Origin of the sequence: Pseudomonas sp. DG56-2, from assembly GCF_004803755.1 — a bacterium.
In the GTDB taxonomy this organism is placed as follows: Bacteria; Pseudomonadota; Gammaproteobacteria; order Pseudomonadales; family Pseudomonadaceae; genus Aquipseudomonas; species Aquipseudomonas auratipiscis.
The window spans coordinates 3,120,602-3,178,272 of record NZ_CP032311.1 but is presented as its reverse complement, the minus strand read 5'-3'; the positions used below and the strand labels follow the sequence as shown (position 1 = coordinate 3,178,272).

Below are 57,671 nucleotides of genomic sequence, written 5' to 3'. Positions count from 1 at the left end.
AGCGGACCTTGTTGCGATGACAGTTCAGGAAAAATCGAATAGCCCTTGATCATAGCTTTAAGCGCAGCCATCAAGGATTCGAGATCTTCATCCTTGCGTACGAAGGCCGACGCACCGGCGTCCAGGCAGCGGCGGGCGAACATTTCGGCGGATTGCCCGGTCAGTACCATGATCCGTGGTGCCGGTTCGAGTAACTGCAGGCGCTGCAAGACTCTCAAGCCGTCCATGCCGGGCAGGGCGATATCCAGTATGACTACATCCGGGCTCAGGTCACGGGCGCTCTGTATTGCGCTATGACCGTCGTCGGCTTCACCGACAACCGTGAAACTTTCCCGCTCAAGCAACATACGTACGGCAAAGCGGATGGTGGAGTGGTCGTCAACTATTAACACCGAGGTCAAAGTTCAGCTCCTTGTCGAGTATGTAAGCTAATTCCCGAGTCATTCAGGAGAGGCGTCTCTGGCCTGGGCCGGAAGGGCGCCAACAATACGTCGAATTAAGGGTGAATTGTACGGCGAGGACCGCTGTGTTGAACTAATCGGCGATGTTTGACGAAATTTCCTACAAAAGTGTGAGCTTTTTCGAGCTTAACCATAGCGGGCCGCCACACAATTGGACGGCCCCTTGTAGGAATCTAGAACGAAGTGGTGAAGGACGCGTAATAGGCGCGGCCTGCTTCGTTGTAGGTCAATGCACCGGCTTCGTCAGAATTACCCTCGCGATACAATCGTTTGTCGAACAAGTTGTTGACCCCGACGCGTACGCTAAAGTTCTTGTTGAATTCGTAGCCGCTGCTGATTCCGACCAGGCCATAGGGATCGACATCCTTTTGCACCTTGGGATCGAGGGTTTCATTGGCCCTGGCGTTGTAGCTCGGCGCTTCCTGCTTGCCATAGTAGGTGGCGTTAAGCTGGAAGGAGAGCTTATCGGTGGCGTTCCAGTCCAGGGTGGAGTTGACCGTGTATTCGGGAATGATGCTCAGTGGTTCGCCGGTCTTCTTGTTTTCCGACTCGATCATGTAGGTGAAGTTGGTGTTCCAGTCCAGGCTCGGTGCAAGCGCGATGAACAGATTGCCTTCCACCCCTTGTACCACTGCTTTTCCGGTGTTTTCCCAACGCAGGATGCGCCGGCCGTTGGGTAGACGGAACAAGGTCTGGTTGCCTGCCTCGATCTTGTTCTTGTAGTCGTTGCGAAAGTAAGTGGCACTGGTGCGCCAGGTGCCTTTGTCATAGGCCAGGCCCAATTCCTTGTTGACGCTGGTTTCCGGGTCGAGGTTGGCATTGCCGAGCAAATAGCAACCGCCGTTGTTGGCCTCGCTGGAATTGCAACCACCGCCACGACTGTAGAGCAGGTAGTTGGGGTTGGCCTGGTACAGGTTGGGGGTTTTGTAGGCGCGGGCGATCCCGCCCTTGACGCTCAGGGCTTCGGTGATCTGGTGCGAAGCGTTCAGGCTCGGGCTCCAGTTGCTGCCAAAGTCTTCGTGATGGTCATAGCGTAGCCCTGGTGTAACGATGGTGTTCTCGCCGACTTCGATGTTGTCCTCGGCATACAGGGCAAAGCTGCGGGCGGTCGATTTGGTCTGGCTACGATCGAAGCCTGGCAGCTCGGCGCCTGGATCATAGCTTTGCGGGCGCAGCGAACCTGGGTCGTTCAGCGACTCGTAGAGGTACTCGCCACCCAGGGTCAGTACTTGCTGTAAGCCCATGTTCAGCGGCAGGTTGATTTCGCCAGTGGCGCGGGTATTGCGCAGGCGTGACTCAAAGCTGCCGGCACTTTCCGAGGGGGCGCCTTCGCCCCAGCCTGCCAGGCCTTCGTTAAGGCGGGCGTTGCGGGTCAGGTCATACGACAATGCAGCAGTGGAGGTGCCCCAATCATAGTCACCGCGATGGGTCACGGCGAAGCTGGAACGCTGCATTACGTTGGTCTCCTTGCCCGCCTGGCTTTCGACGAATTCGCCGCCGGCGTTGAGCATGGTGTCGCCGGCGAATATGTTGCCCTGGCGGCTGTAGCTTGACTCCAGGTCTACGCTGTTGGACGGGTCGATCTTCCAGCTCAGCAGGCCGTTGATGTCCTTGTTGCGAACACCTTCGCGTCCGGCCATCAAGGACTCCTCGTAGGCCTGGTGTCCCGCGTTGATTTTCATGTCGTCGGCGTCGGTCTTGTTCAGGTTACCGTAGACACGAAAGATCAGGCTGTCGGTCAGTGGCCCGCTCAGGCTGAAGTTGACGCGCTTGCCTGTACCCTCGGCATCGTCTTCCGGAAGCATTGTGTACAGGGTCATGGAGCCGCGCAGGTCTTCGGTCGGACGCTTGGTAATAATGTTCACAACACCACCCATGGCGCCTGAACCGTAACGCGCGGCGGCCGGACCCCGCAGAATTTCGATACGCTCGACTTCCTCGGCCGGCACCCAGTTGGTTTCACCACGGGTATCTCGGTCGCCACTCCAGCCGTAACGCACGGCATTGCGCGAAGTGGAGGGTTTACCGTCGATGAGAATCAGGGTGTTCTCCGGGCCCATGCCACGCAAGTCGATCTGGCGGTTGTTGCCGCGGGCGCCGCTGCTGCTATTGCCGGTGAGGTTTACCCCAGGCTCGCGGCGGATGATGTCGGAGAGATCGTTGACGGGGGGGCGCTTCTTGATGTCTTCGGCGGTAATGATCGAAACACCTGGTGCTTGCTTGAGCTCTTCTTCGGCGGTTCCCAACACCCGCGTGTTTTCCAGTTCGATGGCCTGGCGGGTGCCATCGACGGGCAAGTCGGTTGGCTGGATCTGCACTTCATCGGGTTGCAGTTGCAGGGGGGCTGCGGCGAGGGTGGAGGAGCCCAGTGTTGCCAGCAAGGCAATACTCAAGGGGCTGAGGTTGAAGCGCGACGCCATGTCAAATCTCTCCTGGAACAAAGGGTAAGCGGGGCGTAAATCAGGCAGGCCCCGTGTGCGGCGTCGAGAATGATAAGAATTACCATTCGCAAGTAAACCCTTTGGGAGAAAAATAAAATATTAACGAGGTTGAGCCTCAAGGCTCTGCTATGGGGTCTGGCGCAAAACGGCAGCTGATCTTGGCGACTCGGAGCAAGGCTGTTGCCAGCAAAAAAACGGCCGTGACCACCCCATCGGTAGTCACGGCCAAATCGGGGAGAGGAGGGTAAACGGCGCAGCAGCGGTGCTCATTCGCCGCTGCGCAATGCTCATTGCTGCAACACAGTCGCCTGGTTGCCGTTGCCGAACTGTTGAACGGTCGCGGACATGCTGGCGCCACTCTGGTCGACATTGGCCTGGTTGAAGGAGCCACCTTGAGTCACGTAGGCCACGTTGACGCCTTCGGTTTGTTTGATGATGGCGCTGTTGTTGTCACCATACAGTTGCCAGGTGGAGCTTTGATTGCCGCTGCCGGACTGCTCGACATTGATGCTGTTTTTTACCCCTGCGCTTGAGCCTGTGGCGTAGTTGTCAGTGCCGCGCTGATCTGCGATCAGCAAGTTGTCGCTGCCGTTCTGTTCAAAGTACAGCTCGTTGTTGCTGTCGACCTGGGTGACTTCGGCGGTGTTGTTCACGCCGCTCTGGTTCAAGCGCGCCAGTTGCGCGACGTCCTTCTGGGTCAGGTTGGCACTGTTGCCGCTGCCATTTTGGGTGACTATTGCGGTTTGGCTGGTGCCGAACTGGCCGCCGAACTTATCGCCCTTCCAGTTGCTCGCCAACACCTTGTTGCCGTCACCGTTGGAGCTGACCTCCAGCACATGACTGTCACCGGTCTGGTAGCTGAAACTCACGTTGCCGGTGCCTGACTGGGTCAATGTAGCCAGCGACTCTGTCGATTCGTATTGATCGGCATAGATGGCGTTGACGCTGCCCATCTGCACAACGTTGGCGGTGTTGCTGTCGCCGAAGCTCTGGTCGATTACACCTTCGTTGGTCATCCCATATTGGGTGAGATTGGCATGGCTGCCCGTTTGCGTGTCCTGCCAGATTTCAGTGGAGTTGCCACCGCCGTTCTGGTTGATGGTGATGGTTCCTCCCTGGCCTTCGCGCTGATCGCCGTATGCCCAGTTGTTGTCACCAGCCTGGTAGACAGCAATCTGGCCATCGTTGTGGTTGATGTGTTCGGCAGCGCTGTAGTTGTTGATACCGGCCTGGGTACTTTCGGCGTTGTTGGCCGCGCCAGCGGTCAGTTGCTCGATATAGGCACGGTTGTCGCTACCGTACTGAACAGTAGAACCCTGGCTACCGGTCTGGCTGTCCTGGTAGACGAACGAGAAGTTGCCAGAGCCTTCCTGGGTTTGTCGGGCTTCGTTTTCGGTGCCCAGGGACTGGCTTGCGTGGGTGTTGTTCAAGGTCCCGGCCGATTGCTGATTGATCTTGCTGCCGTATTCGTACAGTTGCTCGGCATACCCGGCGTTATACTCGCCGGCGGTGCTCTGCTGGATCGAACTATTACCTCCTTCCTGTTTGGCTGCGTGGTTGTTGCCCAGGCCCTGCTGGTCTTGAGTGGTAACACTGAGCGCGGCGGCCAGTTGTTTTACCTCGGCGATGTTCTCAGTACCGCTCTGGTTTTGAGTCGACTGGCTTTCGTCAGCCATCGCCTGGCCTGCAAGGCACAGAACAATGGCGGCGCTTAAGGGAGCGAGCTTGAACATGGTGGTGCCTCCAGGTTTCAACGATATTGGTTGACTTGTACGTGCTGACCGTTGCCGGTCTGGACCACGGAGCTTTGCAGTCCGCTGCCGGTCTGAACGATGCTGGCGTTGTTGCTGTTGCCGTACTGCTCGATGTTCGCGCGGTTGTTGCTGCCGCTTTGTGCGATCGAGGCACTGTTGCCATAGCCTTGCTGGTTGATGTTGGCCATCAGGTCGTTGCCTTGTTGCAGGATGTACGCCTCTTGCGATCCGCCTGACTGCACGATGCGGCCCAACAGGGTTTGTCCGTCCTGACCGATGGCGGCCCGGTTGGATTGACCGTTCTGCTCCACCTGCGCCTGCTGACCGGTAGTGGCCGGCAGCGGTTGCAATGACAGCGGTTCACCCAGGTCGCCTCCTGGGCCGAGGTCGGCGTTATCCATCAAGTCATCGGCCAGGGCGGCCTGACCGATCAGGGTCAGGCAAAACAGCAAGGTGGTCAGGCGCGCCATGGTCATGTCTCCTGCGTTCTACTGCACGGTAACCGGCACGGTACGGACGGTGCCCTGGCTAGTGCGGATGGTCGCCGACGGTGTGGCTGTCGGGATCACCGTGGTGCTGTTGCTCACCGTCAACCGCCAGCGACCGGTCAGCGGTACCGTGGTGGTGCCCAGGGTGGCCAACCCGGTAGGGGTGGTGACCTGCACTGTAATGGTGTTGCCAGTCGTCACCGACGAGGTACCGGAGAGATCCCAGTTGTAGCGGTTGTTGGAACGCGCGGTGACGGTCGCGGCGGTGATGGCGAAGGTTTCTGCCGCCGGTCTTGGCGATACCTGCACGGTGACAGTTGCCGGTGCCGACAGGGCGCCGAAGCTATCTCGGGCGATGTAGCTAAAGGTGGCGGTGAACGCCGCAGTCACGTTTGCCGGTGGGGTATAGGTGACCTGGGTTCCGCCGTTGCTGACCGTGCCTTGGCCGGGGCCGGGTTGAGTCACTGAGTCAACCGCAAGAGGGACGTTGCCATCCGGATCGCTGTCATTGAGCAAGACGTTGATCGGCAGGGCGACACCCAATGTAGCGGCGGTGTCGTTGACGACGACGGGTGCGCGGTTCGGCGCAACGTTGATGGTTACCGTGGTGATCTCCGATTTCAGTCCTTTGCTGTCTTGGGCACGGTAGGTGAAGGTGACGGTCATTGGCGCTTCGACCACCGGTGGCGGGGTGTACTGCACTGAGGTACTGCCGTTAAGCGTGACGGTGCCTTGCCCGGTGATAGGCTGGGTGAGGTCGGTGATGGTTAGCGGTACGTTGCCGTCCGGGTCGCTGTCGTTGGCCAGCAGGTTCAAGGTCAATGCAACGCCAAAGCTGGTGCTGCCCTGGTCTGCCTGCGCCACGGGGGCCTGGTTTTCCGCTTCGACCGGCGCGTTGCCAACAATCACTACCGGTTCGGTATCACTGCCGCCGGCAGCGGATTTGATCGTGACAGTCGCTGGAGGTTGGCTCAGGTCATTGACCGTAAGGGTTTTCACAACGCCCGACCCGGACATCCGCCCGTACCCTTGGGCAACCAGGTCAGGAACCCTGACTTCGTCACTGGAACTGGCCTCGATCCGCAGGCGTTTGTTGGCCCAGTCGTACCGTGCAGAGGTCACCTTGACCACGTCGGTAAGTTTGCGCGACAGCGCAGTGGGGCGTTTCACGCCGGTTGGATCGGTGGCTGTGACCACGATCACCGGTGGCGGGGCGCTGTTGCTGTAGTGGTGGGCGAAGAACAATCCGCTTTTGTCTGTCAGCAGGTCGAACTGGCAAGGTGACGGCGGAGTGCCTGGCACCAGTGCAAGGCTTTCGCGAAAGCACAAGGTGGCGGTGTTCGGTGCCTTGGCGAATACCTCTACTCGGGTACCGTCAGCAGTACGTCGGTAAGTGGCTCGCTCCAGCTCTGCAGCCACCTGGCTGCGCGCATCGAGGACTTTGCCGGAAACGGTAAAAAGGTCGGTACGGATGGTCCCAGCGGGGCCCTTGATCTCTACGTAGTTGGTGTTGAACGGGCTACCGGTGACCTGTTCAGTGATGTTTGGGTCGCCTATAAAGGTCTCGCTGGCGGAGGTGTCCGGGTTGATTTCAGTGTAGGGACCACCGACACCGCGCAGGAATGGGCCAATTGCGCCTTTGAGCACGCCACTGAACACCCCGGGTGCACCGATGCCAACATCACGGGTGATGTTGATCGCCCTGCGTCCCGGTGTGGTGACGTTGACCGTTTCGACGCCGTAGGGGTGAGTGATGACATAGGTACCGGCCTGAGGCACCGAGACCCGCAGACGGATACGCGCGAAGCTCTGTTGGTCGCCATCGATCGGGTTCTCGCTGGCAAATGCTGCTTCGATGCCGGCGACATAGACATCCAGTTCATAGCCGCTGTTGCCTACCGCTGGAATCGATGTTTCAGCCAGGTACCAGAACATCTCTGGTGGCCAGTTGTCCGGAAACACCAGAGGCAGGGCATCATCGTAGATGCCAGGCTCAGGCAGCAGGGTACACATGTAGGCGGGCGGTACCGAAACGCCGACGCGTGAGCTTGTGGCCCTCGATTGGCACAGCTCCATCGACAGGTCATTGTTGTCCTGGTACCACATCGGGTAACGCCCGGTGGCCAGCGTGTAGGGGCCCGGATCGACTGCTTTGAGGCCGGCCCAGGCGGTGCCAGCCAGCGAGAGGGAAAGCCCGGCTGCGCAAAGCGCCAGGCGTGGCCAGTTATTCATGCTGCCTCCTGCTACGGGACGTGGCGTAAAGATGTTCATGGCACGAGCACCACTTCTTCGCTGTCGCTACCACCGTTGCCACTGGTCACGGTGACCACGGCCGGCGGGATCGGCGAGAGCCCGGTGATGAGAGTCTTGACCGCGCCAGTGCCGCTCATGGTGCCGATGACTGCTCCATTGCCGGTGAAGGCGTTGAGCACCGTCGTTTCGGTTTCATCACTGGTAGATGCGACCAGGGTCAGGTCGCCAGAGGCCAGGCTGAATTCGGCGCGCTGGATGACAACCAGGTCGGTGAGCGGCATCTTCAGGGTGGTCGGTGTGCTGCTGGGGATCGCCAACTGATTGTTGGCAGTCACCAGCAGATCCACTGGCAGACTTGGGTTGAGTGGCGATTGTGCGTACCAGGCACCCGTGGTGTTGGCTTCGGTAAGATTCAAATTAGGCGTTTGGCTGGTCAGGGCCGCGGTGCCGGGCGGTGGTGGGGCTTGCACGAAGATATCTTGTTGGGCGCGCAGGTCTCCGTTGTCGCTATGACGCGAATAAGTGCTGCGCTGTGCAATGACAGGGGTTGGCCGGACAACGTTGGAGAGCTTGCCCGAGACCGCGAACAAGGTGGTCCGCAGGTCCAGACCATTTGGGCCTTCGATACGTACGAAGTTGGTATTGAATGGGCTTCCGGTGACCGCTTCATTGAGATTTGGGTCGCCGATGAAGCGCTCACTGGCACCCGAGATGGGGTTGGTCTCGGTGTAGGGACCACCGACCCCGCGCAGAAACGGGCCGACATCACCTTTGAGTGCGCCGGTATAGGACTTCTGGCCGCCAATACCAATGTCGCGGGTCATATTGATCGCGCGCCGCCCGGCTGCTGGCACATCGAACACCTCGACACCGTATGGGTGGGTGATGATGTAGGTACCGGCTGTTGGAACATCGACGCGGATCCGCACCCGGGCAAAGCTGACCTGGTCACCATCGACCACTTCATCGGCGGCAAAAGCCGCCTCGACAGCAGTGCCGAAGCTCAAGTCGATCCCGCGGTTTGCGTCGACGATGGCTGCGTCGGCGGTAAACCAGAATGTTTCATCGGGGTAGTTGGTTGGAAAGCTGATCGGCTTGGTGTCATCGTACACGCCGGGTGCCGGGTTCAAGATGCACATGTACGAGGGAGCCCCTGGAGCCCCGGCTACCCGCGAACTGACCGCCGTGGTCAGGCACAGGTCGAGTACCCGACCGTGGGTGTCGTGATACCACGCAGCGAATCCACCGGTGGCCGGCAGGTAAGGGCCAGGGTCAACTTCGAACAGCGCGGCGTGGGCCGGCGCCTGGATCAGGCCAGCCAGAATCAGCAGTGCCAGTGGGTGGGGCGTTGGACGGTGCATGAGTCTTCCCTCTTGCAATCGGGCCCATGGGTTTGGGTCGTCTGCACAGGGTTCGGCAACTTCCATACCAGTTTTCAGAAACCCTTGCGGAGTCTGGCCTGGAGGGGGATTTTCGGCTTGGCGCCAGGGCGCTTGAGCGGGGCCGATGCCCCAGGGTTGGGGGTAATTGGGGGCGCAGGCGGGGCAATCGAAGTTAACTGGGCTATAACCTAAGAAGCCCTTTGCCAGGAGTTCGTGATGGACCTGCAATCACGTCTGGATTCACTGCCGCAGCAAGAAACCGTCCCCACTCAGGCAACGAGCCCCCGGCCTTTCAATTTGCTACGCTGGTACGCCTTTGTGAGCCTGGCAATTATCCTTTCGGTGGCGGTAGGACTGGGACTGATCTCCAGTCGTTTCGTTATCAACGAAAGTGTCGAGCGCGATGCACTGCTGACCGCGCAGTTCATCCAGTCCATTGCCTCGGCAGAAGTGCGTCATGTGTCGATCCCCAATGTACGCACCATGGGTGAGTTGCTTGATCCGCGACAGGACCAGAACTTCCCCGAGGTCAATCCGGTGGCGCGTCGCGATGCCCGCGGCGAGTTTCTCGACCACATCGCGCACCTGCCGGACATGCTTCTGGCCAACATCTATGCGCCGGATCGCACGGTGATCTGGTCCAGTAACCCGGCGCTGGTTGGACGGCTGATCGAGTCGGACGATGACCTGGACCATGCCTTCGACAACAAGGTCCGGGTTTCGGCCAGCTACCACAACGTCGATCAGGCCCGCAGCGAGCAGAAGTTCATTACCCCGCCGGAAAATTTGTTCATCGAGAACTACATTCCGCTGTTCGATGCCGACAATGAAAACGTCACGGCAATGGTCGAAATCTACAAAGAGCCTCGCGACCTTATCGATCGTATTCAATACGGCCTGCTGATGATCTGGCTGGCTGTGGCGGTGGGCGCGACGCTGGTGTATGGCGGCTTGTACTGGCTGATGTTCCATGCAAACCGTCATTTGGCGCGCCAGCAAAAGCGTCTGATCAACAACGAAACCTTTGTCGCGCTGGGAGAGATGTCTTCAGCAGTGGCGCACAGTTTGCGTAATCCCCTTGCCAGCATCCGTTCCAGCGCCGAACTGGCGCAGGAGATCGAGGAAGGCCCGGCGCAAAAATACATTGGCGACATCATCAGCCAGGTCGATCGCATGTCTCAATGGGTTCGCCAGTTGCTGCAGTCGTTGCGCCCCCTCAATGATGAGGTCGAAGCGGTTGAGCTGGAGCGGGTGCTGCAGGACAGCTTGCAGGCATTCAGCCTGCAACTGAAACGCAACGGTGTTGAGGTACGCCTCGATCCCCTCGCCAATGTTCGCGTACTGAGCCAATCAGTGTTGCTCGGGCAGATTTTCAATAGCCTGATTGCCAACGCGCTGGAGGCGATGAGCGAGGGCGGAATATTGCGCGTCGAACTGGTTCATCACAACCGCAAGAGTGTGACATTACGTCTGTGTGACAGTGGCAAGGGCATGAGTAGCGATCAACTGCGCATGGCCTTCAGGCCGTTCTACACCACCAAGCAGGGAGGGCTGGGAGTGGGACTGGTACTGGTCAAGCGGATCATGGAGCGCTTTGGCGGTACGGTGCGCTTGAGCAGTCGCGAAGGCAAGGGCACCTGCGTGCAAATGAGCTTTCGCGTGGTGCGTAAATCAGCGGGGGTTTGAGCGAATTTTTCGGGGGTTGGCAGGCCCAATAATGGGGGGAATTTCCCCGCGCATAGTCAATATCTTGTGAGTAGATGATGTAACTCATTGATAAAGAGTATGTACATATCTTGAAACAGTTTTGGCTGGGTAATTGCAAATCGACATTACCGGTAGCCAACACTGGGTGAAAGATCATGTTCAAACGCGTTCAATACCCCTTCTGCCTGAGCGCAGCTTTGGCGCTACTACTCGTCGCTGAAGCCTCTGCCAGTCCAATTGACGACGTTGACCCGCCGGAGCCGGGAGATCCGTCGGCGTTTAGCGATGTACCTGCCAATCCGGCAGCTGCCTTGAATAACCTGCTGACGCTTCCCGAGGCGAATGTCGGGGCGTTCGACCTGCCGGATGGTGTAGAGGGCGATCGAGACACGCCTCGGCAGGAAAATCCGCGGCCACCTGCCCAGCAGACATCATTCAATTACCCCACCAATGGCGCGCCAAGCCCGATGTTTGGCGCAGCGCCTTTTAGCCAACAGTTGTTGTTGTTCGAAGAATTTGGACCGACCCGCCTGGACCCTACCGCCCCCGCCGATTTGTTGGTGTTTCCTGCGCCGACCACCGGCCCTGCGCCGCAGCAGGACCCTGTCAGCGTTGCCCGTAGCGCTCCCAATGGTGCATTGCTTGATGCCTTTCTCAAGCAACCTGGACTGACACCATTTCCCAGTCAGTTCGCCAACGTGGTAGACCGCAACCCGTGGCAAACGCAGATCGAGATGTTCCTTAACCGTCATATTGGCGCACCTGCCGAAGGGCGGCCACCTGGAAAAGGCTGGTCGCACCAGCGCTGGAACGAGTTCTACCCGCAAGCCGCCTACAAGACAGCCCAGGCCGGTGCGCGAATCAATGGTGGCGTGCGCGATGCCACTCAGATGCATCACTACAGTGTTGGCGAGTTTGCCCCGGGCGGGTTGTATTACAACACTGCCGGGCAGGCCAATACCCTCGGTACCACCAAGGGCGTCGATACGCGTTTTCACCCCAACATGCCGTTGCAGGATCACAAGTCGATGTGGACCTTTGACGGCACGCTGCCTGCGAAGCTGCTGATGGTGCGTTACGGTCAGCCGCTGCTGATGCGTCACTACAACGCACTGCCGATTGATCCTGCGGCCAACCATGGTTTTGGCCTGCACACCATCAGTACCCATGAGCACAACGGTCACTCTCCCGCAGAAAGCGACGGCTATGCCAACGCCTTCTTCTTTCCCGGGCAGTTCTATGATTATCGCTGGCCGCTGCAATTGGCCGGATACGACAGTATCAATACCCGTGCCGAAGACCCACGCGCGGCATTCCCTTGCACACCGGGGGAAAAGCTTTGGGTCAATGACGCCGAGCCTGGGCTGAAAACTTGCGACAACGGCAGTATCCGCATTCGTGGCGACTGGCGCGAAACCATGAGTACTCATTGGTTCCACGACCATATGCTCGATTTCACCGCGCAGAATGTCTACAAGGGCAACGCGGCGATGATGAACTACTACAGCGCACTGGATCGCGGCAATGAAGCCTTTGCTGACGGTGTGAACTTGCGTCTGCCCAGTGGTTCGGCGTTGTCCTGGGGCAATCGCGACTATGACGTCAACCTGCTGATCGCCGACAAGGCCTGGGGCCAGGATGGCCAATTGTGGTTCAACCCGTTCAACACCGATGGCTTCCTGGGCGACCAGGTGCTGGTCAACTGGCAGTACAAACCCTTCCTCGATGTGCGTGCTCGCAGCTATCGCCTGCGCATCCTCAATGGTTCGGTTTCGCGCTACTTCAAACTGGCAATGGTGCGCGAAATCAAGGGCAGCGGCGGCGAGTTTGCCGGCCCCAAAGGCTCGGGTCTGTCTTATGCGCGGGTGCCGTTCCACATGATTGCCAACGACGGCAACATCATGGAGCACTCGGTGCCCTTCGACGGCAGCATGGACCTGGACGGTGACGGTAACCGCAACAATCACAACGCGATTTTGCCCACCCAGGGCATTGCCGAGCGTTTCGACATTATCGTCAACTTTGCCAGGAACGGTATCAAACCGGGTGACAAGTTGTACCTGATCAACCTCAAGGCCCACGACACCGGCAAAGGGCCCAAGGAAGATATCGATCTTGCCGATGTGCTTTCGCAGAAGTACCTGGCAGTCATCAAGCAGACCAGCAAAGGCCCGCAATGGGACAAGGGTGACCCGGCGGTGGGCAAAGTCCTGCAATTTAACGTCAAGGCCTACAGCGGCCAGGACCTGGCCATGGACCCGGCAGACTATGAACCAGCCAAACCGGGCAAGGCCGAAGGCAAGGTGATGATTGCGCTCAAGCTGCACCGTGACAACCCCGCCGATCAGGCGCGCCTGGCCCAGGCTCGCCACCGGACATTCATTTTCGGTCGATCCGATGGGACCGACCAGGTGCCGTGGACCATCAAGACGGACGGCGGCCTGGGCTACAACATGGACCCGCGTCGGCTCAATGCCTCGCCACAATTGGCAACCGGCCCCACCGATGCGGGATTCAGCGGCGCAGGAACCCTGGAAGTGTGGAAGATCCAGAACGGTGGCAATGGTTGGAGCCATCCGGTGCATGTGCACTTCGAGGAAGGCATCATCCTCAGTCGCGGCGGCAAAGCGCCACCGGAATGGGAAAAATGGGCGCGCAAGGACGTCTACCGCATCGGCAACGAGAGTGACGGCCTGGATAACGTCGAGATGGCGATCAACTTTCGCGAGTTCGCCGGTACCTACATGGAGCACTGTCACAACACCCAACATGAGGACAACTCGATGTTGCTGCGTTGGGACATTGATCACCCAGGCCAACTGCAGTTGATGCCAACGCCATTGCCCAGTTGGGACGGCGTGCAGTACATCAACTCTGCCGCGCTGCCCACCTGGCGCAGCGGGGATGGCAAGGGGCCGCAGGTGAAGATCAACAAGTAGCCCTTGGCCAATGGCGAACGAGGTGTGAATCATGCGGCGACTTTCAATCTGGTTCGGCGCAGCACTGCTGTGCTGGGCCCTCCAGGGGCTGGCTGAGGATGCCACACCTTGGGGGGCGGATTACTTTCCCAACACACTCCTGACCGACCAGGATGGTCGGCAGGTGCGCTTTTTCGATGATTTGATCAAGGGCAAGGTGGTGGTGGTGAACTTCATCTTCACCGGTTGTGGCGACTCGTGCCCATTGGAAACTGCGCGCTTGCGCCAGGTTCAGCAACTGCTGGGCGAACGCGTGGGTAGCGATGTGTTTTTCTACTCCATCAGTATCGATCCGCTCAGTGACACCCCGCAGGTGCTCAAGGCTTACGCAGAGCGATTCAAAGTCGGCCCCGGGTGGTGCTTTCTGACCGGTGACAAGGAGCAGATCGATGCTTTGCGCCGGCGTCTGGGGTTGTTTATCGAAGGGGTGGACAACGGTCGCAGTCGCGACCACAACCTGAGTCTGATTGTTGGCAACCAGGCCACCGGTCGCTGGATGAAGGCCTCGCCATTCGAAAACCCCTGGATTCTTGCCGACCAGTTGGCCAACAGCCTGCAGAACTGGAAGGCGCCCAGTAGCGAGCAGAGTTACGTCCAGGCACCGGACATACGCCCGCCCAGCAGCGGCGAAGAGTTGTTCCGGACCCGTTGCGCCGCTTGCCACAGTGTTGGCCCTGAAGATGGGCAGGGCGTTGGTATGCGCAATGTTGGTCCGGATCTTCTGGGCGTAACCCAGCGACGTGATCGCGCCTGGCTCAGTCGCTGGATACGCGAACCAGATCGCATGCTGGCAGAGCGTGATGCCCTGGCGCTGACCCTGTTCGAACAGTTCAATCGGGTGGCCATGCCGAACTTGCGCCTGTCCTCGGACAACACTGACAGTGTTCTGGAGTTTCTCGAGCAGGAAGCTCGGCGCCAGGGCGTGTTTGAACAAGCCCAAGCGCTAGACGACGAGGCGGCTATCGCCCAATAGAGGCAAAATACTATCAGTGAGCAGCGGATCATTAGAATTGATGTGAAACACCAGAGCCTGACTGGGCTATACATTTAAAAAAAAACAGCCCGCCAGGAAATATCAATGCAGGTGCTGAATAAGAAACAGGCCGATGAGGGCCAACCGTTCCATGCGTCACCTGATCGGAGCTTGCGCGACTTCAATTTGTTGCGCTGGTTTTCCGTGGTCAGCCTATTGATTATCACTGCCGTGGCGGTTGGCCTGGGCTATGTCTCGACGCGCTTTGTGGTCAATGACAGCGTTGAGCGGGATGCCATGCTCACCGCCCAGTTCATCCAGGCCATGGCCAAGGCAGAAGTGCGCCATTCGCGTATTCCGCCGGGCACAACCATGGCGCAGTTGTTGGATCCGCGCCTGGACAACCAGCATCCGGGAATCAGTCCTGACCTGGTGGCCTCCACTCGTATCGAATTTCTCGACCACGTCGAGCACCTGCCCGATACCTTGCTGACCAACGTCTATGCCCTTGATCGCACGATTGTCTGGTCCACCAATGCGCAGCTTGTTGGACGCAAGATCGAAGGCGATGATGACCTCGATGAATCATTCAATTCGCAAGTGCCAGTATCAGCCAGCTACCACAAGGCCAACGAAGACCGCGACGAACAGAAATTTTTGCGCGAGCCGCAGTACCTGTTCATCGAAAACTACATTCCAATGTTCGACGAAAGCGGCACGCAGGTGCTGTCGATGGTCGAGGTCTACAAGGAGCCGCAGGATTTGGTTCGGCGTATCCAGCGCGGCTATGTATTGATCTGGACGTCGACGCTGCTGGGCGGCGCGCTGATCTACTTTGGCCTGTTCTGGATCGTTCGCCGCGCTGCCAGCCTCCTGCGCGCCCAGCAGAGCAAACTGGTGGCCAGTGAAACCTTCGGCGCCCTCGGCGAAATGTCTTCGGCGGTGGCGCACAGCTTGCGTAACCCGCTGGCAACTATCCGCACCAGCGCCGAGTTGGCGCAGGAAGTGGCCAGCCAACATTCGCAAAAGAATATCGGTGACATTATTAGCCAGGTCGACCGTATGTCGCGTTGGGTGCGTGAGCTACTGGTGTCCTTGCAGCCGTTGAAGGACGATGCCGAAGCCGTCGACCTGGTCGCGGCAGTAGAAGACACCTGCAGCGCTTTTGCCTATCAGACCGAGCGCAATAAGGTGCAGCTTCAGGTGGATACACCGTCGAAGGCGTTGGTGATTAGCCAGCCGGTGTTGCTTACGCAGATTCTCAACAGTCTTTTTTCCAATGCCTTGGAGGCAATGCCCGGTGGCGGCCGGCTGACCCTGCACGTGCGTGAACTGACTGATGAAGGCAAGATCCAGCTAGTCTTGAGTGATACCGGCAAGGGCATGAGCCAGCAGCAGGAACGGATGGTGTTCAAGCCTTTTTTCACCACCAAGCAAGGCGGTCTTGGCGTCGGCCTGGTGTTGGTCAAACGAATAATGGAGCGTTTCGGCGGCGCGGTCAGTCTGACCAGTCGCGAAGAGGAAGGAACCCGCGTAAGCCTGACTTTCAATGTTGCAGCGGGAGGGGATCATGGAGCACAGCATCCTGGTGGTGGAGGATGATGAAATCCTCGCAGAAAATATTCAGACCTATCTAGAGCGAAAAGGTTTTGAGGTCACCGTTTGCCATAGCGCCGAGCAGGCTCTGGAGCAATTGGCTCAGTGCCAGCCCGATGCGGTGTTGACCGACAATTCGCTGCCGGGCATGAGTGGCCATGAGCTGATCAAGGCCCTGGCCGTGCGTGCGCCGGAACTCAAAGTGATCATGATGACGGGCTACGGCAATGTCGAAGATGCCGTGCTGGCAATGAAAGAGGGCGCTTTTCACTACCTGACCAAACCGGTGGTACTGGCCGAGCTCAAACTGATGCTCGACAAGGCGCTCGCGGCCGAGCGCATGGAACGCACGCTGTCGTTCTACCAGGAGCGTGAAGCGCAGAAGTCCGGAGGCCAGTCACTGATTGGTGAATCACCGGCCATGCTGAGCCTCAAGCATACCCTCACGCAATTGCTCGATGCCGAGCGGCGCATGGCCAGCGGCGACTTGCCGCCAGTCTTGGTCGAGGGGGAAACTGGCACGGGCAAGGAGCTGGTGGCTCGGGCCCTGCATTATGATGGCGCGCGAAGCAAAGGGCCGTTCATCGAATTCAACTGTGCGTCGATTCCAGCCAATCTGCTGGAGGCGGAACTCTTTGGCCATGAGAAGGGCGCGTTCACCGATGCCAAGGACCGCAGGGTCGGCTTGGTGGAGGCGGCCGATGGCGGCACGCTTTTTCTTGATGAGATCGGTGAAATGGACCTGCTGCTGCAGGCCAAGCTGTTGAAGCTACTCGAGGACCGTACCATTCGCCGTATCGGTGCGGTGAAGGAGCGTAAGGTCGATCTGCGTATTATTAGTGCCACCAACTGCAACCTGGAGCAGATGGTGCAACAGGGCAAGTTTCGCCGTGACCTGTTCTTTCGCCTGCGCATTATCTCGATCAAGGTTCCCAGACTGTATGCCCGGGGTGAAGATATCCTGTTGCTGGCCCGGCATTTCCTCAGCTTGCATGGCAAGCGCTACGGCAAGACCCATCTTTATTTCAGCCCTGAGGCTGAAGAGGTGCTGCTCAACTACAGCTGGCCGGGCAACGTGCGGGAGTTGCGCAATATGCTTGAGCAGACGGTATTGCTTGCACCTGCCGAAGAGATTGCTCCGCACCAGCTCAACGTGTGTATGAGTCTGGTTGATGAGCCTTTTGAAATGCCGGCCCCGGCTTTTCATGAAAGCCATGGCAATGGGGAATCTGCGATTTCAACCAGTTTGCCGGAGGTGGAGCGGGAAATGGTGCGCAAGATGCTCGACCGCACAGACTGGAACGTGACGAAATCGGCCCGCCTTTTGGGGCTGAGTCGCGATATGTTGCGCTACCGTATCGAGAAGCTTGGCCTGAGCCGGCCGGACAAGCGTCAGTGGTGAGGGTGTATGGGTCCACCCGATTTTGCACATATCCAATGGCGATGGTGGCGTTGAGTCACCTTTGCGCCCTTACGGCGCCTTACTTTGGCAGTCGCCCCAAAGTAAGCAAAGGGCTTGCCCCACCAGGGGCCCTACGCTGCGCTTCGGGTCCCCTCGCTACGGTGTCGCTACAGGGCATTGCGATCTACGCGTTGCAAGCAACACTACGATTCGCAACTTCGGCCAAGCCGAAGGCGCTGCGCGCTAGCCCTTTCGCAACACCTTCACTCGGCCCTTCTGGTTAACGGGGCGAGTGGATCAAGAGCAAGATCAAGAGCCAGTGCCAGTGCCAGATCTACAGGATTATTCAGCATTTAGGCCCATCTGCCAGAAGTCTGCTTCCAGGCGCGAGGCTTGGGCGAATACTTTGACCAGGTCCTCGAAGCGTCGTTCTGTCATTGTTCTTGAGGCAAGGTCGTCCAGGTGGGCGCGCGCTGCGCTGGCGACATGTTGGTATCCCGCGCCAGCATATTCGCCAATCCAGTCCCGGTAAGGGTGATCGGTCAGGGCTTCGATACCCTCGGGTGTCAGGTTGCGGCCTATTTCGGCATAGCCGATGACGCACGGTGCCAACGCCACGTGCAGGTCAAGCAGGTCTCCGGCGGCACCACAGTCCAGCACGAAGCGGGTGTAGGCGACGGTCGCTTGATGCTCGGGTGTAGCCGCCAGGTTTTCGGGGGAGAGTCCCCAACGCTCGCATAAACGTACATGCAGCTCGGTTTCATCAAGGATCGCGGCCAGCCCCGCCTGCGCCGCGCGTATGTCGCTCAGGGTACGGCTTTTGTAGGCTGCGAGCGCCCACGAGCGGGCAAACTGGATCAGGAACAGATAGTCCTGCACCAGGTATTTGCGAAACGCTGGCTGCGCCAGGGTGCCGGCACCCATCTGGCGAACGAAGTCGTGGTCTACGTAGCTGTTCCAGTCAGCCGCGGCTGCCTGTTTCAGGCGGTCGAAGATATCCATGGTTTATCCCTTGAGGTCGTAGGCGGCGTCGAAGAATGCGTGCTCCAGGGCAACGGCGCGCAGGAAGAAGTCGGTGCTGATCTGCGCTTGAGCAGGGCCGACACGGTCCAGTTCGGCGCGCAGGAAGGCGACGAAGCTCTGGAAGTCGGGGTTGTCATGCAAGGTTATCCATTCGGCATGTTCGAAGCGCGGCGGCAGTTGCTTGGGCGCGCGCAATGCCCAGTCCAGATACAGGCCTTCCGCAACGTTGAGCACGGCCAGGGCGGCGGCATAGGAGCGAGTCGCTGCCGCTTCGCGCATGATCGCCTTGAAACCTGCGGTGGGCACTGCGTCGGGTGCTTGCTGGCGCTGCGTTGGCGTCACCCCGAGGGCCTCGAACGCGCGCAGGAAGTAGGTGTTCTCTTCGCCGCTAATTACGCCGGTGAAACGTCCCAGGCGAATGCGCGCCTCGAAGGTATCGGCACTGGCAATGGCGGCGCCGAGCAAGGTCAGGAAAGCATCGATGAAGCGGTGATCCTGGATCAGGTAGTTGATCAGCACCGCATCGTCGAGGGTGCCGTCGAGCAGTTCGTTGACGAAGCGGTGCTCGACAGATTGCGTCCAGCTCGGCTCGCTCTGGCGGCGAAGGGTGTCGGTGAAGCGTTCGGTCATGGTACTGGCCTCAAAGATGGCGACAGTGAGACCGGCAGAGAGGCAGGTTGGCAATCCCCCATCCCTTCGCCGGCATTATCCGGATCAGGTTCGAAGGGTCACCGCGCTGCAGGTGCCAGCGGTTTCTCAGCCTGTTGCCAGGCTCCCCTTGGTGGCCGAATCTATACAGCAAGCAGCCAGGATTGTCACGTTTGTCACTAATGAATGCTGGAGGCCAATTCGAAGATCGGCATGTACATCAGAATAACGATCAGGCCGATCAACAAGCCGATGAAGGTCATCAGCAAGGGCTCGAACAGACGGACGAACCATTCGACCCAACGGCTGATTTCTTCATCGTAGAAATCGGCGCTGCGTTCCATCATCTGCCCTAGGTTGCCTGATTGTTCGCCGGCTCTGAGCAAGCGTAGGGATACCGGCGTGACCAGTTGCCCGGCTTCGAGCGCAGCTGACAACGACAGGCCTTCACGTACCCTTTCACACGCAAGTTCCAGCCGCTGTTTGGCGGCAAGGCCAAGCAGGCCGCGGGCCATTTCCATGGCGGTGAGTATGGGGATGCCGCCTTGCAAGAGGATTCCCAGGGAACGGTAGAAACGCGCCAGCTCGTACATCACCAGGCGTCGGTGCAGGGCCGGCAGGCGTTCGAGCTGGCGATTGAGCCAACTTCGTACCCGTGGATCCCGACGCAGCATCAGCAGGCTGGCGATCACACCCACAACACCCAGACCCAAAGGCGCCTGCTGGGCATGCAGGAACATTCCGGCCTGCATCAGCCACCGTGACAGCCAGGGCAGTTCAGTGCCCAGGCCCTCGAACACCAGACTGAAACGCGGCACCACATAGCCCATCAGAAACAGCACCACGCCACCGCCGACGATCAACAGCAACAAGGGATAGATCGAGGCGCTGACGATTTTCTGCCGCACCTCGTCCATGCGCTGGCGGTAGGCAACGTAACGCCCCAGGGCATCGCCAAGGGCCCCGGTTTTCTCGCTGGATTGCACCAGGGCGATATACAGCGGGGGAAACACACTGGGCAACTGCCCCAACGCCTGGGAAAAGGATTTGCCTTCATACAGCAGGCGTACCAATTCCCCGAGCGTCTTGCGCGCCTGGGGTGCCGATTCTTTTTCGGCCAGGCTTTCCAGGGCATCAATCAACGGCAGGCCAGCGTTGAGCAGGGTGGTCAGCTCCTGGCTGAACAACACCAGGTCGAAGGTTTCCTTGCGACGCCAGCGCATTTTGCCAAAGCGCTCACAGTTGCGCACGCTGACCACCCGCAGGCCTTGTTGCTCAGCCTGCAAACGAGCTTGTCCAGCGTCCTGGGCATCGAGCGTAAGCAGGATCACCCCGGACTTTCCCAATGCCTTGAGCTCGTAGCGCATGTGTCGCTCCTCCGCTTACTGCCAGCTGGTGACTTCGGCGTTTTCACCCTCGCCGCCGGGCTGTCCGTCCTTGCCCATCGAGAGCAGGTCGTACTCACCGTTCTCACCGGGTTGGCGATAGATGTAGTTGCGGCCCCACGGGTCCTGGGGGACTTTTTTCTGCAGGTAGGGGCCTGACCAGCGTGTCTCGTCGCTGGGGGCAGCGACCAGCGCCTGCAGGCCTTGCTCGGAATTGGGGTAATGCCCCACTTCCAGTCGATAGAGATCCAGCGCTTTGCTCAGGCCTTCGATCTGCGCCCGTGCCACCTTGGCCTCAGAACGCCCCAATTGACTGAAGTACTTGGGTGCAACTATGCCCGCGAGCAGCCCCAGTACCACCAATACCACCAGCAGTTCGAGCAGGGTGAATCCCTGTTGCGAGTACTTTTTTTTGTTCATGACAAGGCCCTCCATCGTGCGCCTGCAAGGCCTCATGCAATTGCCGTGCGCGTCTGCTGCAAGCCTTTGCGCTGCGCGGCCGGCAAGGCGGCACAGTGCTTGCGTCAGTAGCCTTGCGCCTCGGCAATCGGGGCATATGCCCCACTTTTCGGGGCCGCAACGGGGAGGGCGGGACCATGTACTGGTTATCTGCAGGAATCTTTGTCTGGCTGACCTGGGTGCTCCCGGTACAAGCCGATATGTACATCTCTATCAAGGCTGACGGCAGCTATGTGCTGTCCAACGTTCACCGCCCTGGCCGCACCTATCAACGGGTCATCAGTGAATCGGCAACTAGCCTGGCCAGCAGCGACCAGGCGCAGATGATCACCGGTATGCCCTATGCCGAGCTGGTCGCGGCGGCGGCTGAAGCCAACGATGTGCCGGCGGCGCTACTGCATGCGGTGATCCAGGCCGAGTCTCGCTACAACCCTAACGCCCGTTCAGCCAGCGGTGCGGTCGGCCTGATGCAGTTGATGCCCGATACCGCCCGGGAACTGGGGGTTACCAATTCGTTGGATCCCGCCTCGAATCTGCAGGGCGGGGCACGCTACCTCAAACGCATGCTGACCCTGTTCGACAACGACATCACCCTGGCAGTGGCCGCCTATAACGCCGGCCCGGATGCGGTGCTACGAAGGGGCCGGGTAGTGCCGCCCTATGCCGAGACCCAGAGCTACGTGCCAAAAGTGCTGCGCCAGTACCGTCGGCTGCAGGGGCTGGCTGTGGATGCGCCGCTGTAGGCGCGCTCCCCCGAAATGGGGAATAACGGGGAATACCCCCCAATTGAGATTCATTCAATAGCGTAGGTGGTTGAAATAAAACAATAAAAAACTCTGGCATGAGGTTTGCTCAAGCCTTTTCAGAGTCCACTTGCACCACCAGAGGCACGCCATGATGACTCCGATCAAAGGCTCAGTCCTGACTTCACTGCTGATCACTGCCGCCACCTTGGGTTGGCAGACAGTCAGCGAAGCTGCCGTGCGCTGCGAGCGCAATCTGGTGGCCAACGTAGTGGCGCTCGACCAGCCACTGATGTTCAACCGCCTCGGTGCCCAGAATGCCAACGGCATGATCTTCGCGTTGCGCCGCGATGTGATTGATGAAAGCCAAGTCACCCTCGACCAGGGTGGCGCAGCAGTGCCGGGCAAGGTCACGTTGCGCCCGGACAAGCGCCCACGGCCGATTGTGCTGCGGGTGGCGGCCGGTGATTGCCTGACCGTCAATCTGCAGAACCTGCTGGCTTATCAAGCCAACCCCAACAAGCACGGCATCGATCACGAAGAAGAGAACGAAGTCGAGGGCGAGGAGGGCGAGGAAGACGAAGGCGCTGAAGCGCCTGAAGGTGCTGAAAACGAAGTGGTCGATGATCAGGTCACCGACCGCCATGTCGGTTTTCAGGTCAACGGCCTGCAAGCAGTCAACAGTATTGGCGACATCGCCTCCAACACCGGGCGCAACGGCAACTTTCTGGTGGCGCCGGGCAGCAGCCGCAGCTACACCTTGTACGCCGAACGCGAAGGCGTATTTGCCGCCTCCAGCCGTGGTGCCCCGTTTGGTGGGGAGGGTGCCGCAGGCAACGTTGCCAACGGCTTGTTCGGCCAAGTGATCGTAGTCCCCAAAAATGGGCGCACCTACCGTAATACATTGACCGAGGAAGAAATGCGCCTGAGCACGGTTGGCCGGGCGCCGACCGGCCAGCCGATTGTCGATTACAAGGCCCGTTACCCTCAGGTCGAGCCCTGGATCCGTGAAGGCAAGGCCGGCTCGCCGATCATCGCCATGGTCGACGGCAACGAGATTATTTCCAGCGACTCTGACGCAATCGTCATGGGTCCCAATGACGACGGCAGCTTCCCGCCGTCCACCTACCCACTGGAGAGCATCGGCAAGCGCAACCCGGCGTTGCCCAACCGCCTGGAGCCTTTCCGTGACTTTGCCTCGCAGTTCACCGATGAAGTTGCAGTGACCCAGGCGTTTCCTGGTTACTGGGCTGACCCGGTAATGGGGCATGTGCTCGAACCTACCCGCGACTCGTTCATGATCAACTACGGGTCCGGTGGCATGGGCGCAGAGGTCATCGCCAACCGCCTGGGCGTGGGACCGATGCATGACTGCCTGTCCTGTGCCTACGAAGAGTTTTTCCTCAGTTCGCACACCGTGGGCGATGTGGCGATGCTGGTGGACGTTCCGGCCAACGTTGGCCTGGAAAACATACGTCCAGGGGAAAAACCTGGCGCCGAACAGGTTGGGGTCAAGGCCACCATGGCGCTGTACCCGGCCGAGCCTTCCAACGTCAACCACAGCTACATCGGCGATTTCGTCAAATTCCGCAACACGCACAACGGTCACGAGCAGCACATTTTCCACCTGCACGGACATCAGTGGCTGTTCAACCCCAACGACGACAATTCCGACTATGTCGATGCCCAGGGTATCGGCCCCGGCGCCGGCTATACCTATGAAATTGCCAACGGCGGCTCGGGTAACCGCAACCGCGTGGCGGGCGACGCCATCTACCATTGCCACTTCTACCCGCACTTTGCCCAAGGCATGTGGACCATGTGGCGGGTACATGATGTGTTTGAAGAAGGCACTCGCCTGGAGGTTTCCGCACAAAGCGAAACCGGCTATCACAGCGAGCCCTATGCCTTGCGCAGCGGCAAACCGGCCGTTGGGGCACGCGCCTTGCCAGACGGCGAAATCATCGCCGGCACGCCGATCCCTGCTGTTGTGCCGCTGCCAGGCAAAGCCATGGCACCGATGCCGGGCAAGGTGGCAGTTATTCCGAAACTCGCCGAAACCCTGGTCGCCGAGCATGATGACGACGACGAAGAAGAAGAGGGCGATGACGACGCCTCACAGCATTCCAGCGCCCCACGGGCTATCGGCTCGGTCGCCCTGGTGGATCGTGGCTTCGAGAACCGCAACGCCGATGGCAGCCTGAAGAACCCTGGCTATCCCTTCTGGATTGGCGGTATCGAAAGCACCGTGGGCCAGCGTCCACCCACCCCGCCGCTGGACATGCTTGATCCGGCCATGGCGCAGGCGCTGAAAAGTACCGGCAACGCGCTGTGGGCCAACCTTGATCCGGCCCAGGTCGGCGGCTGGGATGGCGGGCTGCCGCGCCATGCGCTTGACGGCATGGCCGCTGGCGGTGAGGCAGAGGTCACCACCACGGCATTGGATTTCTCCAAGCAGATTACCAAGGCCAAGGCGGTGTTCCTGCCCGAAGAGGGCACAGACGTCGAACAAGCCGCGATGAGTTTCCATTCAAAACTGGAGCACCCAAGCTTTGCGGTATTGCCAAGCAATCAGCTGGTTGCGCGCAATTTCCGCACCAATGGCGCTGCCCCCACCGCGGGCGCTCCTTACTACGAACCATGCATGGATGACCGCGCCAAGCGTCTCACTATGGCCGCTGGCAATGGCGAGTTCAACAGTGGTGAGCGCCTGGACAGCATGACTTTCACCGGTTCTTCGACCTTCACGGCCGATCGCCCGCGCATTTACAAAGGCGCCAACATCCAGTTCGACGCGGTGTACAACAAAGTCGGCTACCACTTCCCGCAGGCGCGCATCATCAGCCTCTGGGAAGACGCCTGGGCGGTGATCAACAAGCAACGTCCACCTGAACCGCTGGTCATGCGCATGAATACCTTTGACTGCGTGATGTACCAGCACACCAACCTGATTCCTTCCTACTACGAGATGGATGACTATCAGGTGCGTACCCCGACCGACGTGATCGGCCAGCATATCCACCTGCCAAAATGGGACCTGACTGCCGCCGATGGCTCGGCCAACGGCTGGAACTACGAAGACGGCATTCTCTCGCCCGGCACCGTGGTCGAGCGTATTAAAGCCATTCGTGAGTACAACAAATGCACCAGCGGCGATCCGCGCGAGGGCAGTGCCGAGTGTCCGGTGGCCAAGGCGCATCCTTACTTTGGACGCTACGGGCGTGCCGACTGGATGGGCGCCCGCACCGCCATGCAGCGCTGGTTCATCGACCCGGTCGTCAACGTTCATAACGTCGACCGTGGCCTGGGCACCATCTTCACTCACGACCACCTTGGCCCATCGACTCACCAGCAACTGGGCCTGTACGCCACCGTACTGGCAGAACCTGCCGGCTCCACCTGGTACCACGCCGAGACAGGCGAACTGTTGTACAACCCTGCTCTGCGTGAAGATGGCGGGCCGACCTCATGGCAGGCCGTGGTCAAGACCGGTGACCTGGACGGTGACGGTCGCAACGACAGCTACCGCGAGTTCTTCCTTGAGTACAGTGACTTCCAGCATGCCTACGAGGCGGGTGTATACGTAGGTGCCGGGCCTGACGGGGTACCAAATGCCCAGGCATTCCCGGCCACGCCCGACAGTTTCCGCTACGCCATCAACCCGCCGGTGCGCAAGGAAGCCGAAGGTCTACTTGAAGCGGTCACCGAAGCCCGGGGCGGCTTGATGCCGAACTGCCCAAGCCGTCCATGCCCGCAAGCGATTTCGGTCGATGACCCTGGCATGTTCGTCGTCAACTACCGTAACGAGCCATTGGCACTGCGGGTTTTCGACCCCTACAAAGTGGCACCGGACGGCAAGCGCGGGATGCAGGCCGACGGCCTGGCGGGCGACCTGGCCTATGCCATGCAAAGCCGCACTGATCGGGTAATTCCGGCACTCAACCTGGCACCCTCGGCGGTCACCTATGCCGTGGGCCCAACCGGCGGCACCACGCTGTTCCCACCGCATGTCAACAAGGGCGGCAGCGAACCGGGCGATCCGTTCACCCCCATGCTGCGTACCTACTCTGGCGACAATGTGCGCCTGCGCATGCACGCCGGTGGCCACGAAGAGGAACACAACGTAACCCTGCATGGCGTCAAATGGCTGCAGAACGGCTCGGGGTTCGGTAACAGCTCCAATTCGGGGTGGAAGGCCTCGCAGATGGTGGGTATCTCCGAACAGTTGGGGTTCATGGCGCCTGTGTCGATGATCTCCAGTTCCTCGGCACCCAACGGTGACTACCTGTATTCCCTGGACGCCTCGCTGGAAGGCTACTGGAATGGCTTGTGGGGCGTCATGCGTAACTACACCAACAGCCGCAGCGATCTGTTTGCCCTGCCCAACAACCCGCAACCAATGGCGGCGCGCAATACCGTGGCATTCGACGGCATCTGCCCACGCTTCACCGCCAACCCCAATGGCATTGGCACCCGGTCAACCGTCAAGCGCAACTACGAGATTGTCGCGGCGTTGGCCAACGATATCCTCGGCAATCCGCTGAACCTGAGCATCACCGATGCTGCTGGCGTCGGCCAACACGTCGGCGGACCGCTCAAGGCCAACGGCGGCACGCTGGTGTACAACTCGCGGCCGGTCAGTATTGCGCAAGTGACAGTAACCGACCCTGAAGATGGCGAGACCTTCACCATTGGCGGTCAGAGCGGTCCGCTGCACGACCCGACTGCCGTGCTCTATGTGCGCAAAAGCGACCTCGACCCGATCACCGGCAAGCTCAAGCCCGGTGTGCCGATCGAACCGCTGGTGCTGCGCGCCGCCGCTGGTGACTGCCTCAACGTGACGCTGGAGAACCGCCTGCCAACGGTCATGCCGGACCTGGCCAATACCGCTGTAATGCACGGTATGGTCAAACGCAACCGCAATGACAGTGAGGGCTCCACCACCTTCAACAACAACCTGATGCGTCCATCCAGCCATGTCGGGCTGCATGCGCAATTGCTGGCCTACGACATCACCAAGTCCGATGGTGTCAACGTCGGCCTCAACCCGGTGCAGACCGTGCCGCCGCGCACCGGTAGCAGTGGTGCCTATCCGAGCAAGGTCTATCAGTACTACGCCGGGCACCTGGAGCGTGAAGGCAAGCCGGTATCGCAAACCGGGCGTTCGGTCGACAACATCAACACCACTGCAATCGAGTTCGGTGGCTTGAACCTGACCCCTGCGGATGTGATCAAGCAGCCGCAGAAAGGTCTGGTCGGGGCGATGAGTATCCTGCCACAGACAGCGACCTGGACAGAGGATGCTGCCAGCCGCGCCTCGGCCACCGTCCAGGTGCCGGGCCTGAACCCCTATCGCGACTTCACTCTGGTGTTCCAGAAAGCCTTGAATACCCGCTGGGCCAGCGGGCGGCCGGTGGAAGGCATCGCGGCAGAAGGCAACGGTGTGCCAACCGATCCGCAGGACAACTCGAACATGGCCATCAACTACAAGACCGAGCCGTTGTGGTACCGCTTCGGCCTGGCCCCGAATGCGCCGTTCGGGCATGCCGATGGCAATGGTTGGGCGGATGTTCCTAACGCACACATGGCCTACAGCAACGCCCTGGTTGGCGGCGATCCTAAAACCCCAGTGCTCTGGGCAAAGCCTGGGCAGGCCCTGCGCACCCATGTACTGATGCCGACCGGCGGCAGCCGCGGCACTACCTTCCAGCTGGATGGGCACCTGTGGCCATTGCACAACTTCCAGGCGGAGAAATCCGATGTCGGCGGCTATCCGTTGAGCCTACCGGGGATTGGCTCGGTGCGCTTCGGATACAACCCGCAGGCCATGTACATCGGTGCCCAGGAAAGCGTGCTGCCGGCAGCGCACTTCAGCTTCATGGTGCCCAGCGCCGGGGGCAGCAACGCGGTGCCCGGTGACTACCTGTTCCGTGACTACGCTGCTTATGGCAACTCGTCCGGGCTGTGGGGGATTCTGCGGGTAACGGAAGAAGCGCCACCGACTACAGCGCCAGCGCAGTAAAGGGAAGGGGGAGAGGTCATGAACAAGAAAAATCGACCGTTGTACCTGGGGCTGATGGCAGGTTTGACCCTGATAGGCCTGGGGATCAGCTATGAAAGCCTGTGGTGCGACCCGCGTAGCGAGTTGGCCGAGAACGTCCCGGATCCTCAGGCGCTGCACCGTCTGAGTCGCGACGGTGTCACCGTCGAGTTCGAGGCACGGCCATTGGACAAGGGCGGGAAGCTCATCGAAGGCGGCTTTGCCAATGTGCGCTTCAAAATCACCGACCAGAACAGCGGCCAGCCATTGTCGGGCGTGTCGCCCGGCGCCTGGCTCGACCCGGCGCTGACCGGCGATGCCGCCAAGGATCGCAGCAAGAGCTGCAAGGCCAGGGTGGCGTTGTTTCTCAAAAGCAGTATCGGCGCTCGACCCTTGCTGGATCTCAACAGCTACTTCCTGCTGATGCTCAACAAGGATGCAAGCCTGACCGTCATTGACCCGTCGGTTTCCGTTGGCGGGGTCACCAGCACGCTGGCACGTATCGAGTTGCCTGGTATCCCCATGGACTGGGCGGCCAGCAGCAACGACAAACAGGTGTTTGTGTCTATCCCCGAGCGCGACGAAATCGCCTTGATCGACACCGAGACCTTCAAGCGCGTGGGTAATATCGATGCGGGCAAGCAGCCCTTGCGGGTTGCGCTGCAGCCGGACCAGCGCCTGCTCTGGGTCGGCAACAACGCCAGCGACCCGCAAGACAGCGGTGTCACCGTGATCGATGTGCCGAGTCGCAAGAACATGAAGTTCTTTGCCACCGGCGCTGGCCATCACGAAATCGCGTTCAGCGCCGATTCACGCTACGCCTTTGTCAGCAATCGCGACAGCGGCACCCTGAGCGTGATCGATGCCAGCGAAATGCGCTTGGTGAAAACCCTCAAGGTTGGCTCGCATCCGCTGTCGGTGGCGTATTCGGCACTGTCCCAGGCAGTCTATGTCGCTGATGGCCGCGACGGCAGCATCAGCGTGATCGATGCCCGTAGTCATCAACTGCGCCACCGCATCGAGGGCAAGCAGGGCCTGGGCCCGATGCGCTTCAGCAGTGACGGGCGCTTCGGCATCGTTCTCAATACGCTGGAGAGCGAGGCACTGGTGATCGACGCCAGTACCGACCAACTGATTCACCGCTTGCCGGTATCGGCAGAACCATACCAACTGAACTTCACCAAGGCCTATGCGTACATCCGTGGCCTGGCCTCGCCAAAGGTCACCATGATCAACCTGAGCAGCCTCGGTGAGGGCCGTCAGCCGATCATCCAGGGCTTCGAGGCTGGCACTGCTGCGCCACGCCAGGCCGGTGATTTGCCACTGGCCCAGGGCCTGACTACGGCGCGCGACGAGAACTCGGTGTTCGTGGTCAACCCGGTGGACAACACCACCTACTTCTACGCCGAGGGCATGAACGCGCCGATGTCCGGCTACGCCAATCGCGGTCATAGCGCCCGCGCAGCCCTGGTAATCGACCGCAGCCTGCGTGAGGTTGCCCCTGGGGTGTACAGCTCCACCGTCAAGTTGCCTGCTGCTGGCACCTTCGATGTGGCGTTCCTGCTCAACCAGCCGCAGATCATCCACTGCTTCAGTACCGAGGTGGCGGCTTCATCCACCGCGCCGCACCGCCAGACCCCGCAGATCGAGTTCATGCTCGACCCTGTGGCGGTGGTGCAGGGCAGCCCGTTCACTGCGCGCTTTCGTATCGTCGAAGGCAACGGCACCCCGCGCAATGGCATCAAGGATCTGAGCGTGCGCTACTTCCTGGCGCCTTCTTCCATGGCCCGCGACAGCCACGTGCATGAGGTCGGCGATGGGGTCTATGAGGCACCTCTGGAACTGGCCGAAGCCGGGGCCTGGTACTTGCACGTACAGGCGCCCTCCCTGGGCAGTGCCTTTGCCGAGAAAAACTACACCAGCCTGCGGGTGCTGCCTGCCGCGGCTCAACAAGCGTCCGACTCGGATTCAAGGAGTGTGCGATGAAAATGCTTGATTGCTGCAGACTGTTCAGCCTTTGCCTGTTGGCCGCCAGCTGTGGTTTAGCCCAGGCTCATGGAGGCGTCGACCATGGCGGCGCCAATGATCACAGTGGCCATACCGCACCCGAGGCCCACCAGGAAAAAACCTCGGTACGTTTTGCCGATGTGCAGTTGCTCGACCAGAACGGCATGCCGGTGCGTCTGGAGAAGGACCTGGTTGCCGACCGCCTGGTGGTCATGGGCTTTATCTACACCAGTTGCACCACGGTGTGCCCGGTGGTGTCGTCGATCATGGGCAAGGTGCAAAAGCAATTGGGCGGCAGGGTGGGTGAAGAAGTGCAGTTGGTGTCGATCAGTGTCGACCCCCAGCGCGACGACTCCAAACGCTTGCAAGACTACGCCAAGACCTTTCAGGTTGGGCCAGGGTGGAGCTGGCTGACGGGCTCGCCCTATGCCGTCAACGAGACGCTCAAGGGATTGGGCAGCTTCAGTGCCAACCTTGCCGAGCATCCGCCGTTGATCCTGGTCGGTGACGGTCGCACCGGCAAATGGACTCGGTTCTATGGCTTCACCGACCCTGCGCTGCTGGTCAACGAAGTGGATCGTCTCAGCGCTCGGCGTATACATGCCAAACACACTGCCATCGCCCAGGAGGTGCAACCATGAGCACTGCCAGCGCCGGTAAAACCACCATGCGCGGGGTCGATTGGGTAGCCCTGGCGGTGTGCTTGTGGATCTTGAGCTCGGTGGCCTTTGCCCACGAGGGGCACGCGCCGCAAGCCAGCCCCGAGCCCACGCCGACCCCCAGCACCAACGCGGTAACGCCAACGGCTGGCACCCACGATGCCCAGGCGTATTTCACCGACAGCCTGGTACAGGACCAGAACGGTCGCAGCCTGCGCTTCTACAGTGATGTGCTGAAGGATCGGGTGGTGCTGCTCAATGTTATCTTTACCCATTGCAACGATGCCTGTCCGCTGATCACCCGCAAATTGCGCGAGGTGCGCGAGGCGATGGGCGAGGACGCTGCCAGTAAGGTCACGTTCATCTCTTTGAGCAGCGACCCCACCAACGACACCCCGCAGGTGCTCAAGGCATTCGCCGAGAAGCAGGGTGTCGATGGTCCCAACTGGCTGTTCCTCACCGGTGACAAGGCGCAAATGGACCTGGTGCTGATGCGCCTCGGCCACCTGATCCCCAGCCCGGAACAGCATTCCACCCAGTTGATTGCAGGTGACGTGGCCAACAAGCGCTGGAGCAAAATTCGCCCCGATGCGCCGGCCATGGCGATTGCCCAGCGCCTGCAATTGCTGTCGCAACCGCTGGCCGGGCGTTGAGCATCATGACCAGCGTGCTGCGCACCTTGACCCTGGTGCTGATCCTTGGTGTCAGTCACGCCGCTCAGGCCCTGGACTTGACCGCGGCGGAGCTGGCAGGCAAACGTTTGTACCGGGAAGGGCTGTCGAGCAGCGACGCGCAGGTTTCAGCGCGAGTGGGGGCGGCCGATATGCTGGTGCCCGCCAGTGTCGTGCCGTGTGGCAGTTGCCATGGTGCCGATGGGTTGGGCCGCGCAGAGGGCGGGGTGCGTCCGCCTACGCTGAGTTGGCAGCGTTTGGCACTCGGCCAGGGCCGGCGCACAGTCAACGGCCGCGATTATCCGGCGTATACCGAGGCCAGTCTGGCGCGGGCCATTCAAGAGGGTCGCGACCCCGCCGGTAATCGCCTGGACCCGGCCATGCCACGCTTCATCCTGAGCATGACTGACCAGCGCAATTTGAATGCCTACCTCAAACGTCTGGCCGATGACCGTGACCCAGGTGTGGAGGAACGCACGCTGCGCCTGGGTACTTTGTTGCCCGGCGAGGGCGCGAACGCTGCGTCCGCGCGAGTGGTGGCGGCGGTGCTCAAAGATCGTATTGCCCAACTCAACCAGCAAGGCGGCATTCATGGCCGGCAGTTGCAACTGATCACCGTCGACCCTGGGCCTAGCCTGGCCAGTGCCGAACAGGCGCTGAGCACATTGCTCGAAAAGGAGCAGGTATTCGCCCTGATTGCGCCGCTGGCTCCTGCACTGGAACCCGTATTGGCGGCGCGTCTGGAGCTGGCGCGAGTACCTTTGATCGGTGCCGCGCCAACCCTGAGTGCCAGCGCCCAAATGTTCGATCCCTTGCCAGGGCTCGATGACCAATTATTGAGCCTGGCCGACTACGCCCAGGCCAATCTGGCGCTACGACAGGCCGGCACGCGGATAGTCTACGCCGACGCCGAGCAGGCGAACTTGGCCGAGCACTTGGGGCAACAACTGCTGCAACGTGGCTGGAGCGAGGTGGAGGCCCAGCAGCTGACCGAACAAGCCCCCGAAGGGCAGGCGATCTTCTTTCTCGGCAAGGCCCAGGACTTCGCTCGCCTCACCGCACAACTGCAGCAGGTCGGGCGCACGCCGTATCTGTTTGCTATTTCCAGTCAGGTGTCCAGCCAATTGCCGCAAGTACCTGACGCCTGGTCGAGGCGGGTGTTTCTCGCCTATCCGTTCGTACCCGGGGACTGGACGGCCACCGGACGTCGAGCAATGAGTGAAATGCGCTCACGCCAGGGCTTGGATGGCTATCAGGGTGTTTTGCAGGTCAGCACCTGGTGTTCGGTACAACTGCTGGGCGACGCCCTCAAGCGCGCTGGGCGCGATGTCAGCCGGGAGAAGTTCATCCAGGCGCTGGAAGACCTGCACGATGTACAGACCGGCCTTACCCCGCCATTGAGCTTCGGACCCGGGCGCCGACAAGGGCTGGCCGGCGCCCATGTCGTGACCCTGGAAATGCCCGGCCCGGTATTCTATCCGGTGGCGGCCTATCGTCCTGTCGTTGAGGAGACTGCGCCATGAAACTGTTCGCTCTGTTGTTGTGCCTGGTGGCAACGCAACTGCACGCTCAGCAAGAGCTACCGGCAGCCACGGTCAACGGTGTGATCATCAGCCAGTTGCGGCTGGAGCGCTATTTCGCCGACTACCTGCAGGCCCAGGGCAGGGCGGTAACCAGTATCCGCAACCCGGGTGTCTACAAACGCTTGCGTGACCAGGCCCTGACCGACCTCATCGACAAGGAGCTGCTCTGGCAGGAAGCGCAGCGCCAGGGCGTCAGCGTCAGCGACACTGAGGTCGATGCGCAGATTGACCAGTTACGCTTGGCCTTGGGCGCCGCCAAGAACTTTGATCAGCGTCTGGCCGACGCTGGTTTCGATGCTGAAAGTTTCGCCGCCTACACCCGCCACGAGTTGGCTGCACAACAGGTTTTCATGCAGGCTTCGCAGGTTCCGGAGCCGGATGCAGCGCAAGTCCGCGCCTTCTACCAGGCCAACGCAAGTTCTTTGCCGCCAGTGCAGAACCAAAGTGCCGACCCATCAGTCGTACCTGAGCAGGGATTGGTTTTGGCAAAACGTCTACTCGTCGAACAGCAACAGGCGCAGGCGCGCCAGGCCTTGCTACAGCGTCTACGTGACGCCGGGCAGGTGCAGCGACTTGACTGACGACTCATCTGACCCCCAATGTTGGGGATATCAGTAGGGGCAAAACGCCAGCTGGTCCCCGGGATTGGGGGAGGGGCTATGGCCCGTTTGCGTCTACTCTTAAAGAATCAACGACATAGCACATTCGAAAGCGCTGTCTGCGGTCTGGCACGAAGCATGCGTAAGCCTATGCAAGGGCGCACTTCGGCAGACCGGTTGACCGGGCCTGTGATGTTTCAAGGAGTCGACCTTGGTTAACACAGTATTGGTAGTCGATGACGAACAGACCCTCGCGGGCAATATCCAGGCTTACCTGGATGCGCAAGGCCTGAACGTCCATGTTGCCCACGACGGGGCCAGTGCCATCGGCGAAGCTGAACGCACCCAGCCCGACGTGATAGTGATCGATTTCCGCTTGCCCGATATGGAGGGGTTTCAGGTACTGGAGACTGTGCGCAAGAGCAGGAACTGTCATTTCGTGCTGATCACTGGCCATCCGACCCTCGAGGTTCGCGAGCGAGCCAGCCAGCTGGGAGTCAGCCACATCCTGTTCAAGCCTTTTCCGCTGGCGGAATTGGCCCGTGCAGTCAACGACCTGATGGGCATCAAGCGCGAAGCCGGGAGCGAGGGGAGCACGGACACAGGGTTCGTCGAGCGACGCCAGAGCAGGAGTGAAAGTTTCCCCCTGCAGTTGTTCGACGGTAGTTGGGTTTTGGCAGATCGCCGACGTGGCGAACGAAAGCCCAAACCAGACGACGACCAACTGCTCACCGGGGAGTAACGCGCGAGCAGACCTGAACATGGCTTGCCGCGCTCCGCGCTGGAGAGCAAGTCATGGACACCGTGTCGCTCGCTGTTGTCGCTACCCAGGAAGGTGCCCCCGCACCCCTCGGTCGTGAGTTGCTCGTCCAGGCCCGTGCAACTGCCGAACAGAATGCTGAGCGCCTGCTCGATACCCTTCAGCGCCTCAGCGGCCTGAATCCCGCCGATTTCGTCGCCCGTCTGGGCGCCACCTTGCATTACCCGGTCCTCGACGGCCAGACGCTGTTCACCGCCACACCGCTGTTTGATCGGGTCAGTCTGGCCCAATGCCTGAAGCGCGAGTTTCTTTTTCTGGAGCATGACGGCCAGGCGCTGGGCGTGTTCGCCGATCCGTTCGACAGCGCTCGCCTGGCCTGGATCGACGAGTGTCTGCAAGGCGCACCGCTGTACCTGGTCGAGGCTGCTGACCTCGCCGGTTTTCTCGCCCGTCACGAAGAAAGCTTCCATGCCGTCGATTCGCTCGACAACGACAGCGAAGCGGTCAACGAACTCGATACCGTGCAGAGCCTGTCCCTGGCCAGTATCAGCGAGGACCAGAGCCGGGTGGTCAAGCTGGTCAACTCCACCCTCTACGACGCATTGAAGATGCATGCCAGCGACATTCACCTGGGGGTGACCGGCAACGGCCTGGTGATCAAGTACCGCATCGACGGTGTGCTCAACAGTATCAGCAAAGTCAGCGGCAGCGAGTTCGCTGAACAGGTCATTTCGCGGATCAAGGTCATGGCCGAGCTGGACATTGGCGAGAAACGCGTGCCTCAGGATGGCCGCTTCAAGATCGGCATCAGCGCCCGGCAGATCGATTTTCGGGTGTCGATCATGCCCAGCATCTTTGGAGAGGATGCGGTACTGCGGGTGCTCGATAAACAGGACCTGGCAGATCGCGTCAGTGGTGTCCAACTGCAGGCCCTGGGTTTTGAAGACCAGACCTTGCGCAGCCTGCGCCGGTTGGCCAATGAGCCTTACGGGATGATCCTGGTTACCGGCCCCACCGGCAGCGGTAAAACCACCACTCTCTACGCCATGATCAGCGAGATCAACCACGGCGTGGACAAGATCATCACCATCGAAGATCCGGTCGAGTATCAGCTGCCGGGGGTGTTGCAGATTCCGGTCAACGAGAAAAAAGGCCTGACCTTTGCCCGTGGCCTGCGGTCGATCCTGCGTCACGACCCGGACAAGATCATGGTCGGCGAGATCCGCGATCCGGACACTGCGCAGATCGCCGTGCAGTCGGCCCTGACCGGCCACCTGGTGTTCACCACCATCCACGCCAACAACGTATTCGATGTGATCGGCCGTTTCAGCCAGATGCAGGTCGACCCCTACAGCTTCGTTTCCGCGCTCAATGCCGTGCTCGCCCAGCGTTTAATCCGCCTGGCCTGCCCGCATTGCGCTAGCCCATACCAGCCAAGCGACGAAGAACTCAGCCTTTCCGGCCTGGAGGCAGGGCAGGTGGGGCATTACCACTTTGTTCACAGCAGCGGTTGCGGCCAGTGCCGGGGCAGCGGTTATCGCGGGCGCACGGCGATTGCCGAGTTGCTGCACCTGGACGACGAATTGCGGCAAATGATTGTAGAGCGCCGGCCCCTGGCACAGATCAGGACCCTGGCATGTCAACGCGGCCTGCGCCTTTTGCGCAGCTCGGCACTGGAACTGGTGCGCGATGGCCGGACCACCCTGGAGGAGATCAATCGTGTCACATTTATCGCCTGATCGCTTTATCGCCGTGCTCGGCGCCCAGGGTGTAGGTCTTAGCCAACGCTTGGGACAAGAACAACAGTGGCTCGGCAGCCTGGGCTTTATCGCCGAGCGCAGCCAGGCCGCCAACCTGGCCCTCGACACACTGCACAGCCTGCTGGCAGAACAGCGCTGCAAGGGCGGCGAGTTGCAACTGCTGCTGTCGGCGCAGTACTGCCGCTTTTGCCTGGTGCCCTGGAGCGCTGCGATCAGCCGCCCTGACGAGCTGCAGCAGTATGCCCGGGCCTGCTTCGAGGCTCACTACGGGCAAAGCCTGGACGGCTGGCGCCTGGTGGTCTCGCCGGAAGCTGCGGGACAGGCGCGCATCGCCACTGCGGTACCCGAGGCGCTGTTGCAACGTCTGCATGAGCACTGCCGCGACCTGGGCCTGCGTCTGCGCTCGGTGCGTCCTTATCTGATGGCCGCCTATAACCGCTTTGCCGAGCAACTGGGGCAGAACGACTTTCTGTTCGTCCTCGCCGAGCCGCAACGTACCGTCTGCCTGTTGGCGCAGAACGGTGTGTGGCGGCAGGTCAGCACCCAGGGCGGCGCAGACAGCGACGCCGCACTGCAAGCGTTGATTGCCCGCCAATGTGAGCTCAGTGCCTCTGAGCGCGAACTGCCGGTGTTCCTCCACGCACCTGGCCGCCAGGAGCAGCCACCGGTGTTGGCGGGTGTACAGCTGTGTGAGCTGGGCGGTGAAACAGCAGATGTGCTGTGCCGCATGACTCGGGCGGTGGCCTGAAATGCGCCGCCTGGAGCTGGACTTCCAACCACGGCGCACAGCCCTTTGGGCCTGGGTGCTGCTCGGTCTGGGCGCCGCGTTGCTGGCGGGGGCCATCGTGCTTGCGCACACCTTCGAGCAGCAACAGGCGGATCTCGACCAGCAACTGGCAGCGTTGGAGCGGCAACTGGGTAAGCGCCCTGAACACAGCACCTCGCTGACGCCGGCACAGAGTCGCGAGCAAACCGAGAAACTGGCACAGATGCGCAGCGTGTCGCAGCAACTGCAGCGGCCCTGGGAACGCCTGTTCGACATGCTCGAAGCCCTGCCTCAGGACGACGTAGCGCTGCTGACCCTGACCCCGGATGCACGTAAAGGCCAGGTCCGCATCAGCGCAGAAGCGCGGGATCTGGAGGCCATGTTGAGCTTTCACAAGCGCCTGGAAGCCAGTGGCGAGTTGCGCGATGTATCGCTGCTCAATCACGAAATCATGGCCAAACAAGCCGAGCACCCCGTGCAGTTCAACCTTTCGGCCACTTGGGAGATCGGCAATGCGCATCCATAGCCTGATTGTCCACGAACGTGCTCGCCAGTTGGGCGTGGTTGGCCTGACAGGTGCTGGCCTGGGGCTGCTGGCCCTGGTCTATGTCGCGGCGGTGCTGGTGCCGCAATGGCAACAGTTGCAGCAGCAGAAATTGCACAGCGAGCAAGCCCACGAGCAACTGCAGCAGTTCAAGCGGGGAGATCTGAAACTGCCACAAGTGCCGCAGCGCGAACTGGAAGACTTTCACAAGCAACTGCCCGCGCAGCCTCAGGCCACGGTGGTCATCGACCGCATCTATAGCCTGGCCAAGGCTGAGCGCATCAGCCTGTCGCGTGGTGAGTACGCCTTGGGCGTCGATCCGAAGACTCAGTTGGCCCGCTACCAGATTCTTCTGCCGGTACGTGGCAGCTACCCGCAGATCCGCCGTTTCGTCCACGCCATGCTCGGCCAGTTGCCTGCACTGGTGCTCGAAGACGTCGACTTGCAGCGCAAGAAAATCGGCGACAGCGAATTGACCGGTCGCCTGCGGATGACCATTTATCTGTCGAGGTCATGATGAACATTCAACGTCGTCTTGCCTGGCTGGCCTTTCTCGGATCTGCTGCAGCGTTGAGCTGGGCGCCGGGTTACTTCTTCGACAGCGAAACTGCAGACAGCGACGCGGCGGTCGCCGTTGCCGAAAAAAGCTCAATTGCAGTCGCCGATTCGGCAACCCAGAGCACCAAGCCGGCTGCGCTGAAACTGCGCAATCTATTCCCCAGCAAGAGCTGGAAGCCGGCCGTGCAACTGGCCACGGTGACCGAACAGCCTGTTGCCGTGGCGCCGGTGGCCTTGCCTCCTGCAGCACCGGCGCTGCCGTTTCAATTTGTCGGCCGCCTGGATGATCGCGACGATCAACAAATCTTCCTGCAAAGCGGCGAAAAGCTCTACGTCGTACGCCGTGGCGACGTAATCGATGACATTTACCGGATCGAGCACATCTCCGCCACGGAGCTGAGCGTGGTCTACCTGCCGTTGCATCTGTCCCAGACTTTGTCTGTAGGGAGCGCACCATGATTTCGTCCAGGCACTGCAACAAGGCGCCATTCCTGATGCTCGCACTATGTGTCGCCCTGGCCGGGTGCGGTACCAGCGGGGTACGCAAAGACGGCCAGGCACTGATTGCCGAGGGGCAATACGAAGCCGGTATTTCCATGCTCGAGGAAGCATTGAAAGAAAACCCACGCGATACCGAACTCAATATCGCGGTGATCCAGGGGCGTCGGCAAGCGGTGGAGTCCTTGCTCAGCCAGGCTGACAGCGACCGCACTCGTCATGACTTTGCCAATGCCCGCCTGGGTTACGGCCGAGTGTTGACCCTGGAACCGAACAACCGTCGGGCGCAGGAGGCGGTCCGTCAGATCGAGCAAATCGGCAACATCAACGAACGCGTGGCCTTGGGCCAGGCGGCACTGCGTCAAGGTGATCTATTCGGTGCCGAACGCTTCATGCGCGAAGTGCTCCAGCTCGACCCGCAGAATCAGGATGGCCTGGCCCTGCGCAAGGACATCGAGCTGGTGCAGAGCCGCACTTCGCAGCCCAACCCGCAGTTGCGCACCAAGATGGAAAGGCCGGTGACCCTGGAGTTCCGTGACGCCAACCTGAAAACCATTTTCGAGGTGCTGTCGCAGGTGGCTGGTCTCAACTTCATCTTCGACAAGGACCTGCGTCCGGACATGAAGGCGACCATCTTTGTGAAGGATGTGCGCATTGAAGATGCAGTGGCATTGCTGCTGGAACAGAACCAGTTGCACCAGAAAATCGTCAACGAAAACACCCTGCTGATCTACCCGGACTCGCCGCAAAAGACCAAGGATTACCAAGAACTGGTGATGCGTACGTTCTACCTGACCAGCATCGATTCGAACACCGCACTGAACATGGTCAAAACCATGCTCAAAACCCGTGACGTGTTTGTCGACGAGCGCCTCAACACCCTGACCATGCGCGATACCCCCGATGCCGTGCGCATGGCCGAGAAGTTGCTGCAGTCCCAGGACCAGTCCAACCCCGAGGTAGTCCTGGAGGTTGAGGTGATGGAGATCGCTCGCTCGCGCATTCTCGAGCTGGGTCTGCAGTGGCCCAACACCTTCGGCGTACTCAATGAAGACGGTAAGCCAGTGGGTACCCTGGATGATCTGCGCGGCATTGACTCCTCGCGCATCACCATCTCGCCTTCGCCGCAGGCCAAGATCAACGCCCAGGACAACGACATCAACACGTTGGCCAGCCCGGTGATCCGCGTCAGCAACCGCGAACAGGCGCGCATCCACATCGGTCAGCGGGTGCCGATTATCAGCGCCACGTCGGTGCCGTCGACACAAGGTCCGGTGATCACTGAAAGCGTGACTTACCTTGATGTCGGTCTGAAGTTGGAAGTCACGCCGGTGGTGCACCTGAACAATGAAGTGGCAATCAAGGTGGCCCTGGAAGTCAGCAACGCCAAGCCTCTTGAACCGACTCGCCAAGGCACCATTCCGGTACAGGTCGACACCCGCAACGCCCAGACCAGCCTGCGCCTGCATGACGGTGAAACCCAGGTGCTGGCGGGCCTGGTGCGCAATGACGAGGGCGCCAGTGGCAACAAGATCCCGTGGCTGGGCGACATTCCCGGTCTGGGACGCCTGTTCGGCAGTAACAGAAGTGATAAGGGCCAGTCCGAGCTGGTGTTGTCGATCACCCCGCGCATCGTGCGCAACCTGCCGTATCAGAGCCCATCGGACATGGAGTTCCCTTCAGGTACCGAGACCAGCATGCATATTCGCAACCTCAATCGCACTGCCGAAGAGCTTAGCGAAGAGCAGCCGATAGCCGCCGTTCCTAATGCAGTGAGGCCGTAAGCGATGAAACGCTCGATGGCAGGTTTCAGCTTGATCGAAGTAATGCTGACCCTGGCCCTGCTCGGGTTGCTGGCCTCGATTGCTGCACCGCTGACCGAAACCCTGGTACGCCGGGGCAAGGAACAGGACTTGAAAATTGCGTTGTATCAAATCCGTGATGCCATCGATGCCTACAAACGTGCCTTCGACGCCGGCTACATCGAGAAATCGCTCAACGCCACGGGTTATCCGCCCAACCTTCAGGTGCTGGTCGACGGTGTCCGCGATGTGCGCAGCGCCAAGGGCGCCAAGTTCTACTTTCTGCGGCGGATTCCCCACGATCCGCTGCGCAGCCGCAAGGACGATGATGAAGGCGGTTGGGGGCTGCGTGCCTATGACAGTTCAGCGCAAAGCCCGCGTGAGGGCGAGGATGTCTTCGATGTCTATTCCAAGGCGTCGGGCAAGGGTCTTAACGGCATCGCCTACGGGCAGTGGTGATCAGCATGCGTCGCAACCAAGGCTTTACCCTGATCGAGTTGCTGGTGGTGATGGCGATCATTGCCACGCTGATGACCATTGCCATGCCGCGCTATTTCCAGAGCCTGGAAACCTCGCGTGAAGCCACCTTGCGTCAGAGCCTGGCAGTGATGCGCGAAGCCCTCGATCACTACTATGGCGACACCGGGCATTACCCCGAATCGCTGGAGCAACTGGTCGAGCAACGCTACCTGCGCAACGCGCCGCTGGACCCGATCACTGAGCGTCGTGACCTGTGGCAGGTGATTGCGCCTCCAGAAGGTGTGGCGGGTGCCGTGGCCGATATCAAGAGCGGTGCAACCGGGAGGGCGCGTGATGGCAGCTTATTTGCCGAGTGGTAGCGCCGCCGAGGCGGGCTTCACCTACCTGGGTGTGCTGTTGTTGATCGCGGTGACCAGTATCGCCCTGAGCGCCACGGTCACACTGTGGTCGACCCAGTCCATGCGTGAACGGGAGCGTGATCTGCTCTGGGTCGGCAGCCAATATGCCCAGGCACTGCGCAGCTATTACCGCGATTCGCCAGGCCTTGCCCAGTACCCGCAGACCTTGGACGAGCTGCTGGAAGATCCACGCTATCCCAATCTCAAGCGCCACTTGCGACGTCTGTATCCAGACCCGATTACCGGCAGCGATGACTGGGGCTTGCTGCGTTCTATCGACGGACGTATCACCGGCGTGTTCAGCCGCTCCGAACAGGCCCCCCTGAAACAGGCCGGCTTTGCCGCCCAATGGTCGGACTTCGAAGGCCTGCAGCATTACTCCGACTGGCAGTTCGTTGCCGAGAAGGCGTTCTCCGAGTCCGCCGCCGGTGCTCGCAAGGGGCTGAGCCAGGGAGCAGGAGAATGAACCGCCAACTGGCCGCCTGCGCCCTGGCCCTGGTGCTGCTGAGCGGCACTGCACGCGGCGGTGCCGAGGACGAGATGATGGGTTTCATCGTCGACAACACCATCTCGCATATCGGCCATGACTTCTATTACAGCTTCGCCGAACGGCTGCGTGCCACCAGCCGCCTGGATTTCAACCTGGTGGTACGGGAACGGCCGGATGCACGCTGGGGCAGCCTGGTAACGGTCGAGTACGAGCAACGTGTGATCTATCGGCGCTTCTTGCCACCCAACACCACCGAGCTTAAGGACGCCGCGTATGAGGCGGCTGACCTGGTCAAGGCGCAGATCATCCAGCGCAAGCTGCAGATGCTGCTGCAGGACACCACTGATCTAGAGAGGGACGAGCTATGAACAACAATAATACCTGCCGCCTGGCCTCCCTGGTCCTGCTGGCAGCCTTGGGCAGCCAGGGCGGCGCCACCGAACTGGTGTACACCCCGGTCAACCCTGCTTTTGGCGGCAACCCGCTCAACGGCACCTGGCTGCTCAACAATGCGCAGGCGCAGAACGATCACGAGGACCCGGCCATCAAGAGTCGTGCCTCGGCATTGGCCGGAACCTCGGCCTTGGAGCGCTTCACCAGTCAGCTTGAATCACGCCTGCTTTCGCAGTTGCTCAACAACATCAATAACGGCACCACCGGCAGCCTGCAGACGGACGCTTTCATCATCAACGTGCTCGATGATTCTGGGGCCTTGACGATTCAGATCACCGACCGGGCAACAGGTGAAATTTCGGAAGTTCTGGTAAACGGCCTGAACCCTTGAAGGGCGGGGCAATGGGGAGAAACAACCATGAAAAGAATTCTGACCACACTGCTGATCCTCGCCACCTTGCAAGGCTGCAGCTTGCGTGATCCGATGCCTGCCGAGGACACCGAAAGCCCGACGCTTACGCCACGGGCCTCTACCTACTACGACCTGTTGAACATGCCGCGCCCCAAGGGGCGGTTGATGGCGGTGGTGTATGGCTTTCGCGATCAGACCGGGCAATACAAACCGACACCGGCCAGTTCGTTCTCCACCAGCGTCACCCAAGGGGCAGCAAGCATGCTAATGGATGCCTTGCAGGCCAGCGGCTGGTTTGTAGTACTGGAGCGCGAAGGGCTGCAGAACCTGCTGACCGAACGCAAGATCATCCGTGCCTCGCAGAAAAAACCAGACACACCCGTGAACATCCAGGGCGAACTGCCGCCGCTGCAGGCTGCCAACCTGATGCTCGAGGGCGGCATCATTGCTTACGACACCAACGTGCGCAGTGGCGGGGAAGGGGCGCGCTACCTGGGGATCGATATTTCCCGCGAGTATCGCGTCGACCAGGTTTCGGTCAACCTGCGGGCCGTTGATGTGCGCAGCGGCCAGGTGCTGGCCAACGTCATGACCAGTAAGACCATCTACTCGGTAGGGCGCAGCGCCGGGGTGTTCAAATTCATCGAGTTCAAGAAACTGCTCGAAGCCGAGGTGGGCTATACCACCAACGAGCCAGCGCAACTCTGCGTACTCTCGGCCATTGAAGCCGCGGTGGGGCACCTGTTGGCCCAGGGTATCGAACGGCGTTTGTGGCAAGTGGCGGACAGCGGGAGTGGCGATCAGGCGACCCTGGATAAATACCTGAGCCAATACCAGGCGCCTTGATAAACAGCGCTTTGTTCTACGGGCGAAGGCGGTAAGTTGTATAAGATATAAGTACGTTTAAATCGTTTCGTTGTTGTTGAGGTTCACATAATGTTTATGGGTTGAATGGTTTTGTGGGAACTTGCTTGCATAATTAAAGGAAATTTCGTCTGTTGCTAACGTGGGTGTAATGACTACCCTAAAGTGTGTCGCAAGCACTGCGACGTTGAAAATACTCAACGGTTTAGTGGTTATCGCATAGTTGCTTGTTGCGACAAGTTTAGAGGTGGGTTAAGTATGGTATATGACGTTATAATTGTGGGCGCGGGCGCCATTGGCGGTTCTATTGCCTATGAGCTTTGCTCGCGGGGTTTAACTGTTTGCCGGGTCGGTGAAACCGATCGGGTCAATGCGGCGTCCAAGGCCGCAGGTGCAATGAATGGCTGTTTTGGCGAGGTCACCAGCGGCCTGCTTGCCAGCGATTATGGTCGTCTCAAGTTACACATGGACCGCCAGGCACAAGACTCATGGCCGGCGTGGTCTGAGCGACTTGCGCGCTCATCGGTAAACAACCGCAATCTGTTCAGCGCCCAAGGTACCCATGTTCTGCTCAACAGCGCCGGCATGGGTGAAGTCGATACCGTCAATTACCACGCCATCGAACACACCCTTGAACGCTATGGCGAGCCGTTTGAAAGCATCGACCCGAGATCGCTCGGCTGGCTCAACCCCAATCAACTGGTACGCCCATTACGTGGCTTGTTCATTGCGGGCGAGCACGCGGTAGATTCCCACCTGCTGCTGGAGAAGCTGGATCAGGCATTGCTGGCCGAGCACGGCACAATAAAGGCCGAAAATGCCAGGCGTGTACTGACCGAAGGTGGAGTTGCCTCCGGCGTCGAACTCAACAGTGGCGAAATTCTGTTTGCGAAAAAAATCGTGGTAGCCGCCGGCGCGCACTCACTGGAACTGCTCAGTGGACTTGATCAGGTTGTGAGCAAGATACCGCCATTATTCAGTGGATATGGTGTTTCTATCCTGGTGAAACTGCCCAGTCACATGGCGCTTCCCACCTCGGTCATACGCACGCCCAATCGCGCCTTTGCCTGCGGACTGCATTGCGTGCCGCGTGGCGATGGGGTGCTGTACCTGGGCGCCACCAATATTCTCAGTGAAGAGCCCAAGCAACAGGCGCTGGTTTCAGATGTTCAATTCCTGCTGGGGTGCGCTGTCGATCAATTGAATCTCGACCTGCATGACGCCGAGATCATTTCTATCCAGGTTGGTAACCGTCCCATTCCAGCCGATGGCTTCCCGCTGATAGGTGAATGCGGTATCGAAGGGTTGTGGTTGGCGACCGGAACCTATCGAGATGGATTGCACCAGTCGCCGTTGCTGGCCGCTTACATTGCCGATTGCCTGACGGGGGTGAACACCACTGATCTGGACCTCAGTGTGTTCACCCCGGTGCGCGCGCCGCTGACTGGATTGGCACGGGAAACGACGGTAGAGGAAACCGTCAAGCAGATGTTCGCCACAGGCTATGAATACCGCTGGGATGTAAAACCTTATTGGCTACCCCTGCTCGATAAGGGCCTATCGAACAACTATCAGCAACTTATTGATGCGCTGCATCCTACGTTTACACCACCGCCAGAGTTGGTTGCATTTTCTTATCTGTATGAGTCAATGCGCACGAAACTTTCGAACTATTACAAGGCTTGGTCATGAGCCTGGATGAACGCGAACAACATGAAGTTGCTCGCGCGCGTCAAATGTTGAAGGCGGCAAACGTCTGGGATGTGGAGGGTGACTTGCAGGCCCTGGTCGATCGTTTTCTTGAACGAAATAATAGGGCTCGCGCACTCTATGAATTCAAACTGGCGGTCAGTGAGCGCTGCAATCGAATACCGTTGGGCCATATTGTAGGCGCCGCCGAGTTCGATCAGTTGCCGCTGGTAATAGGCAGTGGCGTATTTATCCCCCGGCAGCACAGCACCATTATTCATAAGTGGCTAGACAAGCAGCAGTTGGACGAGGGCAGTCGCGTGTTGGACCTCTGCGCCGGCAGTGGTGCGATTGGCCTGGCGATCGCACGACGCAGACCTGATCTGGTGGTTACGTGTGTGGAGTTCGATGATGTCGCCGCGCATTATCTCAAACGAAATATCGCCCGTATGGCCTGCAAAGGCATAAAGGCCAACGCCGTGCAGGCGGATATTCGCGACACCGCGATGTTCGTCCCGTTCGCCGGTCAGGTAGCGCTGATCGTGGCCAACCCTCCCTACGTTCCCCTCGGTCTTGAGTTACTGCCCGAGTGGAGCAGTCACCATCCGCAAGCATCGGTGTACTCAGGAGGCGACGGTCTGGAGCTGATTCGGCACATTGTCGAACTGGCGGTCGCTGTACTGGTGCCTGGAGGATGGTTGGTCATTGAGCACGGCGTGGACCAGGCCAGCGCTGTGTGTCAGTTGTTCCAACAACACAGCTTCACGCAAGTCGAGGTAATTATCGACCCTGCTGCGTCCGATACCACCGGCATTGCGGTAATGACGGTTGGCCGTCTGCGTGACGATTGCTGAACAAAAGGAGCTTGGTGCAATGAATACACAGAGCAAACAGGATTGGATGACGACTCGTCGTGACAACACCAGCAGCGCATTGGCAACCGCGCTCAAGGAAGGCCTGACCGGCTTCACTGTTGCGCGGCGTGTAGGCAAACGTATCACCCTGCAGGATGGTGAAACGTTCACCGAGTTTGTCTCTTGCTCCTATCTGGGCCTGGAAACACATCCGGCCCTGATGGAAGCGGCACGCCAAGCCATGAGGATTGGCGGCTTGCACTTGTCTTCGTCGCGCAGCGCCATGCGCCCGGTCTACCTGCCGCAGCTTGAGGTCCTGCTGGGTGAAATGTATCCAGGCTGCGCAGTCACTGTGTTTACCTCGACCAGCAGTGTGCACCTTGGCGTGCTGCCATTGCTTGGCAGTGGCTCGCTCAAAGGCTATCCGATTCCCAGGCGTGTGCACTGGTTGATGGACAAGACCGCGCATGCCTCCATGCAGGTGCTCAGGGGCATTCTCGAGCAGTTTGGGGAAGTGTCGCGAGTCGAATCGACTGACCCGGAGTCGATGGACGGTGCACTTAAGCGTTGTAGCCACAGCCAGCAAACGCCGGTCTTGCTGATTGACGGCATCGGCTCAATGAGTGGCCAGGTACCCATTGCCGAGCTCTGCGCACAGTTGCAGCGGGTGGGCGGCTATCTCTATGTCGATGACGCTCACGGCATTTCCATTACCGGGCAGCATGGCGCGGGCTATGCCTTCAACGCGGTAGGCCAGGTGTTGCCGGCCAACATGCTGTTGGCCGGATCGCTGTCCAAGGCCTTCGGCGGCGCAGGCGGTTTTATCGTGGTGGCCGACCCAGGCGACATCGAAACCATCCAGACCCTCGCCAACCCATTGGTGTTTGGCCATTCGATCATGTTGCCGATGCAAGCGGCCAATGTTGCTGCGGCAAAAATCCATCTCAGTGAAGAAGTGGGCGTGTTGCAGCAGAGGCTATGGAAGAACGTGGCGTGCTTCGATGCCGTTACCGGTAAGCAAATGCTCAACGCTGATATGCAATCGCCGGTCCGGGGCGCGCTGTTCGACTCCGAAGAGGCTGGCCTGCAAGCCGCGAGAATCCTGCGGGCCCACGGCGTTCTGCTGTTTCCGGTGTTCTATCCCATCATCGCCCAGGGGCAGGCGATGCTGCGCTTTGCGATTTCGGCCCTTCACAGTGAAAACGACATACGGCAAGTGGGCGTCGCGCTGAGCGAGATCGCGCACGCGAAGTTGTGGAAATCGCCGGGCAAGTCGGCAGCTCGAGGCTGAGGCTCAGCCGCATCAGGTGGCCTTACAACAGGAGATGTGATGATGACGCAACAAGGAACGTTACCACCTTCTATTACGACTATTTTGCAACCCCAGCGGGACCGACTGGATGTGATCAATAACCAACTGGTCGAGTTGCTCTGCCAGCGTATGCAAGTCTGCATGGTGATCGCCGAGCTCAAGGCCGCGCATGGTATTGCAATGATGCAGCCGCAACGTATTACCCAGGTACTCGACGCGATCAAGGCGAAGGCTGTTCAGGCAGGGTTGAATGCCGGGTACGTCGAGTCGATCTTCAGGCTCATCATCGAAGAGACCTGTGTCCAAGAGAACCAATTGATCAATCAGCGACTGCACCAGGAAGGGCAGGCATGAAGATACTGCTCCTCGATAACTTCGACTCCTTCACCCACAATATTGCCCAATACCTGTATGAGGTAACCGGTGTATGGGCGGATACGCTGCCCAACACGGTGTGCTACAGCGACCTGAACATCGAAGACTACGACGCCATTGTTGTATCACCTGGCCCTGGCCACCCAGGATCAGGCGAAGACTTTGGGGTGTGTGCAGAGGTGATTGTGCAGTCGACGGTGCCCTTGCTCGGTATCTGTTTGGGGCATCAGGGTATCGCACAATTTCTGGGGGGCACGGTCGCCCATGCACCCCGCCCGGTACATGGCTACCGCAGCCGTATCACCCATACCGGAAAAGGATTGTTCCGCGATCTGCCGGAGCAGTTCGAGGTTGTTCGCTATCACTCCTTGACCTGTACTCACCTGCCGGACGACCTACATTGCACTGCCTGGACCGATGACGGCGTGGTCATGGCGATAGAGCACAGCCACCGACCACTTTGGGGGGTGCAGTTTCATCCTGAGTCGATCGATTCTGAATACGGCCATGCACTACTCGGCAACTTTGTGCGAATGGCCCTGGAATATAACTGCATTCACCGCTCGCAACCGGGAGGCAGCCTGGGGCGTCAGTCGGCGGGTGACCTATTCATCGCCGCCGGCGGCTTGTCAAACATGCAGTTGAGTTATCGAGAGCACGCCGGGAAGGTCGAGCCATTGGCATTGTTTGCGCAGCGGTATGCTAATGACCGCTATGCGTTCTGGCTCGACAGTGAAAAATCAGAAAGGCCCAACGCGCGCTACTCGATCATGGGCAGTGGCCAAACGCCGGGGGCTGTCCGCCTTGAGTACAACGTCAACTACGAACGCCTGACCCTGGAGGGGCCAAACGGACGCCTTCAGGTCGAGGGCGACTGCTTCACGCTGATCGGCCAGATCATCGAAACGGTACAGGTGACGTTGCCAGAGAGCTTGCCCTTCGTATTCAGCGGCGGTTTGGTAGGGTACCTGGGCTACGAGTTGAAAGCGCTGGTGGGTGGGCACAAGGTCTATCGATCCGAATACCCCGACGCCAGTTTCATCTTTACCCCGCATTTTTTCGTTTTTGATCACCATCAGCACAGGCTTTACGAGTGCTTGATGAGTAAAGTCGGCGAGCAACCCGAGTGGTCGCCAGGCGAATTACCGACGAATCGGTTTGCCGCCGAATCTCAACAGTTTGTACCGGGAGCCGTGCATGGCCCCGATCTGGTCCTGGACGACAGCCCGCGGGCGTACATCGACAAGATCAAGCAGTCGCTGCAGTACATCAACGATGGCGAGTCTTATGAAATATGCCTGACCAACCGTGCCAGAGTGACCTACGAGGGTGCGCCGCTCGATGCTTATCGTCGGATGCGTGCAGCGAGTCCGGTACCCTACGGTGCATTCTTGCAGTTCGAGCGATTTTCGGTGCTCAGCGCCTCTCCGGAAACTTTCCTGCGAATCGACGCCAACGGTGTGATCGAGTCGCGGCCGATCAAGGGCACACGACCGCGCAGCGCAGACCCCGGCGAAGACCTGCAGTTGCGCGAAGACCTGGCCATCTCGGCCAAGGATCGTGCCGAGAACCTGATGATCGTCGATCTGGTGCGTCATGATTTGAACGGTGTGTGCCGGGCAGGCAGTGTGCATGTACCGGAAATTTTCGCAGTGGAGAGTTTTTCTTCGGTGCATCAACTGGTTTCCACCGTTCGCGGCAACCTGGCACCTGGGGTATCCAGCGTAGAGGCCATCCGCGCCTGCTTCCCGGGAGGCTCGATGACCGGCGCGCCGAAAAAACGCACCATGGAGATCATCGATACTCTGGAGTCCTCGGCGCGAGGTGTCTACTCCGGAGCGTTAGGCTGGATATCATTCAGGGGTGGGGCAGAGCTGAGTATCGTTATTCGTACCGCAGTGTTGCAGAACCAGCAGGCGGAGTTCGGTATCGGCGGCGCCATCGTCGCCCATTCCGACCCGGATCAGGAGCTCGAAGAGACCCTGGTCAAGGCCAGTGTCCCTTATTACAGTTTTGTCGCGGGGAGTCGACAATGACCAATGACACGGTTGTCGTGTTGGGCGGCGGCGGTCTGGTCGGCACGCTGATGTGCAGTGTTCTCAAGCAGCAAGGATTGCACACCAGGGTGGTCGATTGTCGTGCTGGCAAACATGAGGATGAGCGTCACCAGATAGACGTGAGCAATCCACCCCGCGATAGCGCTCAGCTCTTCAGCAATGCCATCGCTGTCGTCTTCGCGTTACCAGAGCGAGTTGCCGTCGATGCCATCCCCTGGGTGCTGCAGGCTGTGTCGATGGACGTTATGTTCGTGCCGACCTGTTCGGTTCAAGGCCCTTTCTACGCAGCATTGAGAGCGCATTCTGCGCAGCAGCCGTGCATTGGCATCAATCCAATGTTTTCTCCGAGGCTTTCGCCACAGGGGCGTACCGTTGCGATCTGCCGGGACGACCAGGGGGAGGCCGAAACGTTCATTGAAACGGCGTTGATCGCCGCCGGCATGAAGATCAGGCGTATGTCGCCTGCCAGTCATGATGAGTTGATGGCGCTTTGTCAGGCATTGCCTCATGCCGCCATTATTGGTTTTGGCATGGCCTTGGCGAAGTCGTCGCTGGACCTGGCTCTGATCGAGGAGGTCATGCCGCCGCCAATGCGCACGATGCTGGCGTTGCTGTCTCGCCTGTTGGTCAATCCAGCCGAGGTGTATTGGGACATACAACTGCAAAACCATCAGGCGAGTCAGCAGCGTGAAGCACTGCTGCAGGGAATGGAGTGTTTGATCAGGACGGTCAGCGATGAAGATTACCCACACTTCAAGGAGGACCTGCAGACCGTCGCCAGAGCCCTGGGCGAGCGCCTGGACAGCGGTGCCCTGGACTGCCAACAGATTTTTTCTCAACTGAACTGAAAACATGAACAGGGTGAGAGCCCGCTTGAATATGGAGCTTTGTACATGTCATCGACGACAGGGGCGATCCAACAACAGCCTCGAACTAAGCGCTGGTGGGGACTGGCCGTATTGATGTTGCCGGTACTGCTGGTGACGGTAGATAACACCGTGCTGGGATTCGCCCTGCCAAAGATTGCCGAGGCGTTGCAGCCAACCGCCAGTCAGCAGTTGTGGATGATCGATGCCTATTCGCTGGTATTGGCAGGATTGCTAGTAACCATGGGCAGTCTGGGTGACCGGATAGGTCACCGTAAATTGCTGCTGATCGGGTCGTTGGGTTTCGCCACCGTATCGGTGATGACGGCGTACTCTGCCAATGCCGGACAGTTGATCGCCGGTCGCGCCTGCATGGGTATTTTCGGCGCCATGTTGATGCCCTCGACACTGGCGCTGATTCGCTCGCTGTTCGAGGATCGCGAAGAGCGCCGTCTTGCTGTCGCCATCTGGGCCACCACCCTGACAGTAGGTTCGGCACTCGGACCATTGGTTGGCGGGATACTGCTGGAGTTTTTCGACTGGGGGGCGATTTTTCTGCTGGCTGTACCGGTACTGGTACCGCTGTTGCTCCTCGGGCCGTGGCTATTGCCTGAGTCCGAGGCGGATGCGTCGGGGCCCCTCGATCCTTTGAGTATCCTGCAGTCAATGGTCGCTCTCGGCGCACTGGTCTATGGCATCAAGCATCTGGCCAGCGCAGGTCTGGACGCGCAGGCGGTGGCGGCTTTTGCCATCGGTGCGGCAAGTGGCTGGCTGTTTGTTCGGCGCCAACTGCGGCTGCCGGTGCCTTTGATGGATCTGGCGCTGTTTCGCAATAAAACCTTCAGCGGCTCGGTTGCCATCAACCTGATGAGTTTGGCGTTCCTGGTTGGTTTTGTGTTTTTCGCCACCCAGTTCTTGCAGATCGTCCTGGACATGTCTGCCTTCAAGGCAAGCCTGGCCTTGGTGCCGGGACAAATCATGGCGATTGTCGTCGGGATGCTGGTGGTTCCCGTTGCCCAGCGGGTTTCAGCGCAGGTATTGATACCGGTGTTGGTGGCGTTCACGGGGGGCGCGTTTTTGCTGGTTGCAGGTCTTGGCATCAACCTGATCGTGCTGGTCGTCGCCTTTGCCTTGTTGAACATCGGTGTCGGGGCAATCGCCACGGTGTCCAACGACATCATTCTGTCCGCCGCGCCACCGACCAAGGCCGGAGCAGCCTCGGCGATCAGTGAAACCGCGTATGAAGTGGGCGTGGTATTGGGCACTACGGTACTGGGCGGGGTGGTTACGGCCTACTACCGGGGTGCATTGCAGTTGCCCGCGTTTCTTACACCGCTGCAAGAACGCCTGGCCAGCGAAACGCTGGCGGGTGCTCACACAGTGGCGGCAACCCTGGGCACTGATCAGGCAAGCGAGTTGATGGCCATTGCCGGGCGTGCATTCGAGGGCGGGATTGGTTTGATGTCATGGCTGACATTCGTTCTCGCGGCGCTTGCCATCGTCATTGCCCGCGTGACCCTGAAAACGGCTCCGACGGTCGTCCAGCCTGAATTGAGCTGACGTCAGTGACTCGGACAGCCCTGGTCCTTGACGATTCGTGTGGTCGAAGCTGGGTTGTTGACCAGCTTCGCCGCAGCCCGTGCGGGGCGTTTCACCAGCTCGCCGGCACAATTGGGGCATTTGCCCTTGAGGTGCTGCGCATTGCAGGCTTTGCAAAACGTGCACTCGAACGAGCAAATCAACGCATCCTGGCTATCGCCAGGCAGGTCACAGCCACAGCATTCGCAATTGGGTCGTAGTTCCAGCATGGGCAGTCCTCTAGCCGGGGCGATACAGATGAGCGTGGCTGGCGCGGTACAGCGCCGACTCGGAAAAGCTGTCACTGGCCAACACCCGCCCGACCAAAATCAGCGCGGTACGGCGAAAGCCCTTGGCCTGTATCTGTTGGACAATAGCATCAAGGCTGCCGAGCACCCAGTCCTGATCCGGCCAGGTGGCGCGATGCACCACTGCAATCGGGCAGTCTCCGCCGTAATGCGGGCGCAGTTCTTCGACAATCTTCTCCAGGTGCTTGACCCCAAGATGTATCGCCAGGGTGCTGCCATGCCGGGCAAGGTCGGCCAGTTGCTCGCCAGCGGGCATCGGCGACTTGTCACCGTAGCGGGTGAGGATCACGGTCTGGGCAATATCCGGCAAGGTCAGTTCGCAGCCGAGCAGGGCGGCGCTGGCGGCCACGGCGGTAACCCCAGGGATGATTTCATAAGGAATATTCAGTTCGCGCAAGCAGCGGATCTGCTCGCCAATGGCACCATACAGACTGGGGTCGCCACTGTGTACGCGAGCCACGTCCTGGCCACGTGCGTGGGCGTGGGCAATGGCTTCGATGATCTGTGCCAGGTGCAACTGCGCGCTATTGATGACTGTCTCGGCGCGATGGCCTTCAAGCACTGCGGCAGGAACCAGCGAGCCTGCATAGATGATCACCGGGCAGCGATGGATCAGGCGCTGGCCTTTTACCGTGATCAGCTCGGGGTCGCCGGGGCCGGCGCCGATGAAATAGACGGTCATGCGAAATCCTTGGAAAGAAAGTGCTGATTATCCGCCAAAGCCTGTGGCCGTGGCCAATGCCAGGCTGGCGTCACTCAGCAAGGTGCGCTTGACGTACAGTTGCGCCGAGCCTGCCATCTTCTCGGCCAGCGCCAGCGCTGCACTTTCGGCAACGCCATAGCAACCACTGTGCTCAAAGGCGACGGCTGAGCGATGGCTCAGGCGCGTCTCGAAAGCTGCCAGTTGAGCGGCAGAGAAAAACAGCAGGGGAACATTGAGGCGCCGGGCCAATTGATACAGCCCGGGTTCGTGTTCCTTGAGGTCGATACTGGCAAGACCCGCGACTGCCTCAAGCGGCAAGTCGTGGGCCTTGAGGGTGTGTTCCAGCAGGTTGCCCAGGGTTTGTGCTGGGCAACCTCGTCGGCAACCTATGCCGACGAATATCTGCATCGCAGTCAAGCCTGGGTCGGGCGACGGAACAGCCAGGCGCTGATCAGGCCCAAGGCCAGCCAGAACGCCGCGTTGGTCAGCAGTGAAGCGATCTTGAACTCGGCTTCCAGTGCTTGCGGCGCAAGCATTGCATGCACTTCAGGCTGTGGGGCGCCGATTACGTGCGGCACTACCAGCAGCACAACGCCGAGGGCCTTGAACAACCAATTGTGAGCAAACACGATCAACCCAAGCCCTGCGGCGGTTGCGGCAGCGGTACCCACCCACCAGGCCTGGCGCTGGGCCAGGTCGGCAGCGGCGGTACCCGGCAACTCCGGTGGCAGGCCCAGGGTCGGTGCCAGGCAGAACACAGCAAAGCCACCCAGGCCCCAGAGGGCTCCGGTGATCGCCGTCTTCGGCGCGCGCAGTGAGTACAACGCGGCGAGGATCAGGGCAAAGCCAACCGCGACCACCAGATTACCGCCGGTTGTCGAGACAACGCGTTGCCAACCGTCTTCGGGCGACCAGGCTTCGCTGTCGTGGTGGTGATCGGCAGCCACGCCGGGAGCGTGCTCGTGTGCTTCCACGGCCGGTGCTGCGCTTTCATAGGTTTCGGCCTGAAGAATCAGCGGCGCGACCCAAAAGCTTTGCAGCAGGGTCAGCAGCAGCGCAGCCAACAGTCCGGCGAAGCCTGCAGTACTTGCAATACGCTTGATCATCGGAAAGTACTCAATGGCAAGGGAAAGCAGCGCTGTGGCGCGTATCGTGGGCAGCGTTGTGCACCGCTTCGATATGCGAGAATCCGGCGAAGTAGACCAGGCACAGGCCCAGCAGCGAGGCACCAACGGCCACCAGCAGGCGCTGGCTGAGGCTTGTAGGGGTAACGGTAGGGTGACTGGCGGTACTGGTACGCATGGCGCTTTCCTCTTGGTGTTGTTCGGCAACAGGCAAGCGCAGGAAACCCCTGAACGCAGCTCGCCCAGGGGTTGCAACAGCGCCCGCCCACCGCGGGTTTGTCAAATCAGTGTTGGGCCGGTCTCCGGGCTGGTGAGGGCTGGCAAACTTACGCTCAGCCAAGGGCGTCACCTTCCCATGCCAAACTACGGGCACAGTGGTACTGACGCTTTGCTCACTTACCGTTGCGGGGGCAGCACCGGACTTGTCGTACACCCTTCAATAGCCGTGTATGACGCACCGGTTTCCCAGTTTCACCCTGTAAAGGGCACCCAAACGAATCGCACTAGCAAATCATGGGCGAAGTCAGGCGTCAATCGTGACAGCAGTTGACCCCGTACCGGGCACTGCGTAGCCTAGCCGCTTCGAGGTTCTTCGGCGTCGGCCGAAGCTAAGACGGGAACGCGGTTCAAGCCGCGGCTGCCCCCGCAACTGTAAGCATTGAAAACGTCTGACACAGCCACTGCAGTTCTGCGGGAAGGCGTCATTCGACTGGCCCGTGGCCGGTGCAATGCAAGCCAGGAGACCTGCCTCGAACAGTTTCCGACATAAACCGGGCGGGGTGATCCGGTGGCGAACGCGCCCAGGTGGTAGCACCTGTGGTTCTCGTCCCGCATGCCCGCCATCCTGCCAAGGGCATCGACAATGAAAACACTGGCCAAACTTCCCGTCACTATCGTCACCGGCTTTCTCGGCTCGGGCAAAACGACACTGCTTCGACACATGCTCGACAATGCCCAAGGGCGGCGCATCGCGGTGATCGTCAACGAATTCGGTGAGCTGGGCATCGACGGCGAGATTCTCAAGCAGTGCAGCATTGGTTGCACCGAAGAAGAGGCCAGCGGTCGTGTCTATGAGTTGGCCAACGGTTGCCTGTGCTGCACCGTGCAGGAAGAGTTCTTCCCAGTGATGCGCGAACTGGTTGCCCGCCGTGGCGATCTTGACCACATCCTTATTGAAACCAGCGGCCTGGCGCTGCCCAAACCGCTGGTTCAAGCGTTCCAGTGGCCGGAAATTCGCAATGCCTGCACAGTTGATGCGGTCATCACCGTAGTCGATAGTCCCGCAGTGGCTGCCGGTACCTTTGCAGCGTTCCCTGATCAGGTCGATGCCCAGCGCAAACTTGACCCTAACCTGGACCATGAGTCGCCGCTGCACGAGCTGTTCGCCGACCAACTGGCCAGCGCCGATCTGGTGGTGCTGAACAAGGCCGACCTGATTGCTGCGCAAGACCTGGCCAAGGTCCGTGCCGAAGTGCAGGAAGAGTTGCCGCCAGCGGTCAAGGTGATCGAAGCCAGCAGCGGCCGTTTGCCGCTGGAAGTGCTGCTGGGCCTGGGCGCCGAGTCGGAAGCGCATATCGATGGCCGGCGTACCCACCATGATTCGCACCACGATGATGACGATCACGATGATCATGACCATGACGCCTTCGACTCGATCTCCATCGAGCTGCCAGAAGCGCACGAAAGCCAATTGCTGGATGCCTTGACTCAATTGGTCGTGCAGCACGGCATTTTGCGAGTCAAGGGCTTCGCGGCAATTCCCGGTAAACCGATGCGTTTGCTGATCCAGGGTGTCGGTACTCGTTTCGACAAGCACTTCGACCGCGCCTGGCGCAGTGAAGAGCCGCGCTCTACGCGCCTGGTGCTGATCGGCCAGGAACTGGATGCGCTGCAACTGGAAGCGAGCCTGCGGGCCGCACTGAGCGCTTGACCCATGCACCTGCTGCGCACCCAGCCCGGTGGCTTCGTACCGGACGACAGTATTGCCGATCTCGGCCAGACGCCAGCCGAGCTGGTCATTCTCTGCAGCGGTGACTCGCACCTGGCACTGCTGGCCGAAACCGCCCAGCAGTTGCCCGAAAATTACCCCAGCCTGCGTCTGGCCAACCCGATGCAGGTACAGAATCATGCCTCGGTCGACCTCTATGTCGATGAGGTTCTGCGCCATGCCAAGGTGATTCTGGTATCGCTGCACGGCGGTGTCGGTTATTGGCGCTACGGCGTCGAGCAATTGCTGGAGCTTGCCGACCGTGGCGTGCAGTTGATTCTGGTGCCGGGTGATGATCGCCCGGACCCGGAGCTCACCGGCCTCAGTACGGTGCCCGCACAACAGGCCGAGCGGCTTTGGCACTTTTTGCGCCAGGGCGGCAAGGCCAATGCCCTGAATCTGTTCTACTGCCTGGCCAATCAGCTTTTGCAGCGCGATTATCCCTGGGATGAACCGCAGCAGTTGCCACGTACGGCGGTTTATCACCCGCGCAAAGCCACGGCGGTGCTCGACGACTGGTTTGCCCAGTGGCAGGTCGAACAGCCAGTGGTGCCGATACTCTTCTACCGCTCGCACCTGCAGGCTGCCAACACTGCTTTTATCGATACCTTCTGCGAGCGTTTGCAGCTAGCCGGACTCAACCCGTTGCCTATCGCTGTGGCCAGTCTCAAGGAGGCCGGTTGTTTTAGTCAGGTCGAAGACTGGCTGGATCAGGTCGACGCCGCGTTGATCATCAACACCACCGGCTTTGCTCAGTCCAGCCCGGAACAACCGAACCTGCGTCCGTTTCGCCGCGACGTTCCGGTGCTGCAGGCAATTTGCGCCCAGGACAACCAGCCAGGCTGGCAGGCCAGCGAGCAGGGCCTGGGGGCTCGCGACCTGGCCATGCACATTGTCTTGCCGGAATTGGACGGGCGCATCATCACACGACCGATCAGCTTCAAGGACCTGGCCTGGCGTAGCGAGCGCAGCCAGTCGGATGTGGTTTGCTATCGCCCGCATGCCGAGCGCATGGATTTCGTTGCCGAGTTGGCCCGTCGCTGGTGTGCACTGGCGCAGTTGCCCAATCAGGACAAGCGTGTAGCCTTGATTCTGGCCAACTACCCGACACGTGATGGACGCATCGGCAATGGCGTTGGTCTGGATACCCCGGCCGCGGCGCTGAACATCCTGCGTGCCCTGCAACGTCAGGGCTATCCACTAAGCAGCACCTTGCCGGACAGCGGCACGGCGCTGATTCAGGCGCTGCTCGGTGGCGTCAGCAATGATCTGCACAGCCTTGATCTGCGTCCGTGCCTGCAGAGCATGGCCTTGGAGGAGTATCAGGCCGCCTTTGCCACACTGCCGCAGGCCAACCAGGATGCAGTGCGCGCACGTTGGGGCGAGGCGGAGCTCGACCCGATGTTCCGCAACGGACGGATGATGGTCGCCGGTCTGCGGTTTGGCCTGACCTTTGTCGGCATCCAGCCGGCGCGTGGTTACCAACTGGACCAGAGCGCGGTTTACCACGATCCCGACCTGGTGCCGCCCCATGGCTACCTGGCGTTCTATTTCTGGCTGCGTCATGGCTTTGCTGCCGATGCATTGATCCATGTCGGCAAGCACGGCAACCTGGAGTGGCTGCCGGGCAAGGGCGTGGGTTTGTCCGCCAATTGCTGGCCAGATGCGTTGATCGGACCGCTGCCGAACATCTATCCGTTCATCGTCAATGACCCGGGCGAGGGCGCCCAGGCCAAGCGTCGCACCCAGGCGGTGATCATCGATCACTTGATGCCGCCGTTGACCCGTGCCGAAACCTACGGTCCGCTGCGACACCTGGAAGCGCTGGCCGATGAGTATTA

Annotated in this window: 49 protein-coding genes and 3 riboswitches (2 of these 52 running past the window's edge); of the genes, 34 read left to right on the top strand and 15 right to left on the bottom strand. The window is 60.0% G+C overall.

Annotated features, from left to right (window positions below):
- From D3Z90_RS14215 to D3Z90_RS14190, 6 genes are all read right to left on the bottom strand, one after another.
- Positions 1-401, bottom strand: partial view of a response regulator transcription factor gene (locus tag D3Z90_RS14215; protein ID WP_136476580.1) — the 5' portion only. The gene continues 217 nt to the left of window position 1, outside the view; the window shows 401 of its 618 coding nt (coding positions 1-401); its start codon is at positions 399-401; its stop codon lies beyond the left edge, outside the window.
- Positions 402-634: 233 nt separating this feature from the next.
- Entirely contained in the window at positions 635-2,881 is a 2,247-nt protein-coding gene (locus tag D3Z90_RS14210; RefSeq protein WP_136476578.1) for a TonB-dependent siderophore receptor, read from the bottom strand.
- A 308-nt stretch (positions 2,882-3,189) separates the two neighbouring features.
- Complete coding sequence (locus D3Z90_RS14205) at positions 3,190-4,635, bottom strand: curlin (RefSeq protein WP_136476575.1); 1,446 nt, start codon at positions 4,633-4,635, stop codon at positions 3,190-3,192.
- Between the two features lie 17 nt (positions 4,636-4,652).
- Positions 4,653-5,126, bottom strand: coding sequence for a curlin (locus D3Z90_RS14200; RefSeq protein ID WP_136476573.1), 474 nt, complete (start codon positions 5,124-5,126; stop codon positions 4,653-4,655).
- 18 nt (positions 5,127-5,144) lie between these two features.
- Positions 5,145-7,376: an Ig-like domain-containing protein gene (locus D3Z90_RS14195; RefSeq protein ID WP_136476571.1), complete on the bottom strand. Its 2,232-nt coding sequence runs from the start codon at positions 7,374-7,376 to the stop codon at positions 5,145-5,147.
- A gap of 35 nt (positions 7,377-7,411) precedes the next feature.
- Positions 7,412-8,758 carry a hypothetical protein gene (locus D3Z90_RS14190; protein ID WP_136476569.1) on the bottom strand — a complete coding sequence of 449 codons (1,347 nt, stop codon included), beginning with the start codon at positions 8,756-8,758 and terminating at the stop codon, positions 7,412-7,414.
- Between the two features lie 237 nt (positions 8,759-8,995).
- On the opposite strand from D3Z90_RS14190, the gene D3Z90_RS14185 reads away from it, so the two are divergent.
- The 5 genes from D3Z90_RS14185 (at position 8,996) to D3Z90_RS14165 (ending at position 17,435) form a co-directional block, all read left to right on the top strand.
- Positions 8,996-10,465, top strand: a complete 1,470-nt coding sequence (locus D3Z90_RS14185) for a sensor histidine kinase (protein WP_136476567.1) — start codon at positions 8,996-8,998, stop codon at positions 10,463-10,465.
- 176 nt (positions 10,466-10,641) lie between these two features.
- Positions 10,642-13,425 (top strand): multicopper oxidase domain-containing protein, encoded by a 2,784-nt coding sequence (locus D3Z90_RS14180; RefSeq protein WP_136476565.1) that lies wholly within the window; start codon positions 10,642-10,644, stop codon positions 13,423-13,425.
- Positions 13,426-13,456: 31 nt separating this feature from the next.
- The gene (locus tag D3Z90_RS14175) at positions 13,457-14,437 is read left to right on the top strand and encodes an SCO family protein (RefSeq protein WP_136476563.1); all 981 of its coding nucleotides are present in this window, start codon (positions 13,457-13,459) and stop codon (positions 14,435-14,437) included.
- 105 nt (positions 14,438-14,542) lie between these two features.
- Positions 14,543-16,039, top strand: a complete 1,497-nt coding sequence (locus tag D3Z90_RS14170; protein WP_136476561.1) for a HAMP domain-containing sensor histidine kinase — start codon at positions 14,543-14,545, stop codon at positions 16,037-16,039.
- Positions 16,008-17,435 carry a sigma-54 dependent transcriptional regulator gene (locus D3Z90_RS14165; protein WP_136476559.1) on the top strand — a complete coding sequence of 476 codons (1,428 nt, stop codon included), beginning with the start codon at positions 16,008-16,010 and terminating at the stop codon, positions 17,433-17,435. The genes D3Z90_RS14170 and D3Z90_RS14165 overlap by 32 nt, the downstream gene beginning before the upstream one ends.
- A gap of 342 nt (positions 17,436-17,777) precedes the next feature.
- On the opposite strand, the gene D3Z90_RS14160 is transcribed toward D3Z90_RS14165, so the two are convergent.
- The 4 genes from D3Z90_RS14160 to gspG all read right to left on the bottom strand — a co-directional run bounded on the left by D3Z90_RS14160 (position 17,778) and on the right by gspG (position 20,911).
- Positions 17,778-18,437, bottom strand: coding sequence for a TenA family protein (locus D3Z90_RS14160; protein ID WP_136476557.1), 660 nt, complete (start codon positions 18,435-18,437; stop codon positions 17,778-17,780).
- Positions 18,438-18,440: 3 nt separating this feature from the next.
- The gene (locus D3Z90_RS14155; RefSeq protein WP_136476554.1) at positions 18,441-19,088 is read right to left on the bottom strand and encodes a TenA family protein; all 648 of its coding nucleotides are present in this window, start codon (positions 19,086-19,088) and stop codon (positions 18,441-18,443) included.
- 44 nt (positions 19,089-19,132) lie between these two features.
- A riboswitch (TPP riboswitch) is annotated at positions 19,133-19,247 on the bottom strand.
- Between the two features lie 38 nt (positions 19,248-19,285).
- On the bottom strand, positions 19,286-20,473 hold the full coding sequence (locus D3Z90_RS14150) for a type II secretion system F family protein (RefSeq protein WP_136476552.1): 1,188 nt from the start codon (positions 20,471-20,473) through the stop codon (positions 19,286-19,288).
- Between the two features lie 15 nt (positions 20,474-20,488).
- Positions 20,489-20,911: a type II secretion system major pseudopilin GspG gene (gene gspG / locus D3Z90_RS14145; RefSeq protein WP_136476550.1), complete on the bottom strand. Its 423-nt coding sequence runs from the start codon at positions 20,909-20,911 to the stop codon at positions 20,489-20,491.
- A gap of 176 nt (positions 20,912-21,087) precedes the next feature.
- Between gspG and D3Z90_RS14140 the strand changes: the two genes are divergently transcribed.
- The 27 genes from D3Z90_RS14140 (at position 21,088) to D3Z90_RS14010 (ending at position 51,690) form a co-directional block, all read left to right on the top strand.
- Positions 21,088-21,693, top strand: a complete 606-nt coding sequence (locus D3Z90_RS14140; protein ID WP_136476548.1) for a lytic transglycosylase domain-containing protein — start codon at positions 21,088-21,090, stop codon at positions 21,691-21,693.
- Positions 21,694-21,844: 151 nt separating this feature from the next.
- The gene (mnxG, locus tag D3Z90_RS14135; RefSeq protein WP_136476546.1) at positions 21,845-27,715 is read left to right on the top strand and encodes a manganese-oxidizing multicopper oxidase MnxG; all 5,871 of its coding nucleotides are present in this window, start codon (positions 21,845-21,847) and stop codon (positions 27,713-27,715) included.
- 18 nt (positions 27,716-27,733) lie between these two features.
- Positions 27,734-29,719, top strand: coding sequence for a cytochrome D1 domain-containing protein (locus D3Z90_RS14130; protein ID WP_136476544.1), 1,986 nt, complete (start codon positions 27,734-27,736; stop codon positions 29,717-29,719).
- Positions 29,716-30,381: an SCO family protein gene (locus D3Z90_RS14125; protein ID WP_136476541.1), complete on the top strand. Its 666-nt coding sequence runs from the start codon at positions 29,716-29,718 to the stop codon at positions 30,379-30,381. The genes D3Z90_RS14130 and D3Z90_RS14125 overlap by 4 nt, the downstream gene beginning before the upstream one ends.
- Positions 30,378-31,052 (top strand): SCO family protein, encoded by a 675-nt coding sequence (locus tag D3Z90_RS14120; protein WP_136476539.1) that lies wholly within the window; start codon positions 30,378-30,380, stop codon positions 31,050-31,052. The genes D3Z90_RS14125 and D3Z90_RS14120 overlap by 4 nt, the downstream gene beginning before the upstream one ends.
- 5 nt (positions 31,053-31,057) lie before the next feature.
- Complete coding sequence (locus D3Z90_RS14115; protein WP_136476537.1) at positions 31,058-32,593, top strand: ABC transporter substrate-binding protein; 1,536 nt, start codon at positions 31,058-31,060, stop codon at positions 32,591-32,593.
- A complete protein-coding gene (locus D3Z90_RS14110; RefSeq protein WP_136476535.1) occupies positions 32,590-33,234 on the top strand; it encodes a SurA N-terminal domain-containing protein in 645 nt (214 codons plus the stop codon). Before D3Z90_RS14115 ends, D3Z90_RS14110 begins: the two co-directional genes overlap by 4 nt.
- A 229-nt stretch (positions 33,235-33,463) precedes the next feature.
- Positions 33,464-33,994, top strand: a complete 531-nt coding sequence (locus tag D3Z90_RS14105; protein ID WP_136476533.1) for a response regulator — start codon at positions 33,464-33,466, stop codon at positions 33,992-33,994.
- A gap of 53 nt (positions 33,995-34,047) precedes the next feature.
- Positions 34,048-35,751, top strand: a complete 1,704-nt coding sequence (locus D3Z90_RS14100; RefSeq protein WP_136476531.1) for a GspE/PulE family protein — start codon at positions 34,048-34,050, stop codon at positions 35,749-35,751.
- Positions 35,732-36,520: a hypothetical protein gene (locus D3Z90_RS14095; RefSeq protein ID WP_136476529.1), complete on the top strand. Its 789-nt coding sequence runs from the start codon at positions 35,732-35,734 to the stop codon at positions 36,518-36,520. The genes D3Z90_RS14100 and D3Z90_RS14095 overlap by 20 nt, the downstream gene beginning before the upstream one ends.
- Before the next feature lies 1 nt (position 36,521).
- On the top strand, positions 36,522-37,064 hold the full coding sequence (locus D3Z90_RS14090; RefSeq protein ID WP_136476527.1) for a PilN domain-containing protein: 543 nt from the start codon (positions 36,522-36,524) through the stop codon (positions 37,062-37,064).
- Positions 37,051-37,599: a type 4a pilus biogenesis protein PilO gene (gene pilO / locus D3Z90_RS14085; RefSeq protein ID WP_136476525.1), complete on the top strand. Its 549-nt coding sequence runs from the start codon at positions 37,051-37,053 to the stop codon at positions 37,597-37,599. Before D3Z90_RS14090 ends, pilO begins: the two co-directional genes overlap by 14 nt.
- Positions 37,599-38,099 (top strand): hypothetical protein, encoded by a 501-nt coding sequence (locus D3Z90_RS14080; RefSeq protein WP_136476523.1) that lies wholly within the window; start codon positions 37,599-37,601, stop codon positions 38,097-38,099. Before pilO ends, D3Z90_RS14080 begins: the two co-directional genes overlap by 1 nt.
- Positions 38,096-39,922, top strand: coding sequence for a secretin N-terminal domain-containing protein (locus tag D3Z90_RS14075; protein ID WP_136476521.1), 1,827 nt, complete (start codon positions 38,096-38,098; stop codon positions 39,920-39,922). Before D3Z90_RS14080 ends, D3Z90_RS14075 begins: the two co-directional genes overlap by 4 nt.
- A gap of 3 nt (positions 39,923-39,925) precedes the next feature.
- Positions 39,926-40,399 (top strand): prepilin-type N-terminal cleavage/methylation domain-containing protein, encoded by a 474-nt coding sequence (locus tag D3Z90_RS14070; protein WP_136476518.1) that lies wholly within the window; start codon positions 39,926-39,928, stop codon positions 40,397-40,399.
- A 5-nt stretch (positions 40,400-40,404) separates the two neighbouring features.
- A complete protein-coding gene (locus tag D3Z90_RS14065; protein WP_136476516.1) occupies positions 40,405-40,779 on the top strand; it encodes a type II secretion system protein in 375 nt (124 codons plus the stop codon).
- A complete protein-coding gene (locus D3Z90_RS14060; protein WP_136476514.1) occupies positions 40,754-41,284 on the top strand; it encodes a type II secretion system protein in 531 nt (176 codons plus the stop codon). The genes D3Z90_RS14065 and D3Z90_RS14060 overlap by 26 nt, the downstream gene beginning before the upstream one ends.
- Entirely contained in the window at positions 41,281-41,676 is a 396-nt protein-coding gene (gene csgE / locus D3Z90_RS14055; protein ID WP_136476512.1) for a curli production assembly/transport protein CsgE, read from the top strand. Before D3Z90_RS14060 ends, csgE begins: the two co-directional genes overlap by 4 nt.
- A complete protein-coding gene (locus D3Z90_RS14050; protein WP_136476510.1) occupies positions 41,673-42,092 on the top strand; it encodes a curli assembly protein CsgF in 420 nt (139 codons plus the stop codon). Before csgE ends, D3Z90_RS14050 begins: the two co-directional genes overlap by 4 nt.
- A 27-nt stretch (positions 42,093-42,119) precedes the next feature.
- Complete coding sequence (locus tag D3Z90_RS14045; protein WP_136476508.1) at positions 42,120-42,959, top strand: CsgG/HfaB family protein; 840 nt, start codon at positions 42,120-42,122, stop codon at positions 42,957-42,959.
- A 183-nt stretch (positions 42,960-43,142) separates the two neighbouring features.
- Positions 43,143-44,669: an FAD-binding oxidoreductase gene (locus tag D3Z90_RS14040; protein ID WP_256658205.1), complete on the top strand. Its 1,527-nt coding sequence runs from the start codon at positions 43,143-43,145 to the stop codon at positions 44,667-44,669.
- Positions 44,666-45,520: a HemK/PrmC family methyltransferase gene (locus tag D3Z90_RS14035; protein WP_136476506.1), complete on the top strand. Its 855-nt coding sequence runs from the start codon at positions 44,666-44,668 to the stop codon at positions 45,518-45,520. The genes D3Z90_RS14040 and D3Z90_RS14035 overlap by 4 nt, the downstream gene beginning before the upstream one ends.
- Before the next feature lie 19 nt (positions 45,521-45,539).
- Positions 45,540-46,811 (top strand): aminotransferase class I/II-fold pyridoxal phosphate-dependent enzyme, encoded by a 1,272-nt coding sequence (locus D3Z90_RS14030; RefSeq protein ID WP_136476504.1) that lies wholly within the window; start codon positions 45,540-45,542, stop codon positions 46,809-46,811.
- Between the two features lie 39 nt (positions 46,812-46,850).
- Positions 46,851-47,186 (top strand): chorismate mutase, encoded by a 336-nt coding sequence (locus D3Z90_RS14025; protein WP_256658204.1) that lies wholly within the window; start codon positions 46,851-46,853, stop codon positions 47,184-47,186.
- Positions 47,183-49,243, top strand: coding sequence for an aminodeoxychorismate synthase component I (pabB, locus tag D3Z90_RS14020; protein WP_136476502.1), 2,061 nt, complete (start codon positions 47,183-47,185; stop codon positions 49,241-49,243). Before D3Z90_RS14025 ends, pabB begins: the two co-directional genes overlap by 4 nt.
- Complete coding sequence (locus D3Z90_RS14015) at positions 49,240-50,112, top strand: prephenate dehydrogenase dimerization domain-containing protein (protein ID WP_136476500.1); 873 nt, start codon at positions 49,240-49,242, stop codon at positions 50,110-50,112. The genes pabB and D3Z90_RS14015 overlap by 4 nt, the downstream gene beginning before the upstream one ends.
- A gap of 45 nt (positions 50,113-50,157) precedes the next feature.
- Positions 50,158-51,690: an MFS transporter gene (locus D3Z90_RS14010; protein WP_136476498.1), complete on the top strand. Its 1,533-nt coding sequence runs from the start codon at positions 50,158-50,160 to the stop codon at positions 51,688-51,690.
- Positions 51,691-51,692: 2 nt separating this feature from the next.
- Here the strand turns inward: D3Z90_RS14010 and D3Z90_RS14005 are convergent, their stop codons facing one another.
- The 5 genes from D3Z90_RS14005 to D3Z90_RS13985 are packed head-to-tail and all read right to left on the bottom strand — an operon-like array spanning position 51,693 to position 54,021.
- Positions 51,693-51,938: a DUF1272 domain-containing protein gene (locus D3Z90_RS14005; RefSeq protein WP_136476496.1), complete on the bottom strand. Its 246-nt coding sequence runs from the start codon at positions 51,936-51,938 to the stop codon at positions 51,693-51,695.
- Between the two features lie 10 nt (positions 51,939-51,948).
- Entirely contained in the window at positions 51,949-52,698 is a 750-nt protein-coding gene (gene cobM, locus D3Z90_RS14000; protein ID WP_136476494.1) for a precorrin-4 C(11)-methyltransferase, read from the bottom strand.
- Positions 52,699-52,725: 27 nt separating this feature from the next.
- Positions 52,726-53,127: a cobalamin biosynthesis protein gene (locus tag D3Z90_RS13995; protein WP_136476492.1), complete on the bottom strand. Its 402-nt coding sequence runs from the start codon at positions 53,125-53,127 to the stop codon at positions 52,726-52,728.
- A 5-nt stretch (positions 53,128-53,132) separates the two neighbouring features.
- Complete coding sequence (locus D3Z90_RS13990) at positions 53,133-53,825, bottom strand: CbtA family protein (RefSeq protein ID WP_136476490.1); 693 nt, start codon at positions 53,823-53,825, stop codon at positions 53,133-53,135.
- Between the two features lie 10 nt (positions 53,826-53,835).
- The gene (locus tag D3Z90_RS13985) at positions 53,836-54,021 is read right to left on the bottom strand and encodes a CbtB domain-containing protein (RefSeq protein ID WP_136476488.1); all 186 of its coding nucleotides are present in this window, start codon (positions 54,019-54,021) and stop codon (positions 53,836-53,838) included.
- A 97-nt stretch (positions 54,022-54,118) separates the two neighbouring features.
- Positions 54,119-54,351: riboswitch (cobalamin riboswitch) on the bottom strand.
- Positions 54,352-54,411: 60 nt separating this feature from the next.
- Positions 54,412-54,610, top strand: a riboswitch (cobalamin riboswitch).
- Between the two features lie 95 nt (positions 54,611-54,705).
- Here D3Z90_RS13985 and cobW point away from each other — a divergent pair.
- Positions 54,706-55,773 carry a cobalamin biosynthesis protein CobW gene (gene cobW / locus D3Z90_RS13980; RefSeq protein ID WP_136476486.1) on the top strand — a complete coding sequence of 356 codons (1,068 nt, stop codon included), beginning with the start codon at positions 54,706-54,708 and terminating at the stop codon, positions 55,771-55,773.
- A gap of 3 nt (positions 55,774-55,776) precedes the next feature.
- Positions 55,777-57,671 carry the 5' portion of a cobaltochelatase subunit CobN gene (cobN, locus tag D3Z90_RS13975; RefSeq protein ID WP_136476484.1) on the top strand. It continues 1,870 nt past the right edge of the window, so the window shows 1,895 of its 3,765 coding nt (coding positions 1-1,895); the start codon lies at positions 55,777-55,779; its stop codon lies off the right edge, out of view.

What these genes read in the sequence shown, in the direction of transcription:
- D3Z90_RS14210 (WP_136476578.1), bottom strand. Translation starts at nt 2,881, where the DNA reads ATGGCGTCGCGCTTCAACCTCAGCCCCTTGAGTATTGCCTTGCTGGCA.
- D3Z90_RS14205 (WP_136476575.1), bottom strand. Translation starts at nt 4,635, where the DNA reads ATGTTCAAGCTCGCTCCCTTAAGCGCCGCCATTGTTCTGTGCCTTGCA.
- D3Z90_RS14200 (WP_136476573.1), bottom strand. Translation starts at nt 5,126, where the DNA reads ATGGCGCGCCTGACCACCTTGCTGTTTTGCCTGACCCTGATCGGTCAG.
- D3Z90_RS14195 (WP_136476571.1), bottom strand. Translation starts at nt 7,376, where the DNA reads ATGAATAACTGGCCACGCCTGGCGCTTTGCGCAGCCGGGCTTTCCCTC.
- D3Z90_RS14190 (WP_136476569.1), bottom strand. Translation starts at nt 8,758, where the DNA reads ATGCACCGTCCAACGCCCCACCCACTGGCACTGCTGATTCTGGCTGGC.
- D3Z90_RS14185 (WP_136476567.1), top strand. Translation starts at nt 8,996, where the DNA reads ATGGACCTGCAATCACGTCTGGATTCACTGCCGCAGCAAGAAACCGTC.
- D3Z90_RS14180 (WP_136476565.1), top strand. Translation starts at nt 10,642, where the DNA reads ATGTTCAAACGCGTTCAATACCCCTTCTGCCTGAGCGCAGCTTTGGCG.
- D3Z90_RS14175 (WP_136476563.1), top strand. Translation starts at nt 13,457, where the DNA reads ATGCGGCGACTTTCAATCTGGTTCGGCGCAGCACTGCTGTGCTGGGCC.
- D3Z90_RS14170 (WP_136476561.1), top strand. Translation starts at nt 14,543, where the DNA reads ATGCAGGTGCTGAATAAGAAACAGGCCGATGAGGGCCAACCGTTCCAT.
- D3Z90_RS14165 (WP_136476559.1), top strand. Translation starts at nt 16,008, where the DNA reads ATGGAGCACAGCATCCTGGTGGTGGAGGATGATGAAATCCTCGCAGAA.
- D3Z90_RS14160 (WP_136476557.1), bottom strand. Translation starts at nt 18,437, where the DNA reads ATGGATATCTTCGACCGCCTGAAACAGGCAGCCGCGGCTGACTGGAAC.
- D3Z90_RS14155 (WP_136476554.1), bottom strand. Translation starts at nt 19,088, where the DNA reads ATGACCGAACGCTTCACCGACACCCTTCGCCGCCAGAGCGAGCCGAGC.
- D3Z90_RS14150 (WP_136476552.1), bottom strand. Translation starts at nt 20,473, where the DNA reads ATGCGCTACGAGCTCAAGGCATTGGGAAAGTCCGGGGTGATCCTGCTT.
- gspG (WP_136476550.1), bottom strand. Translation starts at nt 20,911, where the DNA reads ATGAACAAAAAAAAGTACTCGCAACAGGGATTCACCCTGCTCGAACTG.
- D3Z90_RS14140 (WP_136476548.1), top strand. Translation starts at nt 21,088, where the DNA reads ATGTACTGGTTATCTGCAGGAATCTTTGTCTGGCTGACCTGGGTGCTC.
- mnxG (WP_136476546.1), top strand. Translation starts at nt 21,845, where the DNA reads ATGATGACTCCGATCAAAGGCTCAGTCCTGACTTCACTGCTGATCACT.
- D3Z90_RS14130 (WP_136476544.1), top strand. Translation starts at nt 27,734, where the DNA reads ATGAACAAGAAAAATCGACCGTTGTACCTGGGGCTGATGGCAGGTTTG.
- D3Z90_RS14125 (WP_136476541.1), top strand. Translation starts at nt 29,716, where the DNA reads ATGAAAATGCTTGATTGCTGCAGACTGTTCAGCCTTTGCCTGTTGGCC.
- D3Z90_RS14120 (WP_136476539.1), top strand. Translation starts at nt 30,378, where the DNA reads ATGAGCACTGCCAGCGCCGGTAAAACCACCATGCGCGGGGTCGATTGG.
- D3Z90_RS14115 (WP_136476537.1), top strand. Translation starts at nt 31,058, where the DNA reads ATGACCAGCGTGCTGCGCACCTTGACCCTGGTGCTGATCCTTGGTGTC.
- D3Z90_RS14110 (WP_136476535.1), top strand. Translation starts at nt 32,590, where the DNA reads ATGAAACTGTTCGCTCTGTTGTTGTGCCTGGTGGCAACGCAACTGCAC.
- D3Z90_RS14100 (WP_136476531.1), top strand. Translation starts at nt 34,048, where the DNA reads ATGGACACCGTGTCGCTCGCTGTTGTCGCTACCCAGGAAGGTGCCCCC.
- D3Z90_RS14090 (WP_136476527.1), top strand. Translation starts at nt 36,522, where the DNA reads ATGCGCCGCCTGGAGCTGGACTTCCAACCACGGCGCACAGCCCTTTGG.
- pilO (WP_136476525.1), top strand. Translation starts at nt 37,051, where the DNA reads ATGCGCATCCATAGCCTGATTGTCCACGAACGTGCTCGCCAGTTGGGC.
- D3Z90_RS14080 (WP_136476523.1), top strand. Translation starts at nt 37,599, where the DNA reads ATGAACATTCAACGTCGTCTTGCCTGGCTGGCCTTTCTCGGATCTGCT.
- D3Z90_RS14075 (WP_136476521.1), top strand. Translation starts at nt 38,096, where the DNA reads ATGATTTCGTCCAGGCACTGCAACAAGGCGCCATTCCTGATGCTCGCA.
- D3Z90_RS14070 (WP_136476518.1), top strand. Translation starts at nt 39,926, where the DNA reads ATGAAACGCTCGATGGCAGGTTTCAGCTTGATCGAAGTAATGCTGACC.
- D3Z90_RS14065 (WP_136476516.1), top strand. Translation starts at nt 40,405, where the DNA reads ATGCGTCGCAACCAAGGCTTTACCCTGATCGAGTTGCTGGTGGTGATG.
- D3Z90_RS14060 (WP_136476514.1), top strand. Translation starts at nt 40,754, where the DNA reads ATGGCAGCTTATTTGCCGAGTGGTAGCGCCGCCGAGGCGGGCTTCACC.
- csgE (WP_136476512.1), top strand. Translation starts at nt 41,281, where the DNA reads ATGAACCGCCAACTGGCCGCCTGCGCCCTGGCCCTGGTGCTGCTGAGC.
- D3Z90_RS14050 (WP_136476510.1), top strand. Translation starts at nt 41,673, where the DNA reads ATGAACAACAATAATACCTGCCGCCTGGCCTCCCTGGTCCTGCTGGCA.
- D3Z90_RS14045 (WP_136476508.1), top strand. Translation starts at nt 42,120, where the DNA reads ATGAAAAGAATTCTGACCACACTGCTGATCCTCGCCACCTTGCAAGGC.
- D3Z90_RS14035 (WP_136476506.1), top strand. Translation starts at nt 44,666, where the DNA reads ATGAGCCTGGATGAACGCGAACAACATGAAGTTGCTCGCGCGCGTCAA.
- D3Z90_RS14030 (WP_136476504.1), top strand. Translation starts at nt 45,540, where the DNA reads ATGAATACACAGAGCAAACAGGATTGGATGACGACTCGTCGTGACAAC.
- D3Z90_RS14025 (WP_256658204.1), top strand. Translation starts at nt 46,851, where the DNA reads ATGATGACGCAACAAGGAACGTTACCACCTTCTATTACGACTATTTTG.
- pabB (WP_136476502.1), top strand. Translation starts at nt 47,183, where the DNA reads ATGAAGATACTGCTCCTCGATAACTTCGACTCCTTCACCCACAATATT.
- D3Z90_RS14015 (WP_136476500.1), top strand. Translation starts at nt 49,240, where the DNA reads ATGACCAATGACACGGTTGTCGTGTTGGGCGGCGGCGGTCTGGTCGGC.
- D3Z90_RS14010 (WP_136476498.1), top strand. Translation starts at nt 50,158, where the DNA reads ATGTCATCGACGACAGGGGCGATCCAACAACAGCCTCGAACTAAGCGC.
- D3Z90_RS14005 (WP_136476496.1), bottom strand. Translation starts at nt 51,938, where the DNA reads ATGCTGGAACTACGACCCAATTGCGAATGCTGTGGCTGTGACCTGCCT.
- cobM (WP_136476494.1), bottom strand. Translation starts at nt 52,698, where the DNA reads ATGACCGTCTATTTCATCGGCGCCGGCCCCGGCGACCCCGAGCTGATC.
- D3Z90_RS13995 (WP_136476492.1), bottom strand. Translation starts at nt 53,127, where the DNA reads ATGCAGATATTCGTCGGCATAGGTTGCCGACGAGGTTGCCCAGCACAA.
- D3Z90_RS13990 (WP_136476490.1), bottom strand. Translation starts at nt 53,825, where the DNA reads ATGATCAAGCGTATTGCAAGTACTGCAGGCTTCGCCGGACTGTTGGCT.
- D3Z90_RS13985 (WP_136476488.1), bottom strand. Translation starts at nt 54,021, where the DNA reads ATGCGTACCAGTACCGCCAGTCACCCTACCGTTACCCCTACAAGCCTC.
- cobW (WP_136476486.1), top strand. Translation starts at nt 54,706, where the DNA reads ATGAAAACACTGGCCAAACTTCCCGTCACTATCGTCACCGGCTTTCTC.